Origin of the sequence: Ruegeria sp. Ofav3-42 (assembly GCF_022347725.1) — a bacterium.
Classification (GTDB): Bacteria; Pseudomonadota; Alphaproteobacteria; order Rhodobacterales; family Rhodobacteraceae; genus Ruegeria.
In genome coordinates, this window is record NZ_JAKRGB010000007.1 from 113,503 (window position 1) to 170,985 (window position 57,483).

55 protein-coding genes and 1 riboswitch (2 of these 56 cut by a window edge) are annotated in these 57,483 nt (G+C 58.0%); of the genes, 42 read left to right on the forward strand and 13 right to left on the reverse strand.

Going from position 1 to position 57,483, the window contains the following annotated elements; all coding sequences use genetic code 11:
* The 4 genes from MHN28_RS12225 to MHN28_RS25000 form a co-directional block, all read left to right on the forward strand.
* On the forward strand, nt 1-304 hold the final stretch of the coding sequence (locus MHN28_RS12225) for a hypothetical protein (RefSeq protein WP_239340342.1). 356 nt of this gene lie to the left of the window's left edge; the window shows 304 of its 660 coding nt (coding positions 357-660); its start codon lies beyond the left edge, outside the window; the stop codon is at nt 302-304.
* Nucleotides 305-362: 58 nt separating this feature from the next.
* Entirely contained in the window at nt 363-1,589 is a 1,227-nt protein-coding gene (ilvA, locus tag MHN28_RS12230) for a threonine ammonia-lyase IlvA (RefSeq protein WP_239339749.1), read from the forward strand.
* A gap of 188 nt (nt 1,590-1,777) precedes the next feature.
* A complete protein-coding gene (locus MHN28_RS12235; protein WP_239340344.1) occupies nt 1,778-3,412 on the forward strand; it encodes a cyclopropane-fatty-acyl-phospholipid synthase family protein in 1,635 nt (544 codons plus the stop codon).
* Nucleotides 3,413-3,417: 5 nt separating this feature from the next.
* The gene (locus MHN28_RS25000; RefSeq protein ID WP_239339752.1) at nt 3,418-4,302 is read left to right on the forward strand and encodes a glycosyltransferase; all 885 of its coding nucleotides are present in this window, start codon (nt 3,418-3,420) and stop codon (nt 4,300-4,302) included.
* A 134-nt stretch (nt 4,303-4,436) separates the two neighbouring features.
* Here the strand turns inward: MHN28_RS25000 and MHN28_RS12245 are convergent, their stop codons facing one another.
* Nucleotides 4,437-4,760 (reverse strand): Hpt domain-containing protein, encoded by a 324-nt coding sequence (locus MHN28_RS12245; RefSeq protein ID WP_239339755.1) that lies wholly within the window; start codon nt 4,758-4,760, stop codon nt 4,437-4,439.
* Nucleotides 4,761-4,913: 153 nt separating this feature from the next.
* Here MHN28_RS12245 and MHN28_RS12250 point away from each other — a divergent pair, with 153 nt between their 5' ends.
* Complete coding sequence (locus MHN28_RS12250) at nt 4,914-6,185, forward strand: SpoIIE family protein phosphatase (RefSeq protein ID WP_239339758.1); 1,272 nt, start codon at nt 4,914-4,916, stop codon at nt 6,183-6,185.
* Here the strand turns inward: MHN28_RS12250 and MHN28_RS12255 are convergent.
* On the reverse strand, nt 6,179-6,628 hold the full coding sequence (locus MHN28_RS12255) for an NUDIX domain-containing protein (RefSeq protein WP_239339769.1): 450 nt from the start codon (nt 6,626-6,628) through the stop codon (nt 6,179-6,181). The two genes, MHN28_RS12250 and MHN28_RS12255, sit on opposite strands and share 7 nt — an antisense overlap.
* A gap of 76 nt (nt 6,629-6,704) precedes the next feature.
* Here MHN28_RS12255 and MHN28_RS12260 point away from each other — a divergent pair, with 76 nt between their 5' ends.
* From MHN28_RS12260 to MHN28_RS12295, 8 genes are all read left to right on the forward strand, one after another.
* Entirely contained in the window at nt 6,705-7,682 is a 978-nt protein-coding gene (locus MHN28_RS12260; protein WP_239339792.1) for an Hsp33 family molecular chaperone HslO, read from the forward strand.
* Nucleotides 7,666-8,271, forward strand: a complete 606-nt coding sequence (locus MHN28_RS12265) for a CoA pyrophosphatase (RefSeq protein WP_239339795.1) — start codon at nt 7,666-7,668, stop codon at nt 8,269-8,271. The genes MHN28_RS12260 and MHN28_RS12265 overlap by 17 nt, the downstream gene beginning before the upstream one ends.
* The gene (locus MHN28_RS12270) at nt 8,268-9,419 is read left to right on the forward strand and encodes a CCA tRNA nucleotidyltransferase (RefSeq protein ID WP_239339797.1); all 1,152 of its coding nucleotides are present in this window, start codon (nt 8,268-8,270) and stop codon (nt 9,417-9,419) included. Before MHN28_RS12265 ends, MHN28_RS12270 begins: the two co-directional genes overlap by 4 nt.
* Nucleotides 9,420-9,613: 194 nt before the next feature.
* Nucleotides 9,614-11,452: an ABC transporter ATP-binding protein gene (locus MHN28_RS12275; protein WP_239339815.1), complete on the forward strand. Its 1,839-nt coding sequence runs from the start codon at nt 9,614-9,616 to the stop codon at nt 11,450-11,452.
* Nucleotides 11,449-13,281, forward strand: a complete 1,833-nt coding sequence (locus tag MHN28_RS12280) for an ABC transporter ATP-binding protein (RefSeq protein WP_239339818.1) — start codon at nt 11,449-11,451, stop codon at nt 13,279-13,281. The genes MHN28_RS12275 and MHN28_RS12280 overlap by 4 nt, the downstream gene beginning before the upstream one ends.
* Before the next feature lie 50 nt (nt 13,282-13,331).
* Complete coding sequence (locus MHN28_RS12285; protein ID WP_239339821.1) at nt 13,332-14,561, forward strand: class I SAM-dependent RNA methyltransferase; 1,230 nt, start codon at nt 13,332-13,334, stop codon at nt 14,559-14,561.
* Nucleotides 14,562-14,576: 15 nt separating this feature from the next.
* Nucleotides 14,577-15,362, forward strand: a complete 786-nt coding sequence (locus tag MHN28_RS12290; protein WP_239339830.1) for an ion transporter — start codon at nt 14,577-14,579, stop codon at nt 15,360-15,362.
* 57 nt (nt 15,363-15,419) lie between these two features.
* Complete coding sequence (locus tag MHN28_RS12295; RefSeq protein WP_239339841.1) at nt 15,420-15,938, forward strand: murein L,D-transpeptidase family protein; 519 nt, start codon at nt 15,420-15,422, stop codon at nt 15,936-15,938.
* On the opposite strand, the gene MHN28_RS12300 is transcribed toward MHN28_RS12295, so the two are convergent.
* From MHN28_RS12300 to cysQ, 7 genes are all read right to left on the reverse strand, one after another.
* Entirely contained in the window at nt 15,922-17,367 is a 1,446-nt protein-coding gene (locus tag MHN28_RS12300; protein WP_239339843.1) for a nodulation protein NodH, read from the reverse strand. The two genes, MHN28_RS12295 and MHN28_RS12300, sit on opposite strands and share 17 nt — an antisense overlap.
* 6 nt (nt 17,368-17,373) lie before the next feature.
* Nucleotides 17,374-19,074, reverse strand: coding sequence for a beta-1,6-N-acetylglucosaminyltransferase (locus MHN28_RS12305; protein ID WP_239339846.1), 1,701 nt, complete (start codon nt 19,072-19,074; stop codon nt 17,374-17,376).
* Entirely contained in the window at nt 19,071-20,057 is a 987-nt protein-coding gene (locus MHN28_RS12310; RefSeq protein ID WP_239339850.1) for a glycosyltransferase family 2 protein, read from the reverse strand. Before MHN28_RS12310 ends, MHN28_RS12305 begins: the two co-directional genes overlap by 4 nt.
* A gap of 146 nt (nt 20,058-20,203) precedes the next feature.
* Nucleotides 20,204-21,262: a glycosyltransferase family 2 protein gene (locus MHN28_RS12315; RefSeq protein ID WP_239339853.1), complete on the reverse strand. Its 1,059-nt coding sequence runs from the start codon at nt 21,260-21,262 to the stop codon at nt 20,204-20,206.
* Between the two features lie 7 nt (nt 21,263-21,269).
* Nucleotides 21,270-22,253, reverse strand: coding sequence for a UDP-glucose 4-epimerase GalE (gene galE / locus MHN28_RS12320; RefSeq protein ID WP_239339863.1), 984 nt, complete (start codon nt 22,251-22,253; stop codon nt 21,270-21,272).
* Between the two features lie 70 nt (nt 22,254-22,323).
* On the reverse strand, nt 22,324-23,124 hold the full coding sequence (locus tag MHN28_RS12325; protein ID WP_239339865.1) for a 3-deoxy-manno-octulosonate cytidylyltransferase: 801 nt from the start codon (nt 23,122-23,124) through the stop codon (nt 22,324-22,326).
* Nucleotides 23,124-23,921 (reverse strand): 3'(2'),5'-bisphosphate nucleotidase CysQ, encoded by a 798-nt coding sequence (gene cysQ, locus MHN28_RS12330; RefSeq protein ID WP_239339868.1) that lies wholly within the window; start codon nt 23,919-23,921, stop codon nt 23,124-23,126. The genes MHN28_RS12325 and cysQ overlap by 1 nt, the downstream gene beginning before the upstream one ends.
* Nucleotides 23,922-24,043: 122 nt before the next feature.
* Here cysQ and MHN28_RS12335 point away from each other — a divergent pair, with 122 nt between their 5' ends.
* Nucleotides 24,044-24,865, forward strand: a complete 822-nt coding sequence (locus tag MHN28_RS12335) for an ABC transporter permease (protein WP_239339871.1) — start codon at nt 24,044-24,046, stop codon at nt 24,863-24,865.
* Here MHN28_RS12335 and MHN28_RS12340 read toward each other — a convergent pair.
* Nucleotides 24,862-25,464, reverse strand: a complete 603-nt coding sequence (locus tag MHN28_RS12340; protein WP_239339874.1) for an alpha-ketoglutarate-dependent dioxygenase AlkB — start codon at nt 25,462-25,464, stop codon at nt 24,862-24,864. The two genes, MHN28_RS12335 and MHN28_RS12340, sit on opposite strands and share 4 nt — an antisense overlap.
* 213 nt (nt 25,465-25,677) lie before the next feature.
* Here MHN28_RS12340 and dnaK point away from each other — a divergent pair, with 213 nt between their 5' ends.
* The 13 genes from dnaK (at nt 25,678) to radC (ending at nt 37,238) form a co-directional block, all read left to right on the forward strand.
* Nucleotides 25,678-27,588 carry a molecular chaperone DnaK gene (dnaK, locus tag MHN28_RS12345; protein WP_239339877.1) on the forward strand — a complete coding sequence of 637 codons (1,911 nt, stop codon included), beginning with the start codon at nt 25,678-25,680 and terminating at the stop codon, nt 27,586-27,588.
* A 74-nt stretch (nt 27,589-27,662) separates the two neighbouring features.
* Nucleotides 27,663-28,817, forward strand: coding sequence for a molecular chaperone DnaJ (gene dnaJ, locus MHN28_RS12350; protein WP_239339879.1), 1,155 nt, complete (start codon nt 27,663-27,665; stop codon nt 28,815-28,817).
* A gap of 122 nt (nt 28,818-28,939) precedes the next feature.
* Nucleotides 28,940-29,045: riboswitch (TPP riboswitch) on the forward strand.
* Nucleotides 29,046-29,089: 44 nt separating this feature from the next.
* Entirely contained in the window at nt 29,090-29,893 is an 804-nt protein-coding gene (gene thiD / locus MHN28_RS12355; protein ID WP_239339882.1) for a bifunctional hydroxymethylpyrimidine kinase/phosphomethylpyrimidine kinase, read from the forward strand.
* Nucleotides 29,890-30,867 carry a glycine oxidase ThiO gene (gene thiO, locus MHN28_RS12360; RefSeq protein WP_239339885.1) on the forward strand — a complete coding sequence of 326 codons (978 nt, stop codon included), beginning with the start codon at nt 29,890-29,892 and terminating at the stop codon, nt 30,865-30,867. Before thiD ends, thiO begins: the two co-directional genes overlap by 4 nt.
* A complete protein-coding gene (thiS, locus tag MHN28_RS12365; RefSeq protein ID WP_239339896.1) occupies nt 30,851-31,045 on the forward strand; it encodes a sulfur carrier protein ThiS in 195 nt (64 codons plus the stop codon). Before thiO ends, thiS begins: the two co-directional genes overlap by 17 nt.
* Before the next feature lie 3 nt (nt 31,046-31,048).
* A complete protein-coding gene (locus MHN28_RS12370; protein WP_239339899.1) occupies nt 31,049-31,813 on the forward strand; it encodes a thiazole synthase in 765 nt (254 codons plus the stop codon).
* Nucleotides 31,810-32,406, forward strand: a complete 597-nt coding sequence (locus MHN28_RS12375) for a thiamine phosphate synthase (protein ID WP_239339901.1) — start codon at nt 31,810-31,812, stop codon at nt 32,404-32,406. Before MHN28_RS12370 ends, MHN28_RS12375 begins: the two co-directional genes overlap by 4 nt.
* Nucleotides 32,403-33,365, forward strand: coding sequence for a HesA/MoeB/ThiF family protein (locus tag MHN28_RS12380; protein WP_239339903.1), 963 nt, complete (start codon nt 32,403-32,405; stop codon nt 33,363-33,365). The genes MHN28_RS12375 and MHN28_RS12380 overlap by 4 nt, the downstream gene beginning before the upstream one ends.
* A 19-nt stretch (nt 33,366-33,384) precedes the next feature.
* Nucleotides 33,385-34,320, forward strand: coding sequence for an ABC transporter substrate-binding protein (locus tag MHN28_RS12385; RefSeq protein ID WP_239339907.1), 936 nt, complete (start codon nt 33,385-33,387; stop codon nt 34,318-34,320).
* Nucleotides 34,317-34,991, forward strand: coding sequence for a thiaminase II (gene tenA, locus MHN28_RS12390; protein ID WP_239339910.1), 675 nt, complete (start codon nt 34,317-34,319; stop codon nt 34,989-34,991). The genes MHN28_RS12385 and tenA overlap by 4 nt, the downstream gene beginning before the upstream one ends.
* Complete coding sequence (locus MHN28_RS12395; RefSeq protein ID WP_239339913.1) at nt 34,988-35,716, forward strand: ABC transporter ATP-binding protein; 729 nt, start codon at nt 34,988-34,990, stop codon at nt 35,714-35,716. Before tenA ends, MHN28_RS12395 begins: the two co-directional genes overlap by 4 nt.
* Nucleotides 35,713-36,447 (forward strand): ABC transporter permease, encoded by a 735-nt coding sequence (locus MHN28_RS12400; RefSeq protein ID WP_239339915.1) that lies wholly within the window; start codon nt 35,713-35,715, stop codon nt 36,445-36,447. The genes MHN28_RS12395 and MHN28_RS12400 overlap by 4 nt, the downstream gene beginning before the upstream one ends.
* A 35-nt stretch (nt 36,448-36,482) precedes the next feature.
* Nucleotides 36,483-37,238 carry a DNA repair protein RadC gene (gene radC / locus MHN28_RS12405; RefSeq protein WP_239339921.1) on the forward strand — a complete coding sequence of 252 codons (756 nt, stop codon included), beginning with the start codon at nt 36,483-36,485 and terminating at the stop codon, nt 37,236-37,238.
* Nucleotides 37,239-37,241: 3 nt separating this feature from the next.
* Here the strand turns inward: radC and MHN28_RS12410 are convergent, their stop codons facing one another.
* From MHN28_RS12410 to secA, 3 genes are all read right to left on the reverse strand, one after another.
* Complete coding sequence (locus MHN28_RS12410; RefSeq protein WP_239339924.1) at nt 37,242-38,786, reverse strand: phosphate ABC transporter substrate-binding/OmpA family protein; 1,545 nt, start codon at nt 38,784-38,786, stop codon at nt 37,242-37,244.
* Between the two features lie 24 nt (nt 38,787-38,810).
* Entirely contained in the window at nt 38,811-39,734 is a 924-nt protein-coding gene (locus MHN28_RS12415) for a hypothetical protein (RefSeq protein ID WP_239339926.1), read from the reverse strand.
* 100 nt (nt 39,735-39,834) lie between these two features.
* Nucleotides 39,835-42,552, reverse strand: a complete 2,718-nt coding sequence (gene secA, locus MHN28_RS12420; protein WP_239339928.1) for a preprotein translocase subunit SecA — start codon at nt 42,550-42,552, stop codon at nt 39,835-39,837.
* A 176-nt stretch (nt 42,553-42,728) separates the two neighbouring features.
* On the opposite strand from secA, the gene MHN28_RS12425 reads away from it, so the two are divergent.
* The 15 genes from MHN28_RS12425 to MHN28_RS12495 form a co-directional block, all read left to right on the forward strand.
* A complete protein-coding gene (locus MHN28_RS12425; RefSeq protein WP_239339940.1) occupies nt 42,729-43,577 on the forward strand; it encodes a peptidylprolyl isomerase in 849 nt (282 codons plus the stop codon).
* A 5-nt stretch (nt 43,578-43,582) separates the two neighbouring features.
* On the forward strand, nt 43,583-44,809 hold the full coding sequence (argJ, locus tag MHN28_RS12430) for a bifunctional glutamate N-acetyltransferase/amino-acid acetyltransferase ArgJ (RefSeq protein WP_239339942.1): 1,227 nt from the start codon (nt 43,583-43,585) through the stop codon (nt 44,807-44,809).
* Nucleotides 44,806-45,204: a (deoxy)nucleoside triphosphate pyrophosphohydrolase gene (locus MHN28_RS12435; RefSeq protein WP_370645708.1), complete on the forward strand. Its 399-nt coding sequence runs from the start codon at nt 44,806-44,808 to the stop codon at nt 45,202-45,204. The genes argJ and MHN28_RS12435 overlap by 4 nt, the downstream gene beginning before the upstream one ends.
* A gap of 179 nt (nt 45,205-45,383) precedes the next feature.
* Entirely contained in the window at nt 45,384-46,082 is a 699-nt protein-coding gene (locus MHN28_RS12440) for a DUF1629 domain-containing protein (protein WP_239339944.1), read from the forward strand.
* Nucleotides 46,083-46,293: 211 nt separating this feature from the next.
* Complete coding sequence (locus MHN28_RS12445) at nt 46,294-48,237, forward strand: AMP-binding protein (protein WP_239340349.1); 1,944 nt, start codon at nt 46,294-46,296, stop codon at nt 48,235-48,237.
* Nucleotides 48,238-48,315: 78 nt separating this feature from the next.
* Nucleotides 48,316-49,134, forward strand: a complete 819-nt coding sequence (locus MHN28_RS12450) for an ABC transporter ATP-binding protein (protein ID WP_239339950.1) — start codon at nt 48,316-48,318, stop codon at nt 49,132-49,134.
* On the forward strand, nt 49,127-49,753 hold the full coding sequence (locus MHN28_RS12455) for a hypothetical protein (RefSeq protein WP_239339952.1): 627 nt from the start codon (nt 49,127-49,129) through the stop codon (nt 49,751-49,753). The genes MHN28_RS12450 and MHN28_RS12455 overlap by 8 nt, the downstream gene beginning before the upstream one ends.
* On the forward strand, nt 49,746-50,732 hold the full coding sequence (locus tag MHN28_RS12460; RefSeq protein WP_239339963.1) for a branched-chain amino acid ABC transporter permease: 987 nt from the start codon (nt 49,746-49,748) through the stop codon (nt 50,730-50,732). The genes MHN28_RS12455 and MHN28_RS12460 overlap by 8 nt, the downstream gene beginning before the upstream one ends.
* Nucleotides 50,733-50,736: 4 nt before the next feature.
* Nucleotides 50,737-50,994 (forward strand): hypothetical protein, encoded by a 258-nt coding sequence (locus MHN28_RS12465; protein WP_239339965.1) that lies wholly within the window; start codon nt 50,737-50,739, stop codon nt 50,992-50,994.
* A gap of 3 nt (nt 50,995-50,997) precedes the next feature.
* Entirely contained in the window at nt 50,998-52,074 is a 1,077-nt protein-coding gene (locus MHN28_RS12470; protein WP_239339967.1) for a branched-chain amino acid ABC transporter permease, read from the forward strand.
* Nucleotides 52,075-52,149: 75 nt separating this feature from the next.
* Nucleotides 52,150-53,433, forward strand: coding sequence for an ABC transporter substrate-binding protein (locus tag MHN28_RS12475; RefSeq protein ID WP_239339988.1), 1,284 nt, complete (start codon nt 52,150-52,152; stop codon nt 53,431-53,433).
* Between the two features lie 70 nt (nt 53,434-53,503).
* Entirely contained in the window at nt 53,504-54,337 is an 834-nt protein-coding gene (locus MHN28_RS12480) for an ABC transporter ATP-binding protein (protein ID WP_239339991.1), read from the forward strand.
* Nucleotides 54,338-54,356: 19 nt separating this feature from the next.
* On the forward strand, nt 54,357-55,574 hold the full coding sequence (locus MHN28_RS12485; protein WP_239340352.1) for a phenylacetate--CoA ligase family protein: 1,218 nt from the start codon (nt 54,357-54,359) through the stop codon (nt 55,572-55,574).
* 120 nt (nt 55,575-55,694) lie between these two features.
* Entirely contained in the window at nt 55,695-57,359 is a 1,665-nt protein-coding gene (locus tag MHN28_RS12490) for an iron ABC transporter permease (protein WP_239339994.1), read from the forward strand.
* A 76-nt stretch (nt 57,360-57,435) separates the two neighbouring features.
* Nucleotides 57,436-57,483 carry the beginning of a DUF2794 domain-containing protein gene (locus tag MHN28_RS12495; protein ID WP_239340005.1) on the forward strand. The gene runs 303 nt beyond the window's last position, so the window shows 48 of its 351 coding nt (coding positions 1-48); the start codon lies at nt 57,436-57,438; its stop codon lies off the right edge, out of view.

Below are 57,483 nucleotides of genomic sequence, written 5' to 3' on the forward strand. Positions count from 1 at the left end.
TTATCTGGTTGTCTGTTTCTACCGACTGTCGATCATCCTGCCCGCCGCAGCGATCGGTGAACCCATCACAATCGGTAGCGCTTGGAACAGTACGACAGGTATTGCCAGTTCCATACTGGTCCTCATTGTAGTGGCGTTTTTGTTCCAGGTACTCGTTCAGCTTGTATTCACTGTTCTGGCATTTATTCCCGTGTTGGGAATCTTGCTGACAGTTTTCTTTGGCACGCTGATTCTGCCGATGATTAACGTCAGCATCATGACCACCATGTACGGAGTTTTCATCGAAAAACGCGAACTCGCCTGATCTGCGTACACATATGTATTCCTTGCTCTTTTAGTCAGGATCGGCCAGTGAAGCGGTCATGACCGATTTCATGACCCGCGCCCGCGCTGCCGAACAGGCGATGCGCTCTGTGTTTCCGGCAACGCCGTTGCAGCGGAACGCCCATCTGTCCGACCGCTATGGTGCCGATATCTGGCTCAAGCGTGAGGATCTCAGCCCGGTACGGTCTTACAAGATCCGCGGCGCGTTCAATGCCATGCGCAAACAGCAGGGGCAGGAGTTGTTTGTCTGCGCCAGCGCCGGCAACCATGCTCAGGGCGTGGCTTACATGTGCAAGCATCTGGGCGTGAAGGGTGTGATCTTCATGCCGGTGACGACGCCGCAGCAAAAAATTCAGAAGACGCGTATTTTCGGCGGCGACAATATCGAGATCCACCTGACCGGTGACTATTTCGACGACACGCTAGCCGCCGCGCAGGAGTGGTGCGCACAGCAGGGCGGGCATTTTCTGTCGCCCTTCGACGATGAAGATGTGATCGAAGGTCAGGCCTCACTTGCTGTCGAAATCGAAGCGCAACTTGGTGGTGTTCCCGATCACATCGTATTGCCGGTTGGCGGCGGCGGGATGTCCTCGGGCGTGGCGACGTGGTTCGGGAACCGGACCCATTGCCTGTTCGTGGAACCGGCGGGCGGCGCGTGTCTTCGCGCTGCGCTGGCGGCTGGCCATCCTGTGGCGTTGGATCATGTGGATACGTTTGTTGACGGGGCGGCGGTGGGCCGGATCGGTGAAAAACCGTTCGAACTGCTGAAGTCTCGCCATCTGTCAGATGTGCTGATGATGTCCGAAGATCGCATCTGCGCGACGATGATCGAAATGCTGAATGTCGAAGGCATAGTTCTGGAGCCCGCCGGCGCCTTGGCGGTTGAAGCCATCGGTGACGTTCAGAGCTTTATCCGCGGCAAGACTGTGGTTTGCGTCACATCGGGTGGCAATTTCGACTTCGAGCGCCTGCCCGAAGTCAAGGAACGGGCGCAGCGCTATTCCGGCGTCAAGAAGTACTTCATTCTGCGCCTGCCGCAGCGCCCCGGTGCGCTGAAAGAGTTTCTGGGTATTCTTGGGCCCGAGGACGATATCGCCCGGTTTGAATACATGAAGAAGTCAGCGCGCAATTTCGGGTCGGTTCTGATCGGGATCGAAACCCGCAAGCCAGAGAACTTTGTGCGCCTGTTTGCGCATCTGGATGACGCCGGTTTTACCTATACCGACATCACCGAGGATGAAACGCTGGCGCAGTTTGTGATTTAACGTTGCACAGATATGAGAAGCTCTGTGTCCCAGAAAGACCCATTCCAAACTGCGGTGAGAAAGTCCAACTTGTGTGATTTTCAAACACAAACAAAATGGCAATTCCTTGAGGCGAGATTTTCTCTGGAGACGACTTGGGTAGCCCGATAGTGTGCAGTTAAACAGTGTTCTGAGATAGCTTGATCAAGATGACCTACGTACACGATGCCGAACACAATATTTGGGTTCGCAAGGATTCTGCTGATATCCTCTACTCCGACGGTGTCGCGAAAGAAGACAGGCTCTTTGATGGGGTTGAAAGTTGCAAAGACCGTTCCGTAAACTCTCCTGAAATCAACGCGTTGATAACGGATTGGGCGTCAGAGTATCATTTTTCCGCCAAGCGCCACTTCGTGCTCAAAGGGCTGGAGTTCGAAAAAAACCAAGCTGTGCTGGAGTTAGGTTGCGGTTGCGGCGCGATCTCGCGTTACCTGGCAGAGCAAGGCGTTGAACTCACTTCCGTCGAGGGAACTGTCTCACGTGCTCGTACCGCATCGAGGCGGTGCGAAGATCTGCCCAACGCAGAGTTTTACGTGGACAATTTCACCAAGTTTCAGTCTGAAAAGAAGTTCGACTGGGTGTTGTTTATCGGTGTCTTGGAATATGCACCTTTGTTTGGTGACAAGGCCGACCCCTTTGGTTCGTATCTGGATGTCGCGAAACGGCACCTCAAGCCGGGCGGAAAAGTAGTTATCGCAATCGAGAACAAGCTTGGTTTGAAGTATTGGAACGGGGCGTCGGAAGATCATGTTGGTCGCCCCTATTACGGGATTCATGACCTGTATGACGGACGCTCGGCCGAGACGTTCAGCAAACTGGAAATTGCCACGCTGCTCGCTGATAACGGATTCGAACATCAGGAGTTCCACTACGCGTTTCCAGACTACAAAATCTGCGACACGCTGATCACCGAGGTTGGTCTCTCTTCCAAGGGCTTTAATGCCGCTGATCTGCTACTCGGTTCCCGTTCGCGCGATTATAGTCGCAAACTTGACCCGGCATTTACAGATGGCCTTGCCATTTCCACATTGAGTAAAGCCGGACTTCTTGGCGAATTTGCCAACTCCTTCCTGATTACTGCAAGCGCTCAAGAATTCACGCAATCAACAAAGCTTGCGTTGACGCACAACATTGGAAAGCGACACCCTGCTTTCACTTGTGAGACGTCATTTTCTGGTCCTGATTGTGAAATCTCTGTTCAGAAGACTGCAACGCTCTCGGGGCCGCACAAAAAAATTGAAGTTGGTCGCTATACAATTTGCCACGATACCGCGTCCGCTTCTTACATTGATGGGGACAGTGAAGCAGGCCAGATTATTCGCCAGATGCACCGAACGCCGCGACCGGTTCGTCTTTGGCGCAGTTTCATCCCTTGGGCGGAGTATCTTAAAGCCGCATGCAGGCAAACATCAGGCACCAGCGCGTTTGAGGATATGACCCTTGATGGTTCATATATCGACGCAACTCCGTTCAACTTTATTAGAACCAATGATGGTCTAACGCAGATTGACGTCGAATGGAGAGCCGAACAAGAAATTCCGTTGGGTTGGGTGATTGCGCGGGGTGTAAGGCAGGTTCTTATGCACGGCTCGTCTAATATTTCCTACAACCGGGCAAGAATTTTTGGCACGGTCCGACTGTTGTTGGAAGGTATGGGGTTAACCCTGTCGGAAGACGAGTATGAACGCGTCCAACAGCTGGAACGTGCTTTCATGAGTGCAGTTCAATCCGCTCCTGCAAAAAAAAAAGATCAACAGTATCGCGGAGAACTGATTCAACCCTGATTGCCGTGAAGTCTCCGTATCAGGAGGGAAAGCAGCACAGTTGGGGAGAGAGAATTTACGCGCGTAGTCTTGCCGATGCATTTACGGACATTGGCCTTAAAGCCCGCGTAGATGATTATGACGCTTGGTCTTCAGCTTCGGACGCAGACGAAGCGGCCGTTCTGATCCGGGGAAAGATTCAGTATCCATATTCCGCGAAACGCGGTGTTGCCAATTGGGTCATCAGCGAATTGACCCCAGAAAAGTATTTCAAAGAGGCCGACAACTACACAGCAAACTTTTTTGCGTCACACCTATTCTTCCAGCAGATAAAGATCCGACCTCAGGATTCCGTACTTTATCAAGCGACGGATCATCGCATTTTTCATCCCGGCGAACGCAATCACGATGGTCCAACCTTGTTTGTGGGCAACAACTACAGAAGATGGGAAGCCCGGCCGGTCATAAGAAAGGCGCTGGCCGAGGGTTTAGCTGTGGACGTTTACGGAGACCGGTGGGACCGGAAACTGAAAGCGGATCGTCTCCGCGCCACAAGTGTTCCAAATATGCAGCTAGGTCAGCTCTATCGTTCGGCCGGTGTTGTCCTCAATGATCACCGACCTTTAATGCGGAACAATGGCTTAATTTCAAACCGGATTTTTGACGTGCTCGCCTGCGGCGTCCCCTTGATTTCCGACAGAATTGTGGGCCTACCCGATGGGTTTGAAGAGTTTATCTACGTCTTCGAAGAGGATACCTCTCTTGCTGGTTTAATCGCCCAGGCAAAATCAGAGTCAGCCGCATTTCGCCGCAAACGCACAGAATTCGCTCAACATGTTGTGCAGGAGTATAGTTTTCTGGCCGCGGCAAGGACCATAGCTTCCAGCTTAGGATTGACCCCGAATTCTTGATGAGCATTGCCAAGTTTTGGACTGTTGCCCGGCCTGTTCAACCTGCATTTCCGTTTCGGCAACTACAAGAGTTGCAGCGTCGTGAGCAGGAAAGATCTAGTTGCTTGAGCATCCTTACAGCGCCGTTACCATCCTCAGAAATTGCCAAGTCCCGATTTGAACTCAGCCGCTGAACTTTCGAACACGCTGACAATATTGAGAAGGTCAACGGCTTGGCTTTGTCCCTGTGCTGACTGCCTCTCCCCGTCCTGACAGAGTTTTGCCAGCGCCTCAAAGCCCAGGCTTAGCGCGCTGCCCTTCAGAAAATGCAGGTTCTGTTCGTAACGGGTGCCCGCGGTGTCATGCTGCAGCCGGGAAAGCGCCTCATGAACCTCATCGAGGAAGATCTGCACCACCTCATCGAACTCGCTGGCGCCAACTTCGTCCCGTAGCTGTTGGACCCTGGACCAGTTGATCATGCCACCCTCTCTTCACCTGCCGCGACCTGCCTTTGGTAACGCGAGACCGGTAAAGAGCAGGTTAAGTGGAGTGACTTGCCGCCTTCATCCTATATTAAACCGCCCCGCGTTAGGGTCATCGCATTCCGATTAGCGTCGCGGGGCAGGGTAACGGTGGCAGAGGTCAGTCAGGCAGACACCAGATCAGATCTGGATTTTGGTGCGATCCAAAAGGTGCTTGTCGTCGATGACAGCCGCCTGCAGCGGCGTATTCTGGTCGCTTCGCTCAAGAAATGGGGCTTTGAAGTAATTGAGGCAGACAGTGGTGATGTCGCGATCGAGATGTGCCTGAGCGATCCGCCGGATCTTGTGCTCAGCGACTGGGTCATGCCGGGGATGAGCGGGCTGGAATTTTGCAAAGCGTTTCGCGCGCTGGATGGCGATCAATACAGCTATTTTATTCTGCTGACCTCCAAGAGTGAGAAACAGGAGGTTGCGCGGGGCCTTGACGCTGGCGCGGATGACTTTTTGATCAAGCCGCTTGAGGCAGACGAACTGCGCGCGCGCATATCGGCAGGCGCACGCATTCTGGACATGCAGCGCGAGCTGTCTGAGAAAAACCGCATGATCGAGTCCGCGCTTGAGGAACTGCGTGTAGCTCATGATGCGATTGACAAGGATCTGATCCAGGCCCGGAAAATTCAGGAATCGCTGGTTCCGGAACTGACACGGGAATTTGGCAAGTCGCGGGTCAGCATGTTGCTGAAGCCATGCGGACATATCGGCGGTGATCTGGTGGGGATGTTTTCTCCGGGCGTTAACCGGCTGGGTTTTTACAGTATCGACGTGTCCGGCCATGGCATCACGTCGGCCATGATGACGGCCCGGTTGGGCGGGTATCTGTCAAGCAGTCACTTTGATCAGAACATGGCCATGGAACGGCGCTTTGACAAATTCTACGCGCTTCTGCCGCCGGAAGAAGTGGCCGCGAGCCTGAACTCGCGACTGATGGCGGATGCGGGGATCGAGGAGTACTTCACGATGGTGTACGCCATCATCGATTTGCGCAATGGGCACCTTAAGATGGTGCAGGCCGGACATCCCCATCCATTGCTGCTGCGGCAGGATGGGAGCGCGGAGTTTCTGGGTGAGGGCGGTCTGCCCATTGGTTTGTTGCCGGACGTCACTTTTCAGCGGACAGAAACTTACATGCAACCCGGTGACCGCCTGTTGCTGTATTCAGACGGCTTTACGGAATGCGGCCTTGCCGAAGGCGGCTTGCTGGAAGACGACGGGCTGCTTCAGATGGCGCTTGATTGCGCCCCAGGACGCAGTGGATCAGAATTTTTGGACGATATGTTTTGGCGGCTAACGCAAGTGATGGCACCGGACAGTGGAATGGACGATGACGTCTCGGCCGTGTTCTTTGAATATAACGGTCATTGAAGCCCTTTCAGGTGCAAGCCAGCAAAGTGGCGATCACCGCCGTTTCCCAGCTTTTCGACTGCATCTGCGGTATCCATCCATCGAGCTTCGTGAAACTCTTCACGCGGCGGACCCATGCGGCGCACGGGTTGTGCCCGATAAATCAGACAGACCTTTTCCGCCCACAAATCATATTCTGGCATGTAGGTGAATCGCCGAAAAGCACCAAAGCGGCGCGGGGCGGTGATCAACCAACCGGTTTCCTCAAAAACTTCTCGGTGCAGGGCGGTTATAGGTGATTCGCCCGGATCGATGCCCCCGCCCGGCAGTTGCAGTTCCGGGTTCAGCCCGTCGTCGTACCAGGTAACCAACAACCCCCGCCCGCGTGGCAGCAAGGCATAGACACCGGGCCTGCGCGTGTATTTGCGCCCCGCATGTGGGGTTTCACCAAACCGTCTGATCATGTATGGCCCCTTACAACCCGAAATGTTCGACCTATATGCTGGCGGTATGCCAACCTGTGGCGTGTAAGGAAACCCCATGTCTCTTGGAACAAAAATCGCGTGGGACGACACCGTCCTGCCCTTTCAACTGGATGTATCGGACATGCGCGGCCGCGTGGCCCGTCTGGATGGCGTGCTCGACGGCATCCTGAAACAGCATGATTACCCCGAGAAGGTCGAGGCCTTGGTGGCCGAGATGGCCTTGCTAACTGCTTTGATCGGCCAGACTGTTGCGCTGCGTTGGAAGCTTTCGCTGCAGGTCCAGTCCAAGGGCGCCGTGCGAATGATCGCCACCGATTATTACGCACCACAAAAAGAGGGTGAACAGGCGCGCATCCGCGCTTATGCCAGCTTTGACCGCGATCGCCTGACAGATGGCGCGCCATTCGATCAAATCGGCGAAGGGTATTTCGCAATCATGATCGACCAGGGTGAAGGTACGCAGCCTTATCAGGGGATTACTCCGTTGGCTGGCGGTTCGCTGAGCGCCTGTGCCGAGGCGTATTTCGCCCAGTCCGAACAGCTGCCGACCCGGTTCTCGCTAAGCTTTGGCAAGTCGACAGAGCCTGGCGTTGGTGAACACTGGCGTGCCGGTGGTGTCATGTTGCAGCACATGCCCAAGGCCTCGCCCTTTGTTGCGTCCGGCGAGGGCAGCGGCAACATCCTGACTGCTGACGATCTGGTCGACGGTGAGGAAGGCGAGAACTGGGGCCGCGTCAACATCCTGCTGGACACGGTCGACGATCTGGAACTGATTGGCCCGTCGATCGCGCCCACGGATCTGTTGGTCCGGCTGTTTCACGAGGAACAGCCTCGGGTTTATGATGCGCAACCGGTGCAATTCGGGTGTACGTGTTCCGAGGATCGCGTGCGGCAGAGCCTGTCGATCTATTCGGCCAAGGACATCGAAAAGATGACCACTCCGGAAGGTGAGGTGACTGCCGATTGCCAATTCTGCGGCGCGCATTACGTGCTGGATCCCTCCACGGTCGGGTTTGATGCTGACGGTGCCTGATCCGACAGATCAGCTGCGGGCGGCCTTGCGCCGCCCCGGCGACGGGTCGAGTGATTTCGACCTGAACCCCGATACGGTTCTGCCCGAAGGGCGCAAATTGCGCCCCGCCGGAGTTCTGGTCCCCATTTCAGTTGCTGATGGTGCCCCGCGTTTGATCCTGACCAAGCGATCCTCGGCGTTAAAGCATCATCCCGGCCAGATCGCCTTTCCGGGCGGCAAGCAGGACGAAGGCGACGCCGACGTCACTGCCACCGCCCTGCGCGAGGCGCGCGAAGAAATCGGCCTGCCATCCGAACTGCCCGAAATTCTCGGGCACCTACCCACGCACGAGACAGTAACGTCTTTCACCGTCACACCGGTGGTGGCGATCCTGCGCGAGTCCTTCCAATCCGTGCCCGAACCGGGCGAAGTTGCCGAAGTGTTTTCGGTTCCGCTTGCACAAGTGCTCAACCCTGCGAATTATATCGTTGAATCGCGCCGTTGGCGTGGACAGAGGCGGTATTATTTCACGGTACCTTACGGCCCCTATTATATCTGGGGCGCAACGGCCCGTATTCTGCGGGGATTGGCAGCACGGATCAGCGAATGATGAAAATCGAAGAAGACTGGGTGGCAGAGCCCGCAACGCAGCGGGTCTGTGCCGCCCTGACGGATGCCGGGTCGCAGGCCCTGTTTGTCGGTGGTTGCGTTCGCAACGCTCTGTTGGGTGCACCGGTCTCTGATATCGACATTGCTACCGACGCCCGTCCCGAAAAGGTGGTCGAACTGGCGAATGGTGCGGGGCTCAAGGCGATCCCGACAGGAATTGATCACGGCACCATTACCGTGGTCAGCCAGGGCATCCCGCATGAGATCACCACATTTCGCCGTGATATAGAAACCGATGGCCGCCGCGCTGTGGTCGCCTTTTCCGACAAGGTGGAAGAGGACGCCGCGCGCCGCGATTTCACGATGAACGCGATCTACGCGCGGCCGGATGGCACTATTCTGGACCCTCTGAACGGGTTGCCCGACTTGAAAGCGCGCCGTGTCCGCTTCATCGGAACCGCAGCGAACCGTATCCGCGAAGATTACCTTCGCTCACTACGCTACTTCCGGTTTCACGCTTGGTATGGCGATGCCGAGGCCGGGTTTGACCCGGACGCTCTGGCGGCGATGGCTTCAAATCTCGATGGGCTGACTGGCCTGTCCCGCGAACGGGTCGGCGCAGAGCTTCTCAAACTGCTGGGCGCGCCGGACCCGGCCCCTTCGGTTGCCGCGATGCGTAGTGTCGGCGTACTGGCACAACTATTGCCGGGTGCGGATGACCGTTCATTGGCACCTTTAGTCGCGTTAGAGCAGCAGGCCGGGGCAGAACCGGATGCCGTGCGCCGTCTCGCAGCAATTGCAACTCCTGAGATTGCAAAGACCCTGCGACTGAGCCGGGCCCAGTTGCAGCGCCTGACGCGAATGCGGGATGAAGCGTCAGGTTCGGCCAGCATTGCCGAGTTGGGCTTTCGTTACGGCAGAGAAGGCGGGCTGCACGAAACCCTATTGCGTTGCGCCTTTCTGGAGCAGCCCTGGACAGAGGTCATGAGGGATGATCTGAGCGCCGGCGCCGCTGCAACCTTTCCGATCAGCGCGGCCGATCTGATACCCGAATTCACGGGCCCCGCGCTGGGCAGGAAACTGGCCGAGCTTGAGTCGAAGTGGATCGCCTCGGGCTTCACGCTGAGTCGCGAAGATTTGCTGGGCTGATAAAGCGAAGTCTCAAAAGGGGATGACAAATAAAAAACTTTGTGGTTACTTGCCCCTGTCACATGAATGGAGGGATGCGAATGTATTACGGGATCTGGGACAGCTAAGGCTGGAACACTTTGACCCGTAGGGGTGGTGTTCTGGCGCCATCTTTCTTCGCATGACTTATTTTCCGCTCAATCGGAGCACCCTCCATGTTTCGCTATTTCGAAAACCTCGTCGACCCTTTTGTTGCCTATGACGAAACCGACACGCCGCCCATACGGTTGTGGCCGTTCATGCTGGATTATTCCAAGCCGTTCTACCGGGTCTTCTTCTGGGCGGGGCTGATTTCAGTCATCGTCGCGGCAGTTGAGGTCGGGCTGATCTACTACATGGGTCGCGTTGTTGACCTGTTGTCCGGCACACCCACCGAAGTCTGGCAGGATCACGGGACCGAACTGATCTTGCTGGCGCTGTTTGTGCTGTTTCTGCGCCCTTTGCTGCACGTCGTGGATGTGCTGCTGCTGAACAACACGATCCTGCCCAACTTTGGCACGCTGATCCGTTGGCGGGCGCATAAACACGTCCTGCGCCAATCCGTGGGTTGGTTCGAGAATGACTTTGCCGGTCGCATTGCAAACCGGATCATGCAAACCCCGCCTGCCGCAGGTGAGGCCGTGTTTCAGGTGTTCGACGCCATCTCATTTTCGATTGCCTATCTGATTGGTGCCGCGATTCTGTTGATGGCGGCTGATCCGCGGCTGTTGTTGCCCCTGTTAATTTGGTTTGCGCTTTATGCCGTTCTGGTTCGCTGGACGGTCAAAAGGGTTGGTCCGGCCTCTCAGGCCGCATCGGACGCGCGTTCGGCTGTGACCGGGCGTGTGGTGGACAGCTATACCAACATCCATTCGGTCAAGATGTTCGCCCATGGTGAGCAGGAGCTGGATTACGCGCGCGAAGCTATTGAGAAAACACGCCAAACCTTCCAGGTCGAGATGCGCATCTTCTCCATCATGGACGCTGTACTGGTCACACTGAACGGATTGCTGATCGTCGGGGTCGTGGGTTGGGCCATTGCCCTTTGGATGCAGGGCAGTGCCTCTGTCGGAGTGGTCGCTGCGGCAACGGCTTTGACCCTGCGACTGAACGCGATGACCGGGTGGATCATGTGGGCGCTGACCAGCTTCTTCCGCCAGCTTGGTGTTGTGGCCGAGGGGATGCAAACGATAGCCCAGCCCATTGACCTGTTGGATGCACCTGACGCCAAGCCCCTGCAGTTGGCCAAAGGCCAGATCGACATTTGCGATCTGTCGCACCATTACGGACGCAAAACCGGTGGTTTGGATCACGTAAACCTGACCATTCATCCCGGTGAGAAGATTGGCCTGATCGGGCGCTCCGGCGCGGGTAAATCGACCCTAGTTAAGCTGCTTTTGCGGTTTTATGACGTCGAGCAGGGCGCAATTCTGATCGATGATCAGAATATCGCGAAAGTGACACAGGACAGTCTGCGCAGCCATATCGGTATGGTGCAGCAGGACAGTGCGTTGCTGCATCGCTCGGTGCGGGACAACATCCTGTATGGTCGTCCTGAAGCAACCGAAGAGCAGATGATCGCGGCTGCAAAACAGGCCGAAGCGCATGAGTTCATCCTTGACCTGCAGGACCCTGAGGGGCGTACCGGCTATGACGCCCATGTAGGTGAACGCGGTGTGAAGCTGTCCGGTGGTCAACGCCAGCGGGTCACGCTGGCGCGGGTGATCCTGAAGGACGCTCCGATCTTGCTGTTGGACGAGGCGACATCCGCCCTGGATTCCGAGGTCGAAGCCTCAATTCAGGAAACTCTCTACGGCATGATGCAAGGCAAAACCGTGATCGCCATCGCCCACCGTTTAAGCACCATCGCGCAGATGGACCGCATTCTGGTCATGGATGGCGGCCGGATTGTGGAACAGGGCGGACATTCCGAGCTGTTGGCGCAAGGTGGGGTTTACGCTCAGTTCTGGGCGCGGCAATCTGGCGGCTTCCTGAACCCGGAGGCCGCGGAATGAAGGTTACCGACCTGATCAACCCTTTCAAGAACATCGAAACGCCCCCACCGCAAACACTGGGGGCGTTCATTCGCTGGTGCTTGTCAGGGGCCTGGCCGATGATATTCGTTGCGGCCTTCTTCTCGGCCATGGCGGGCGCGATGGAGGCCGGAACGGCCTGGGTTCTGGGTTTTGTAATCGACATTGCGACGACAAGCGGGCCAGATGACTTTCTGACTGCCAGCAACGTTTGGATGATGCTTGGGGCCGTGGCGTTTTTCATGGTGCTGCGCCCGATTTTGTTTGGTCTGTCGGCCTATTCGAACGCCTATGTTGTCATGCCGAATATCACGCCGCTGGTTCTGGCCAAGCTGAACCGGTGGACGCTGGGCCAGTCGGTGACCTATTTCGACGACGATTTTGCAGGTCGCATCGCGCAAAAACAGATGCAAACGTCTAACGCGATGGCCTCGGTGGTGTCCGAAACGATCAGCGCAATAGTGTTCGCTCTGGCCTCGCTTGTGGGCTCATTGCTTTTGTTAGGGTCTATTCATCCGCTGGTCATGTTGCCCTTTTCGGTTTGGCTGGCCGTGTATTTCCTGCTGATCCGCTGGTATCTGCCGCGCATCCGTAAACGGTCGGCCGCAAGGGCTGGCGCGCGCGCCATGGTCTCGGGTCAGGTCGTCGACACGATCACCAACATCAAGACTGTCAAGCTGTTTGCCCATTCCGACTTCGAGGATCAGGCCGCGCGAAATTCCATGGTTGATCTGCGCGACAAGATGCTGGCATTCGGCAGCTTGTCGGCCAGCTTCCGTTTGATCCTGATGTTGCTGGCGGGGGTGCTGCCCGTTTTGTTGATCGGGGCGACCTTGTGGCTGTGGCAAGCCGGCGCTGCGACTGCCGGAGATATCGTGGCCGCAGGTGCCGTGTCGATCCGCATTGCACAGATGACGGGTTGGGTCAGTTTCACGTTGATGGGTCTTTATGCCAATGTGGGTGAGATCGAAAATGGCATGAAGACGCTGGCCAAACGTGAACGGGTTGAAGACCAGACCGACGCGACCGAGCTGTCAGTGCCCGAAGGCCAGATCACTTTTGATCATGTCAGCTTTGCCTATGGTCGGGATATTGGCGGTGTATCGGACGTAAACACGACCGTCAAACGCGGCGAAAAGCTGGGGATTGTCGGTGCTTCCGGAGCCGGGAAATCGACCTTGGTTTCGTTGTTGCTCCGTCTTTACGACGGCGAAAAGGGCGCGATCTTGATCGACGGACAGGATGTTTCACACGTGACGCAGGACAGCCTGCGGCGCCAAATCGGTATGGTCACGCAGGAAACCGCGATGTTCAATCGCTCTGCGCGCGAGAACATCCTGTATGGTCGACCCGATGCGTCAGAGAATGAGATGATTGAGGCGGCCCAAAAAGCCGAAGCTCATGATTTTATCCTCAGCCTTCAGGATGCGCATGGTCGTACCGGGTATGACGCGCATCTGGGCGAGCGTGGCGTGAAGCTCAGCGGTGGTCAGCGGCAGCGCATTGCGCTGGCCCGCGCCATTCTCAAGGATGCGCCCATTCTGGTGCTGGATGAGGCAACCTCGGCGCTGGATTCCGAGGTTGAGGCGTCGATCCAGACGGCGCTGCATCGGGTGATGAAGGGTAAGACCGTGCTGGCCATCGCGCACCGTCTGTCGACGCTCAGCGAGATGGACCGGATCATCGTTCTGGATCAGGGGCGCATCGTTGAGACCGGAACCCATGACGCGCTGTTAGAGCAGGGCGGTCTCTATGCCCGGTTCTGGCATCGCCAGTCAGGTGGGTTCATTCAGGCCGAGGCCGCCGAATAAAGCGTTATAAGGGGTTTTGTTGTGCGCAAAGCCCCGGTATCAGGCGCGCTATGACGCAAACCTATACCATTACCCGCCTTGGCCATCAGGGCGACGGGATCTCCGATGGTCCTGTCTATGCGCCACGCACCCTTCCGGGTGAGGTGGTCTCCGGAACGCTGCTGGGCCAGTTCCTGAGTGATATCCGCGTCGAAACGCCCTCTGACCAACGGGTCAAAGCGCCTTGTCGTCATTATAAGTCGTGCGGCGGATGTCAGTTGCAGCACGCCGCAGACGATTTCGTCGCAGACTGGAAGGTCGAGGTGGTGCGCAACGCGCTGACTGCGCAAGGGCTTGAGGCTGATATGCGCCCGATCCATACGTCGCCGGAGCGGTCTCGGCGCAGGGCTACAATCGCCGTGCGGCGGACCAAGAAGGGTACTCTGGCTGGGTTCCATGGTCGTGCCTCGGACACGATCACCGAAATCCCCGATTGCCACCTGCTGGATCTCGCCCTGATTGCAGCCATTCCGGTGGCCGAAGCACTGGCCGTTCTGGGCGGCAGCCGCAAGGGTGTGCTGGCCGTGACGCTGACACTGTCCGAAGGTGGGCTGGACGTCGCCGTCAAAGGCGGCAAATCTTTGGACGGCCCGCTGGAATTGGCCTTGGCGCAGGCGACCGAGAAGCACGGTCTGGCCCGCCTCAGTTGGGATGGCGAAGTGATTGCCATGCGCCAGCCGCCGGTTCAGCGGTTCGGCGCTGCTGATGTCGTGCCGCCATCGGGCGCTTTCCTGCAGGCGACGAAGGACGGAGAACAGGCTCTATTACAGGCTGTTTCCGAGGCTACATCCGGTGCCAAACGCATCGTTGACCTGTTTGCCGGCTGCGGAACCTTCTCGCTGCCATTGGCTGAGACGGCCGAGGTTCACGCTGTCGAAGGCGAAGCGGCGATGACGCAGGCTCTGGATCAGGGGTGGCGCAGGGCCCAAGGCCTTAAACGGGTCACGACCGAGGCGCGCGATCTGTTCCGGCGCCCGTTGATGCCCGACGAGTTGAAGTCCTTTGACGCGGTTGTGATCGACCCGCCGCGCGCGGGGGCCGAGGCGCAGGTGGCCGAGCTGGCGCAGGCCTTGCGCCCGGTGATTGCCTATGTGTCCTGCAACCCGGTGACGTTCGCCCGCGACGCAAAAACCCTGGTTAACGCCGGGTACACCCTTGAATGGTTACAAGTCGTTGACCAATTTCGATGGTCGTCACACACCGAACTTGCCGCACGTTTCATCCTGAACCCAAAAACCTGACAGGAGACTACCCGAATGGGGATCACCCAACGCCTGCTGACCATTATCGAAGCGCCAGCTTTCGGGAAGTTCATTACCGGCGTCATCATCTTTAACGCGGTGCTTCTGGGGATGGAGACGTCGCCCACGTTGATGGAGGCTGTTGGGCCGCTGATCGTGACGCTGGACAGTCTTTGCCTGGCGATCTTTGTGGCCGAGATATTGATGAAACTGCTGGCATCCAGACGCAGTTTCTTCTCCAACGGCTGGAACGTTTTTGATTTCGTTATTGTCGGAATCGCGCTGGTCCCGGGTGGTTCGGGCCTGTCGGTGCTGCGCGCGTTGCGGATACTACGGGTGCTGCGGGTGATTTCGGTCGCGCCCCGCCTGCGCCGCGTGGTCGAAGGGTTCATCTCGGCCCTGCCGGGTATGGCCAGTGTGTTCCTGTTGATGGCAATCCTGTTTTATATCGGCGCGGTGATCTCGACCAAGTTGTTCTCGCAGACTTTTCCGGATTGGTTCGGTGATTTGGGTCTGTCGGCCTATACGCTATTCCAGATCATGACGCTGGAAAGCTGGTCGATGGGCATCGTGCGCCCGGTGATGGAGGTTTATCCCTACGCCTGGCTGTTCTTTGTCCCCTTTATCATGGTCACGACCTTTGCGGTTGTGAACCTTTTGGTGGGCCTGATCGTGAACTCTATGCAGGACGCGCACCACGCCGAGGATGAAGTCAGAACGGATGCCTATCGCGACGAGGTATTGGAACGGCTGGAGTCCATCGAGCGCCACCTGCTTGAGCGGTCACACATCAAAAAGTGATTTCAGTTTTCGCGTTTTCTGGCATAATACCGAAAAAAAGAGCAGCAGGCAGTGAACATGGATCGTCGAGCATTCGGATTGGGCGCAATGGCAACGCTGAGCCTCTCAGCTTGTGCATCAGCAGGCCCCAGATTTCTGGCTTATGATGGACCCGAGGTGACCTCTTTGGTCATCAACAAGGGCGCGCGGAAGATGTATCTTCTGCACAACGAACACATTCTCAAGGAATACAAAGTTGATCTTGGTTTTGCCCCGACCGGCACCAAGACCAAGCGCGGTGACGGGCGCACGCCCGAAGGCAGCTATCTGATTGACCGCCGCAACCCCAACAGCCGCTATCACCTGTCGCTTGGGATTTCATACCCGAACTCTCAGGATATTGCGCAGGCCAAGGCAGCGGGCATTGATCCTGGTGGTGACATTTTCATCCATGGACAGCCCAAAAAGCGGTCCGAGCGGAAGCGCGCCAAAAAGACTGCAGATTGGACTGCTGGCTGCATCGCCGTCAAAAACGACGAGATGGAAGAGATCTACGCGATGGTCAACAAAGGCACGCTGATCACTCTGCGTCCGTAAGCGGTTTCCAGTTTCCGAACCCGAATTGCATATAGTCACGCTGGTAGGCCTCAGTTGCCAGCGTTTCCAGTTTGTCGTCATAGATGTCGCCCAATGTGAACGGGACGTCCGGTTCGCTGACGACCGGCCTTGGTGGCTCCGTGTGCCCCATCCGGCGCGCCAGATCGGGTAGGGCTGTAAGGATCTCCTCTTCCCGTAGGATCAGATCAGGCAGGGCGAAGGCTGATATCCCCTCAAGTATCTGCGATTGGCTGCACCAGGACCCATCCACACGCACGGCGGTTTGCATGGCAAGGTTCTGGCGCAGGAATGTCAGGAACGCGGAAAATGCCTCGTAATGCTGTTCGACGGGGTAATTGCCTTGACGCAACTGTCCGGGAATTGGAACCTTCATCCGGTTGCGCAGGAAGTTTCGGATTTTCAGATACGCGCCAGGCCCGGTGCTAAGGATATGCGCGCAAAAGGCGTGGTGCGCGCGCGCCAGAGGGTGCCGCAAAACGGTGAACTTTCTGTGCCCGGCATTGGACTGCAACCAATGACGGGTCTGCTTTCTGTTCTGGTTGGTGATCAAATCCCGGGCGTCGACCGCGTCCAACGCTGCCATCCAGCTTGTCACAGATTTTTCCAAGCCACCACGCACCGGAAGATACATGAGCGGAGTCTTTGGTGCGGCAACGTAGTTCGCGACAATCGGACGTCGGCGAGGTTCGAAGTTCGGGGTACTGTGCAGGTTGAAACTGTCGATCTGAGACAGTGCCTGCTCCATCTCGTCCGGGTTCGTGACCTTCGACAAGGCCGGTTCCGGGTTTTGCGGCTTCAACGTGTCGTCAATCGCCGAAAGCCTACCGGACACGCCTAACCACGCGGCCAGACCGTTCAGAATGTCCAATTGGGTCAGATCGTCATAGGCGATGAAAAACGGCGATTGACCGCTTTTCTGCAAGCGCTGCGACAGTGTCAGATGGAACTCTTGTTGTCGGTTCAGGTATTTCACGAACCCTTCGGCATCGAACGCGACCTGCGCCTCGCGGCGGCGCTTTATGTTCTTCAGCTGCCACTGTTTCGTTTCCCGCGCGATTTTGAGCGAGACGTAACTGTCCAGCAGATTACGCGTCAGAATGATTTTGGCGCAGCGCGGATCATCCAAAACAGGCTCTAACACGCGTGGATCGTGGCCCTGAAAGAACCGAAATCCGTTCATTTCACCCGGTGCTTGCCGGATCGCCTGAAGCAGCGCGGTGGGATTTCGATCACGCTCTTCCAGCGAGATGCCCAGCAGACTATCGGATTTGAGCCGCCCGATGAAATGCGGGTTGAACGCCTCGCCAAAACAGGTGACGCCTTCGATCGCGTTCAGGTTAGCTTCAAGCAGGTTGGACCCGGTCCGCATGGCCGCAAGAATGATGAAATAGTCGAATTTGGCGGTCATAAAGGGTTACTGCACCAGATAGGGTTTCCGGTACGGCCGGACCCGGTTTGCAAACGCGTCATCCGTTGGAAAGTCTCCCATGAGATAGGGGTGCATACCCTGATTTTTGAGGTTTTGCAGGAACTGGCCGAACCCGGATAGGTCAACCATTTTGGGCGCTTCGGTCAGGTGGCTGTGGTGGGCGACGCCGGTTTCTTCGGCCACGGTTTGCAGAGGCTCGACCGGGGATTCGACGAAATCGGCCAAAGTCCATGTTCGAACACGTGCCTTTGTCCAGACCGACGACAGTATATCCAGCTGTTTGGTTTCGATCTGCTGAAGCCGGGCGGCCTCGGCCCGGATGTCGGCAAAGTTCATGTTCGACTGAAACAGCGGAATCGCCCAGGCTCCGGTAATGACCGAGATTTGCGCGTTCTTGTCCCGTGCAAGAAACCAGTTGATCTCTTGCGTGTCTGCGGGGCCGAATTGAAAACACTGGCGCTCGCCCCGAGTGTTCCAGATCAGGTTCGAAATGAAGGCAGTTGGATTGTAGTCCCGAAGTTTCGCGCAATCGCTGAGGCCACCGTTGGTGACAGTCTCACCCCCGGCGAATTCGGCGCGTTCCGGGCCAAAAAGATGTCCGTGGACTCGTGTGCCCGTGACGTTTGCCAGCCAGGGTTCGAAATCCTCGAACAACTCGGTGAAACCCTGAAAAACCGAGTACGTGGCAGATGTCAGACCGTTTTCGTTCCCGTGACGGGGAAAACGACTTTGCATATACAGCCCGTCGCGGCCGCGCGTTCGCCGCTCAACCGCTTTTGAGAAGACCCGGTCAATCTTGCTAGGGTTGGGTTCGGCAGGCTTCATGGCTCCGGCCTGGTCGGTCAGAAAGGCCTGATACAGGCGATCCGCGTTGGGCCAGACTTTGCGGGCCACGAAACAGTCGGACCTGCGCAACAACTGCAGGTGATCGTCATAAAAGATATGCGGGCGACCTTGATAGTCGAACTTCGACAAGGTCAGCGACCGGCTTTCGATATGGGTAGAGTACAGACGGGCCAGCGTCTGGAAATAGCTCTCGTCGGGGATCCAGACTCGTCGGAAGTACCGATCATAAGCCTTGCGCCTCGGGTCCTGCAAGATGGCCGAAAGGGTTTGTCGTGTCAGACACCACCACTGGCTGCCCATATGCGGCATCAGCCCTTCGGGAATGCGGCGGCGAATGCGCAATGCGCGCTGCAGTTTCACATAGGCATCGAACAGCTTGCGGTTCTTGCGCCACGAAAAGGGAAACCGCAGGGTGAAGCGTTCCTGATCCAGCCCGCCAATGGTCCAGCTGACATCGGCGGTTGTGGCGCTTTCGATGAAATCCACACGCGGCCGATCCAAGAGGTAGTTGATCAACTCATCCACCGGTCGCAAAGGTAGGCAGGCCCCCGAAGACAGGAAAACATGGCGCACATCAGGAAAGGCCTCGAGCATCAGCTCGGCCGCGGATTGCGAGGCTGCGACAATTCCCCAGCCACCCCAGTCACAGACATGGCGGTGGGAAAACCGGATCAGCGGGTCATCCGAACATGCGGCAATGAAGTCGGTATAAACCTCTTTCGGGACTTTGCGATCCACGTGGATCACCACCGGGCAACCCGATGCCGTCCAGTGGCGCGCAACTTGCCCGGCCCGGTTTAGCGCAGTGTGCACCAGCATGACGACGCCCAGACTGCTCACGCCCAGTTTCCTTTCGACATGAGACCCAGAATCTCAAGCTGTCGCCAATTGATGTAGGCTTCGGACTTGTCGCACCAAAACACCGGGTTTTGCCCCAGCTGTTCCGCGTAGGCGCGGTATTCGCCCGAGCCGCGATAATGCTGGCCGCGCTGCAATTCCTCGCTTGCCTTTTCGCTCAGGGTGCTGATGAGCTTGGCGTGCAACAGGGCGCCGCTGGTCTTTTCGCCACCCCATTCATCATAAACCTGGTTCAATCCGCGTGGCAGAAGGGAATGTGTCGAGCTGACATAGACATAGCGCCGATCCCATTTCACCAATGGAATTTTGTTCAGAGCCGGTGCTTTGGCCGGAGTGTCTTTGAAAAACACCCGCGCGCGCGGTCCGCCCTGAATCCAGAGGTTTCCATACGTTGGATTTTTGGTGATCGTATAGTTGCCGGCATCAAACCAGTTGGCGATTTCGAAGGGGTTCTGCCCCTCGGTATAGGTTGCGTCTGCAACGGGACCTTCGGGATACATGTCGATCAGCATCGCGCTGAAGCTGCGCACTGCGCACCCATCCAACCAATCGGTCAGTGCGCGGATGGGTCGTGTGTCGCAGAAGGGGTAGATAAAGAACTCGTCGGGATCGACGGTCAGGACCCAGTGACCGTGGGCATACTTGCGAAGCAGGTAATTCGACCAGTCGACTCCAAAAGAAGCGCGCTTGTAGCTTGCATCGGCCCGCCAGACCGAGACGTCGGGTTGATCCGCCAGATACTCAAGCGAGCCGTCATCGCTGGCATTGTCGACAAACAGAAAATGATTGATGCCAAGCTTGCGGTAGTAGTCCAGAAAATACGAGAGGCGGATTTTCTCGTTCCGCATTACGCAGACCAGCAGGACATCCCGGCGTTGTATAGCGTTGGTTTTCACGGAAACCGGTTTCAATTCCCGCCGTTTTCGCAGGCACCGCAGAACACGGCGCTTGCGCCGCAATCTCATCCGATATGAATCCAATAGGCCCACGCGACTGCCCAACCTTTTTACCTACGCGAGCAAACCCGGAGCCTGAACAAGCCAGTTTGGTGCCGGGTAATTGCCGTTTTATGCCATTTTTGCATCTTTCGAAGCAACGGATTTAAAAACAGTTAGTTCGAGTTGTGGCTTTCCCAAATGATCTCGCCCATCAGTCCCAGCTGCTGCAGTTGCCTCCAGTCCGTGTACTTTTTGGATTTTGGGGTCCACATGACGGGACGATTGATGATTTCATTATAGTACCCCGCGAATTGATCCGGGTCGTGAAAGTGCTGGCGTCTCTCTTTTTCCACCCTCGATTTTTCAATAACTTCGGGCAGAAATTTCGTATGCAGCAGAACGCCTGATGGGGACGGATCGCCGGGGCCGTCATAGGCAGCGTTCAGTCGGCGCGGCAATGCGGAATGGCATGAGTTCACATAGGCATAGCGTTTCGACCACCGGACCAGCGGGATCTTGTTCAGCGTCGGGGAGTGGCGCGGGTTGTCCTTGAAAAACATCCGCTCGCGCGCGCCGCCCTGCACCCAAAGGTTGCCCAACGGGGCTTGCCGTTGCGCGCGGTAGGGGCCGGTATCGAGCCAGCTTGCCACTTCGGTCGGGTCAGTCTCCGGGTCATAGCTCTGGGAACCCAGTGGTCCCTTGGGATATAGGTCCAGCATCAGCGCTCCGAACGCAGCACGTCCCTGATTTTCCAGCCAATTGGTCAGATCTTTCAGGGAGCGGGTGTCGTGATCAGGGTAGATCAGTAGTTCGTCCGCATCCACCATCAGGGTCCAGTGGCCATGCCCGTAGCGCATCTGCAGCCAAGTCAGCCAATCCAACCCATAGCGCGATGCACGGTAGCTGTCATGGGTCTGCCACAGTGACACGTCTGGTTGCTCTGCCAGATAGTCAGCCGAACCGTCATTGCTGCCGTTATCAACGATAAAAAAGTGGTCAACCCCCAACGCGCGATAGTGGCGGAGGTACCAGGGCAAGCGTTCGATCTCGTTGCGCAGCGTGGTAAAGGTCAGAACGTCAGCGGGGCCGAATTGTAACGTGCGGTCGGCAAGGCACGACAGTTGATGGCGGCTGCGAAATGACCGCCACAACAGCCGTCGTCGTTTCAGCCGAAACCGGTACCTTTGCACCCATCCGATGGGCGGAAGCGTATCTTCGCTGGTTCCGGTCACGCAAATCTTATCTTTCGTAGTGACCGTTCTGATGCCAGCGCCATGCGTCGGCAATCATAGTCTCTAACGTTGACCTTTTCGGCGTCCAGCCCAGCTCTTGACCGGCGCGGGAAGAGCCGGACACCAGCTTGGTGCAATCACCAGCCCGACGCGGCCCGATTGAATAGGGCACTTCGCGGTTGGTGACGGCTTTGGAGTGGCTGATCACCTCCATCACCGAGAAACCCGATCCGGTGCCCAGGTTGAAAACGCGGCTGCCTTTGTCCTGCTCCAACCAGTTCAACCCCAGCACATGGGCGTCGACCAAATCGCAGACATGCACATAATCGCGGATGCAGGTGCCATCCGGTGTGTCATAGTCCGTGCCGAACACGGTCAGCCCGTCGCGCTTGCCGTCGATTGCGTCCAACATCAGCGGCACGAGGTGTGTTTCCGGGCGGTGGAACTCACCCACTTCACCGTCCGGGTCGGCGCCTGCAACGTTGAAATAACGGAAAATAACGTGGTTCAGGCCATGCGATGCCTGAAAATCACGCAGGATGTCCTCGATTGCGCGTTTCGAGGCACCGTAGGCGTTCAGCGGCGATTGCGGCGTGTCTTCATCCAGCACCACATTGTCTTGATCGCCATAGGTGGCGCAGGTGGACGAAAAGACGAAGTTCAGACATCCGGCGGCCACGGCGGCTTCGATTAGCGTCAGCGAACCGGTTACGTTGTTGGACCAGTATTTTCCGGGCTCGGACATTGCCTCGCCCACTTGGCTGAGGGCCGCAAAATGCATCACCGCTGCTGGCTTATACTTGGCAAAAACCTCGTCCAACCGCGCCCGATCCCGCAGATCGCCCTGTTCGAACGGCCCGAATTTCACCGCGTCCTGCCAACCAGTAACAAGGTTGTCAAAAGTTACGGGCGTGTATCCGGCCTGAGATAACGCTTTGCAAGCATGAGATCCGATATACCCAGCGCCGCCGGTAACGAGAATACTTGCCATATTACGTTCCAAATTTCAGTACCGCGCCCACCTAGCCGTAGGCGCAATGGAATTCCATGGGGAAAATTGGTTAATCCAACCCCATCGCGGCCATCATCTCTTCCAGCTTCGGCACGTCCTGCGGGTTGTTCAATTCCCAGAACTGGCGACCTTTTGCCTCGACCTCAACGCACAGAACCTTGCGGCCGTTTTCCATGAACCGCAGCTGTTCCAGCCCTTCAAGTTGCTCCAGCGGTCCAACGGGCCATGTGGGATAGGCGGCAAGGGCATCGGGGCGATAGGCGTATACGCCGACATGGTGAAACACCGGCGTTGCCTCATCACCCACAAAGGTCTGAGCGGTGAAGGGGACAACCTCTTTCGAGAAATACATTGCGCTGTGATCGGTCGCGAATACGGCTGTTGTGCCGCCAACGCGCCCATGTTTGCGGTCATTCAGCAAGCTGTTCAACGCGTCCCCGTCGCAGCGCAGAACAGGTGTCGCCACCCCGGCTTCGGGGGCTGCGCGCAATCCCGCGATCAGGTCTTCGACAAACCAGTGCGGCGTCAACGGCGCGTCGCCCTGCAGGTTCACGACGATCTCATAGCCCGTGCCCAGAGCCTTGTGTGCCTCGGCGCAGCGCTCGGTACCATTGCCGCAGGTTTCGGATGTCATCACGACCTCTGCGCCGAAACCCTCGGACACTTCGCGGATGCGGTCGTCATCGGTAGCGACAACAACCCGATCAACGCCCGACACGGAACATGCCGCGCGCCAGGAGCGTTCGATCAGGGTCATGGCGTTGCCATTTGCCCCTGTCAGCGGAACCAATGGCTTTCCGGGATAGCGGGTCGAGGCATAACGGGCGGGGATGGCAATCAGTACGGACATCAGGCCTCCTTCAAGTCTACGCCCGGAGCGTAGGCGATAAAGAACGGGTTTGCATAGCCGTCCTTGCCGTAGGTCAGGGGCGTGTGGTCATCAAAACGCACAACCCTGCCGCCCGCGCCCGCCAGAACGGCGTGTCCTGCGGCCGTGTCCCATTCCATGGTGCGCCCGACGCGGGGATAGAGGTCTGCCTCGCCGGTTGCGACCAGACAGAACTTCAGGGAAGAGCCCGCGCTTTTGCTGTCCTTCACCTGATACTTGTTGATGTAATCCTCGGTTGCCTGATCACGATGCGATTTAGATGCAACGATCAAAAGCGCCGAATTTTCCGGTTTAGACACTGCTATCGGGGTCACATCCCCTGCCTGAGCCTTGTCCAGTGCGCCGGTTTCCTCAACCGATTGACCATCGGCCTGCGTGTAGAAAATGCGTCCCTTTGCTGGCGCATAAACCACGCCGCGGGTCGGAACGCCGTTTTCCACCAGCGCGATGTTAACCGTGAAATCGCCGCGCCGGTTGATAAACTCTTTGGTCCCATCCAAAGGGTCAACGATCAGGAATGTGTCACCCTTTTCAGAGTGCGATGCCGCCTGTTCTTCGGTCACCAGCAAGATGTCGGGGAATGCCTCACGCAAACCGGCCGAGATCAGTACATCTGCAGCCTCATCCGCTTCGGTCACGGGGCTGGCGTCAGATTTGACTTTGACGTCGAAGTCATCCGCCTCGTAGATCTGCATGATCGTATCCCCGGCTTCCAGCGCCAGACGTCTGATTACGGGAATAAGGGCGTCATAGGTCACAAAAATGCTCCGTTCCTGTGGTTTGTTGATCGAAATCCCTGAGGGCCTTATGATGTGCCGGTTACGGAACGGCAAGAATTTCGTGGCAGTTTGCAGGTAATTCAGCAGGAAAGAGTGCGCCGGTGTTTTATTTTAAACGAAATCAGACGCTTTTAGGCGGCGCTTTCACCTTTTCTGAGCTGGTGTTCCACGCCGTTGTCCGAGGCGTTCGATCGGGGCATTCCAATGCCGTGCTGGCCATAATTATGAACATCGTTCAGATTCTCGCGCTTGTGACGGTATTCTATCTGATCATGTCGATGCTGGGGACGCGGGTCGCCAAAATCCGGGGTGAGTTCATTCTGTTTTTGCTGTCCGGCGTTTTTTTGTTCATGACGCATATCAAATCGGTCGGTTCGGTCGGCGGTGTCGGCACAGGGAACAACCCGATGATGTTGCATTCACCGATGAACATGATGGTGTCGCTGCTGTCGACCGCATTCGGCACGCTATACACACAGGTCATGTCCATACTTATAATTCTGTTCGGATACAGTGTTGCTGTTGCGCCGTTGGAAATCCAGGACCCGGGCGGCGCGTTTTATATGCTGATCCTGGCTTGGTTTACGGGCTGTGCCGTCGGTGTTGTGTTCATGGCAATCAAGCCATGGTTTCCCAGTACATCCAGCATTCTAAGCAATGTTTACAGACGCCTGAACATGATCTTCTCGGGTAAAATGTTTGTCGGGAACGCGCTGGGGGGATTCATGCTGAGTTGCTTTGCCTGGAATCCGCTGTTTCACGTGATCGACCAGTGCCGCGGTTTTGTCTTCCGAAACTATTTCCCGCGCAACACCAGTTGGGAATATGCGATCTGGGTCGGTGTAGCGCTGCTGATGGTCGGTCTTCTTGGCATTTTCTACACCCGGCAACATGTCTCGGCCAGTTGGGGCGCGCGCCGTTAACTGGCCACGCGTAGTGTCAGGTTGATCCGCCCGCCTTTTGGCAGCAGTTTTGAGGACCCGAACCGGATCCGGTCCACCCCGTGATAGGTCAGGCGGGCAGGGCCGCCCATGACCACGACGTCTCCTGAGTTCAGCCAAATGGATTCCGTCTTGCCGCCGCGAGACGTGTTGCCGATGCGGAAAAGCGCGTCGTCGCCCAGTGATATCGACAGCACCGGCCACGAAAAGTCGGCTTCGTCCTTGTCCTGATGCAGGCCCATTCGAGCGCCTTCGCCATAGTAATTGATCAGACAGCAATCGGGGTCCCGCTCGGTGCTGGCGAGATCGCGCCAGATATCCAGTATGGGATCGGGGATCGAGGGCCATCCCATCCCCTTTGGGTGTTGCGGCTGATATCGATAGCCAGCCTTGTCCGTGACCCAGCCAAGCGCTCCGGCCGAGGTCATGCGCACTGACATTTCCTTGCCCGACGGCATCACCGGCCGGAACAAGGGCGCTGACTTCAGAATCGGGCGCAACACTTCAATCAGCTGGGCCTGCGCCGCGCTATCCAGATAGGCTTTTCTGATTTCAAAACCGCGCAAGAGCAGCCGCGCCATTCAAGATTCCCCAATCCTTGCCAAAACCTTGCCAAAAAAGGCCACAGATTCGCGAAAACCTGCCTTTTACACCGCTTGCAGGCTATTCGTCTGGCCCTTATATACGCCGGGACGCGCGATGGTGTAGGGCTGTTCGCGCAAACCAGATCGGGGCCGGGTGCCATAACGGGTCCGCACCCCGGACATCGCCTTGAAGAGAAAGGGATTGAACATATGGGAAAAGTAATCGGTATTGACCTCGGGACCACCAACTCGTGTGTGGCCATCATGGACGGCTCGCAGCCGAAGGTCATCGAAAACGCAGAAGGGGCGCGGACCACGCCCTCGATCGTCGCCTTCACCGAAGATGAGCGACTGGTCGGTCAGCCTGCAAAACGTCAGGCGGTCACCAACCCCGACAACACGATCTTTGGCGTCAAGCGTCTGATCGGTCGTCGTGTGGATGATGCAGAAGTCGAAAAAGATAAGAAAATGGTGCCGTACGCTATCGTTGATGGCGGCAATGGCGATGCGTGGGTGGAAGCCCGCGGTGAAAAGTACTCCCCAAGCCAGATCTCGGCCTTCACTCTGGGTAAGATGAAGGAAACCGCTGAGAGCTATCTGGGTGAGGAAGTCACGCAGGCGGTCATCACCGTTCCGGCATATTTCAACGACGCACAGCGTCAGGCCACCAAAGACGCCGGCAAGATCGCCGGTCTGGAAGTGCTGCGGATCATCAACGAACCGACAGCGGCTGCTCTGGCCTATGGTCTGGACAAGGAAGAAACCCAAACCATCGCGGTATATGACCTTGGTGGCGGCACCTTCGATGTGACCATTCTGGAAATCGACGACGGCCTGTTCGAGGTTAAGTCGACCAACGGCGACACCTTCCTGGGTGGTGAAGACTTTGACATGCGCATCGTCAACTACCTGGCGGATGAGTTCAAAAAGGAACACGGTGTCGATCTGTCCCAGGACAAGATGGCCCTGCAGCGTCTGAAAGAAGCCGCTGAAAAAGCCAAGATCGAGCTGTCTTCGACCTCGCAGACTGAAATCAACCAGCCGTTCATCTCGATGGGTTCGAACGGTCAGCCGCTGCATATGGTCATGAAACTGACCCGTGCCAAGCTGGAATCGCTGGTTGGCGACCTGATCAAGAAGTCGATGAAGCCCTGCGCGGCCGCTCTGAAAGACGCGGGCCTGTCGGCTGCTGACGTGGATGAGGTTGTTCTGGTTGGTGGTATGACCCGGATGCCGAAAGTGATCGAAGAGGTCACCAAATTCTTCGGTAAAGAGCCGCACAAAGGTGTGAACCCGGACGAGGTTGTTGCCATGGGCGCGGCCATTCAGGCCGGTGTTCTGCAGGGCGATGTCAAAGACGTGGTTCTGCTGGACGTGACACCGCTGTCGCTGGGCATCGAAACGCTGGGTGGCGTGTTCACCCGTCTGATCGACCGCAACACCACGATCCCGACCAAGAAGTCTCAGGTCTTCTCGACAGCCGAAGACAACCAGAACGCCGTAACCATCCGCGTGTTCCAGGGTGAGCGTGAAATGGCTTCGGACAACAAGATCCTAGGTCAGTTCAACCTTGAAGATATCCCGCCCGCGCCACGCGGCATGCCTCAGATCGAGGTGACTTTTGACATTGATGCCAACGGCATTGTCTCGGTTTCGGCCAAAGACAAAGGCACTGGCAAAGAGCAGAAGATCACCATCCAGGCATCGGGCGGTCTGTCCGACGAAGACATCGATAAGATGGTCAAGGACGCAGAAGAGAACGCGGAAGCCGACAAGGAACGCCGCGAGCTGGTCGACGCCAAGAACCAGGCGGAAAGCCTCATCCACTCGACCGAGAAGTCGATGGAAGAGCATGCCGACAAGGTTGACCCGACCACCATCGAAGCTATCGAACTGGCGATCGCCGCGCTGAAGGACGAGCTGGAAACTGAAAACGCCGACAAGATCAAGTCGGGCATCCAGAACGTCACCGAAGCCGCGATGAAGCTGGGTGAAGCGATCTACAAGGCGCAGTCGGAAGAGGCCGAAGACGAGCCTGCTGCGGCAGATGCTGCTCCGGCCGGTGATGACGATATCGTCGATGCCGAGTTCGAAGATCTTGACGACGACAAGCGTAAGTAACGGGTAACCGGGCCAATTCGGGCCGGTCCGGTTGCCGGGCCGGCCCGATTACGTTGAGGCAGAAGGAAAAACTGATGTCAAAACGCGACTACTATGATGTGCTCGGCGTGTCCAAGGGCGCATCAGCGGACGAGATCAAGAAGGGTTTTCGTAAGAAAGCCAAAGAGTTGCATCCCGACCGCAACAAGGACAACCCGGATTCCGAGGCTCAGTTCAAGGAAGCGAACGAAGCCTATGACGTGCTGCGCGATGCCGACAAAAAGGCCGCGTATGACCGCTTTGGTCATGCCGCATTCGAAAATGGCATGGGGGGCGGTGGCCGCCCCGGTGGCGGTTTCGGCGGTCAGGGCGATTTTTCCAGCGCGTTCTCGGATGTCTTCGACGATCTGTTCGGCGATTTCATGGGTGGTCAACGCGGTGGCGCCGGCGGCGGTCGTCGCGCTGCGCGCGGGTCGGACCTGCGCTATAATCTGCGCGTAACGCTGGAAGAGGCGTTTTCGGGCCTGCAAAAAACGATCACTGTTCCCGCCGCTGTGGCATGTTCAGCCTGTGACGGCTCGGGCGCGGAAGGCGGTGTCGAGCCCACAACCTGCCCGACATGTTCCGGTATGGGTAAGGTGCGCGCGCAGCAAGGATTTTTCACGGTCGAACGATCGTGCCCGACCTGTAACGGTCTTGGGCAGATTATCAAGAATCCCTGTAAATCCTGCGGTGGCGCCGGGCGGGTCGAAAAAGAACGCGCACTGTCCGTCAACATCCCTGCCGGTGTCGAAACCGGCACCCGCATCCGTCTTGCGGGCGAGGGTGAGGCCGGGATGCGTGGTGGTCCTCCGGGCGATCTGTACATTTTCGTAGAAGTTTCGGACCACAAGTTGTTCGAGCGTGACAGCGTGAACCTGTATTGCCGCGTGCCGGTCAGCATGGGCAAGGCCGCGCTGGGCGGATCGATCGAAGTGCCTACTATCGACGGTGGCCGTGGTCGGGTTCAAATCCCGGCTGGCAGCCAATCTGGTCGCCAAATGCGGTTGCGTGGCAAAGGCATGCCAGCCCTGCGCGGCGGTGGTGTAGGTGACATGTTCATCGAACTGGCGGTGGAAACACCGGTCAACCTGACCAGCCGACAGAAAGAACTGCTGCGCGAGTTTGATGATCTGGGTGAAGATAACCACCCGGAATCAAAAAGCTTTTTCTCGTCCGTCAAATCCTTCTGGGACGGCATGAAAGGCTAAGTGCCCCGATAATCTACACGCAAAAGGCCGGTCCCAAGGGACCGGCCTTTTTTGAGTCCAGTTTGGCCAACGTTACACTCGAAATTGGCCCTTGATTCCACCCGCAACCCCTGAGAATGTCGGCCCAACCGTTGGGGTGCCCTGCTTGGGGGCTGAGAGGCGTGACTGCGCTAACCCATCGAACCTGATCCGGGCAATACCGGCGTAGGGAACGGTCTCACAGTGCTTAGACGTTTTCCATGCCGTTGCCCATTATAAACCGGAGCAACGACATGGCACCTATTGCCTTAACAATCGCAGGGTCTGACAGCGGCGGAGGGGCCGGAATTCAGGCCGATCTCAAGGCAATGTCGGCGCTTGGGGTTTATGGGGCCAGCGTGATCACCGCAGTGACGGCCCAGAACACCAGGGCTGTGACTGCTGTGCATGGCATTCCACTGGACATCATTGCTGCTCAGATCGACGCTGTTCTGACCGACCTTGATGTTGGCGCGATCAAGATCGGCATGCTGGCGACACCAGAGATCATCCACAGTGTCGCCGACAGGATTGCGGGTTTTTCCGGGCCGGTTGTTCTGGACCCCGTCATGATCGCAAAATCCGGCGATGCGCTATTGGCCGAGGAGGCCGTACAAACAATGCGCGACGTGTTGCTGCCCCGCGCGACCGTGCTGACGCCCAATCTGCCCGAAGCGGCATGTTTATTGGGTGGCGCGCCGGCGGACACCCTGGATGAAATGATCGCGCAGGGACACGATCTTTGTGAGATGGGCGCGGACGCGGTCCTGATGAAAGGCGGCCATGGCAAAGGCGACATTTGCCACGATCTTCTAGTTACGACCGAAGGCGTGACCAGTGAATTCACGGCTCCGCGCCAGCAGACCCACAATACCCACGGAACAGGCTGCACTCTGTCCTCGTCGATCGCGGCCGGGTTGGCCAAGGGCCTTTCGCTGACCGATGCCGTGGCTCAGGCACATGGCTACTTGCAGGGTGCCATCACCCAGGCCGATGGTCTGAATATCGGGCAGGGGCACGGTCCAGTGCATCACTTCCATCGGGTCTGGTCCGCGTGACGGTCTGGACGGTCATAGGGGCCGGTGTGGCCGGATTGGCGGTCGCGTCCGAGCTTGTTTCGCGCGGAGCAAAGGTGCAGGTATTTGATCCTGGCGGCCCGCCTGGCCCGCACGGCTGTTCGTGGTGGGCCGGCGGTATGCTCGCGCCCTGGTGTGAGTACGAAAATGCCGAAGAACCCGTTCTGCGCCTTGGACAGGTGGCGATTGACTGGTGGGCTGCGCGGACGCAGGTTCACAGGAACGGCACGCTGGTCGTCGCAAACCCGCGCGATCTGCCTGATCTGCGCCGCTTCGCCCGAAGAACCGAAGCCTTTTCTGAGGTCAGCGCGGCAAAAGTGGCTGAATTAGAGCCTGATCTAAGCAATTTCAGCAAGGGCCTGTTCTTCAGCGACGAGGCTCATCTGGACCCCCGTCAGGCATTGCAGGATTTGTCCCGCCAGCTTCGGGATCAAGGGGTCGAAATCCACCAAAGGCTGGCGCCGACGCAGTTGGAAAACGCCATTGATTGCCGCGGTCTGCACGCACGCGAGTACCTGCACGACCTGCGTGGAGTCAAAGGCGAGATGCTGGTGATCCGGTGCCCGGACGTATCCCTGACCCGACCGGTGCGTCTGCTGCATCCGCGCATGCCGCTTTATATCGTGCCGCGCGGGGATGGCGTCTACATGCTGGGCGCAACGATGATCGAATCCGAGGATAGCAGCCGCATCACCGCGCGTTCGATGCTGGAGTTACTCAGCGCCGCCTACGCGTTGAACCCCGCCTTTGGCGAGGCCGAAGTGCTGGAAATCGGCGTCGATCTGCGCCCGGCCTTTCCTGACAACCTGCCACGCATCAGGCGGTTGGGACGAACAATCTATGCCAACGGCCTCTATCGCCACGGCTACCTTCTGGCCCCCGCACTGGCGCAGGGGGTGGCCGATCTGGCGTTGGACAACAAACATTCGGAGATGGTCGATGAAGATCGTGCTTAACGGCGAACCGCGAGAGGTGCGCGCCGAAACCCTTGCCGAGCTTTTGCAGGAATGTGGGTTCTCGGGCCGTGTCGCCACGGCGGTAAACGAAGACTTTGTGCCTTCGAGCCTGCGCATTGCCCACGCACTTAAAGTTGGCGACCGGGTCGAAATCGTCGCACCGATGCAGGGGGGCTGAGGGATGAAAAAGTTCTACGGCACACAACTGCCCAACCGGCTTATGCTGGGCACGGCGCAATATCCCAGCCCCGCGATCCTGGAGCGGGCGTTTCGGGACAGTGGCGCCGGGGTGGCTACTGTATCGCTGCGGCGCGAATCCGGTGCGGGACAGACCTTTTGGCAGATGATCCGCGAGTTGGGCGTGCTGATCCTACCCAATACCGCCGGGTGCCACACGGTCAAAGAGGCTGTGACCACCGCCCATATGGCGCGCGAGGTATTCGATACCAAATGGATCAAGCTGGAACTGATTGGTCACACGGACAGCCTGCAGCCGGATGTGTTCCAATTGGTCGAAGCTGCGCGCATTCTCACCGAAGACGGATTCGAGGTCTTTCCCTACACCACGGACGATCTGATCGTGGGTGAACGCCTGCTGGCCGCAGGGTGTGAGGTTTTGATGCCATGGGGTGCCCCGATTGGTTCGGGTCGTGGGCTTAACAACGAATACGCGCTGCGCGCGATGCGGGCGGAATTCCCAGATGTGCCACTGGTGATTGATGCCGGTATCGGCCTGCCCAGTCACGCGGCCAAAGCAATGGAATTGGGCTATGACGCGGTTCTTTTGAACACCGCCGTTGCACGGGCTGGAGATCCAGCAGCGATGGCCAAAGCAATGATGCTGGCAATCGAAGCCGGGCAACTGGCCCATCAGGCTGACCCGATCGAGGCGCGCGACATGGCCGAACCTTCGACCCCAGTCATCGGAAAGGCGTTCCTGTCATGACCCTCGACCGGTTTTACCCGATTTTCGACCACTCGGACTGGCTGCGCCGGATGCTGCCTTTGGGTGTGAAGCTGGTGCAGTTGCGGATCAAGGATCAACCGGATGAGGTTGTGCACGAACAGATCGCGATTTCGCGTGACCTGTGCCGCGCACATGATGCCGTTCTGGTTGTTAATGACTACTGGCAGGCGGCCATCGATGCGGGTTGCGACTGGATTCATCTGGGACAGGAGGATCTGGACAACGCGGACTTGAAAGCAATTCGCAAGGCGGGGCTGAAGCTGGGTGTCTCGACCCATGACGATGACGAACTTGAGCGCGTTCTGGCGATGACCCCCAATTACGTCGCCTTGGGACCGGTATACCCAACGATCCTGAAAAAGATGAAATGGGAACAACAGGGGCTGCCGCGCGTGACCGAATGGAAATCCCGCGTGGGGGACATCCCTTTGGTCGGGATTGGAGGGATGAGCGTTGAACGCGCGCCCGGCGTCTTGCAAGCGGGCGCGGACATCGTGTCGGCCGTGACGGACATCACCCTGAATGCTGATCCCGAAGCGCGGGTACGAGCATGGATTGAGGCCACCCGATGAGCCGCTACGCGCGCCAGATGATCCTGCCTGAGGTCGGCGAACGGGGTCAGGCCCGTCTGTCCGAGGCGCGGGTTCTGGTGGTGGGTGCTGGTGGGCTGGCGGCACCGGTTCTGCCGTTGCTGGCCGGTGCCGGTGTTGGGCACCTGACCATCATGGATCGCGATGAGATTGCTTTGTCGAACCTGCATCGTCAGACAATGTTCACCGAACGGGACTGCGGGCACCCCAAGGCTGAGACCGCAGCAGAGCGCTGCCGGGCTATCAACAGTGAAATCTCGGTTTCGGCGGAAAAACAGGCTCTAACCAGCGTAAATGCGCAGAAATTCGTTTCTGACGCGGATATCATCCTCGATTGCGCCGACAGCTATGCCGTTAGTTACACGCTTTCGGATAGGTGCCGCGGGTTGGACAAACCCCTCATCAGTGCTTCGGTACTTGGTTTGTCGGGCTACGTTGGTGGCTTTTGTGGCGGTGCCCCGTCCTTGCGGGCGGTGTTTCCGGATGCGCCCGACAGCGGTGCCAGCTGCGCTACAGCGGGCGTTTTGGGGCCGGTGGTTGGCATGATTGGGGCAATGCAGGCGCAGATGGCGCTCAGCCTGATCCTTGGCATTGAGCCTTCGACACTTGGTCAAATGGTTCAGTTTGACGCCCGCACGCTACGCAGTACTTCGTTCCGCTTTGATGGCGCTTCGGAACCAGAGCAGCACTTTCCCTTTGTTTCCGCATGCCAGCTGACCCCCGATGACCTGATCGTCGAGCTTCGTGACCAGTATGAAGCACCCGAACCGATTCATCCCGACGCGCACCGAGTGTCACCTCAGGCCTTAAAGGCAACTCAGCGCACGGGTCGACGGCTGGCCTTGTGTTGTGCCACCGGTCTGCGCGCTTGGCGTACTGCGGAAGAACTGAAACCGGATTGGCCGGGCGAGATTGTCCTCGTCGCGGCCTCAACCTCGTGAACAGAAGGAAACGCGAGACATGAAAAAGCTGATGACAGCGATCGCCCTGCTGGCCGCCGCGCCGGCCTGGGCTGATGACAAGATGACGGTTCTGCTGGACTGGTTCGTCAACCCCGACCACGGACCCATCATCGTGGCGCAGGAAAATGGCTACTTCGCCGATGAAGGGCTGGAGATTGAAATCGTTCCGCCAGCTGATCCCTCCGCCCCGCCGCGTCTGGTTGCCGCCGGTCAGGCCGATCTGGCCGTGTCCTACCAGCCGCAATTGCACCTGCAAATCCACGAAGGTCTGCCGCTGAAACGTGTTGGCACATTGGTTGCGACGCCACTGAACTGCCTGCTGGTGCTTGAGGATGGTCCGATCAAATCGCTGGCCGACCTCAAGGGTAAGAAAGTCGGCTTTTCGGTTGCGGGCGTCGAAGAGGCCGTGCTGAGCGCCATGCTCAAAGTTCACGACGTAGCGCTGGACGATATCGAGATGGTCAACGTCAACTTCTCGCTATCGCCGTCGCTGATGACCGGGCAGGTGGATGCGGTGATCGGGGCCTTCCGGAACTTTGAGCTGAACCAGATGGACATTGAAGGTGTCGCGGGCCGCTGCTTCTATATCGAGGAAGAAGGTGTGCCATCCTATGATGAGCTGATCTATGTCGCCAACCCCGACACGATGGATGCCGATAAGGTTGCCCGCTTCCTGGCCGCAACCGAAAAGGCGACCCAGTTCATCGTCAACAACCCGGAAAAAAGCTGGGAAATCTTTGCTGCCACCTCGCCTGAGTTGCAGGATGAGTTGAACGCCCGCGCCTGGATCGATACGTTGCCCCGCTTTGCGCTGCGTCCGGCAGGGTTTGATGCGGGCCGCTATGCCCGGTTCGAAGCGTTCCTGAAAGACAGCGGTATGATCGACAGCATCAACCCGGTCAACGACATCTCAGTCGACGTGACCGTGCAATGAGCGACTATGGCAAAGCGTTCGCGCTGATGCGTGATGCCGCGCAGGGACCGTGGCGGGATTACACCCGCCACGCCTTTGTCGAAGGGATGAAGGACGGCACCCTGTCGCGAGAGGCATTTCTGCACTATCTGCGGCAGGACTACGTGTTCCTGATTCACTTTTCCCGCGCCTGGGCGCTGGCGGTTGTGAAATCAGAAACGCATTCCGAGATGCTGACAGCCGTTGCTACGGTGAACGCGCTGGTGGCTGAGGAAATGCAGCTGCATATCGGGATCTGTGAAGCTGAAGGGATTTCCAGAGAAGAGCTGTTCGCAACACCCGAACGCGCAGAAAACCTGGCCTACACGCGCTTTGTGCTTGAGGCCGGGTACAGCGGCGATCTGCTCGATCTGCTGGCCGCCTTAGCGCCTTGCGTGATGGGCTATGGCGAGATCGGCGCGCGCTTGGCGGCTGAAGCCACATCCGAGGCCTATCGCGATTGGATCAATACCTATGCCGGACCGGATTATCAAGACGCCTGCAAAGCGGTTGGAGAGCTGATGGATCAGGCTCTAACAAGGCGTATCGGTGCAGACTATGTGGCTTCACCTCGCTGGCAGCGCCTGTGTCAAACCTTCCGCACCGCGACCGAACTTGAGGTTAATTTCTGGCAAATGGGTATGACCCCGTGACGCCAGCGCCCGATCTGACCGTCAGCGGATCCGCCTCCATCAACGGCGCGCCTTTGTTCGCGCCGTTGACCCTGACCCTTGCGGCGGGGCAATGGACCTGCCTGCTGGGCGGATCGGGCGTCGGAAAAACCACCATTCTGCGCCTGATTGCCGGCTTGGATACGGGTGCGGAATTCACCGGAGAGATTACGGCCAATGACCGCCAGCCGGTGCATGAGCGTGTCGCTTACATGGCGCAGGATGACTTGCTGTTACCTTGGGCCACCGTTGCACAGAACGTGTCGCTGGGCGCGCGGCTACGCGGTGAAAAGCCTGACCTGAAGCGCCGGGATCGTCTGATCGAACGGATGCGGCTTGAGGATCACCTGACCAAGAAACCTGCCGAACTATCCGGCGGTCAACGGCAGCGCGTGGCGCTGGCGCGCACATTGATGGAAGATCGCCCCATCGTGCTGCTGGACGAGCCCTTCTCGGCCCTCGATGCGCGCACGCGTGCCGACATGCAGGATCTGGCGGCCGAAGCTCTGCAGGATCGTACCGTATTACTGGTCACCCATGATCCGGGCGAAGCTGCCCGGTTGGGCCAATCGATCGTGGTCATGACGCGGCATGGCCTGACGCCCTGTAGCCCGCCCCGCGCAATCGCGCCGCGCAAGGTTGATGACCTGGAAACGCTGGAAACCCAAGGCGCGCTGCTGCGCCTGTTGCGCGAGGAAGCGGCATGAAGGTGCTGTCAGCCATTGCGGCGACGGTGTTTGCGCTGGCCATCTGGCAGGGGATCGTCAGTCTGACCGGTCTTCCCAAGTTCATTCTTCCGGGTCCGGCTTTGGTGGCCGAGACGTGGTGGCAGAACCGCTGGATTATTGCAGAACACACATGGGTGACCGCAGTTGAAGTTGTCGTTGGCCTCGCCTGCGGTACAGTTCTGGGGGTTCTGACCGCGTTGCAATTGGCTAATTCCCGGGTGGCGCGGGTGTTGGTGCAGCCGATGCTGGTGTTTACCCAAGCGCTTCCCGTCTTTGCATTGGCGCCTCTGCTGACCTTGTGGCTGGGATATGGTTTGTGGTCCAAGGTCGCGATGGCAGTGCTGATCATCTATTTCCCGATCACCTCGTCCTTTTTTGACGGGCTTATGCGGACCCCAGCCGGGTATCTGGATCTGGCGCGCACGATGCAGGCCAGCCCACGCTCGGTGTTGTGGCACATTCGTATTCCCGCCGCTTTGCCCTCGCTGGCCTCTGGTATGCGGCTGGCTGCGGTCTATGCTCCGATCGGGGCGGTGATCGGCGAATGGGTCGGGTCGTCACAAGGGCTTGGGTATTTGATGCTGCTGGCCAACGGCCGTGCCAAAACGGACTTGATGTTTGCGGCGATGCTGACGCTGGGCGTGTTCTCGATCCTGTTACACCTGATTGTCCGGCGCGCCACCGCGCATATGGCCGGCGAGATGCGTTAACCATTCAGAAACCGATTCTGCGGCACGGTAGGGTCATGACTCAGGACGCCTTTGCCGAAGCCCCGATGCTGTTTGAAACGGACGAAGCCCCGGTGCAACCGATGCCCACGGGCCGGCTGCCGTCCTACATCAAGGATCACCGCAAGCGTCTGCGCGAACGCTTCATGTCCGGCGGATCGGCGGCAATGCCGGATTATGAACTGTTGGAACTTGTCTTGTTCCGGTCGATTCCCCGACAGGACGTTAAGCCTCTGGCCCGTGCGTTGATGGACACGTTCGGAGACTTTAACCGCGTTCTGACCGCGCCCGAAGAGCGGCTGCGGCAGATCAAGGGCGTTGGGGATTCGGTAATTACCGATCTGAAGATCCTTGAGGCATGCGCCCACCGCATGGCCCGAGCGCGGGTGATGCAGCGCCATGTGATCTCGGGCTGGGATGCGCTGCTGGACTATTGCCATACCACCATGGCCCACCGCGAAACCGAGCAGTTCCGCGTGTTCTATCTGGATCGCAAGAACGTATTGATCGCGGACGAAGAACAGGCCAAAGGCACCGTGGACCACGTTCCGGTCTATCCGCGCGAGGTTGCCAAACGGGCGTTGGAGCTGAATGCGTCTGCCCTGATCCTTGTGCACAACCACCCTTCGGGTGATCCGACCCCGTCGCAATCAGACATCGACATGACCAATCGTATTCAGGATGCCTGCGTGGCGCTGGGCCTGACCCTTCATGATCACCTGATCATCGGCAAATCGAATGAGCTGAGCTTTCGGTCCGAAGGTTACCTGTGAAGGTTACTGAACCCACACCTCGACCCGCCGATTGACCTTGCGCCCCCAATCCGTGTCATCGCAGGCCATAGGCATCGCCTCGCCAAAGGCGTCCACGGCGAGTTCGATGCTTTCCGGAATCGCGGTTTCCACGGCGGACAAAACCGCATTGCGAACGGTCTTTGCCCTCAGCAAGGCAATCCGGGCATTGGACGAGGCCGCGCCGTCACCGTCGCTAAAGCCGACAAACGTAAGTTTGCGGGCATCGATGGCTCCGGTTTCCAAAGCATGGGCCAGTTGCCGGATATTCGAACGCGACTGTGCGTCCGGACGGGACGAACCGGCCTCGAACCTAAAGGACAGTGACAGGCGCGATTGAGGCCGCAGCGTTTCGATCATGCGCTGCAGTTCTTCCAGCCCGACCTCAGCTCCGCCCGAAACCACGGCATTGGCCAGACGGTCGCCCTGTAGCCCGATCCGCATCGTTTCCGGGGACTGATCTACAAAGCCGGCCTTGCGGATCGCCATTTGTGCCTCGGGGCTTTGGGTATATGCCAGAAATTGCCGCGCGATGCGCGGCAGGCGAATGGCTGGCAAATACAGGAACATAGGGGATGTCAGCGGGTAGTCCTCGGTCTTGATGGACTGCCGTGTCGCGACAAGGGCGTGACCGCAACCGCCAGTCAAGGGCAGGGTTCGCGCGCCGTCAGTTTCGGCCTGGCTGGCGATTCCGATCGCAAAGGGATCGTCCGCAACGGTGCGCACCAGATCGCTGCTGCGAGTGTGACGGACCACCTCATCAGCAAGCGTGGTATTGGCTGGCACAAGCAGCTTGTCTTCGACCCCTTGCGCCAGGCCTGAGCCGGATTCCGGCAGGTGCAGAGATACAGGCGCATCAGGCCCACCCAGATCGGACCAGTTCGTAATGTCGCCGGAAAGTACCCGCGCAAGATCAGCGGGCGAAATCTGCCGCACCGGGTTGTCGCGCGCCACGATAGGCACCAGCGCATCCAAAGCAACGACCCGCGATGACAGATTGCCCAACCCGGTGGATTGCGCATCCTCTTGCTCGGATGGTCGAATTTCACGCAGCGCCATCACCACATCGGTTTCGCTGGCGATCAGATCCGCAAAACCGCCGCCCGTATTTCCCGGGTTGAAAAAGAACCGGCCCAAAGGGGCATCGCGTCCGGTCTGGTGCAGCTCATAGGTAAATTCGCCCGTGTCCGACCGGTGTGGTGTGGCAGACAGCCCTTCCCGCTGTGCGAACCCGACAATCAGCGCCGGCAGCACCTTTTCTGCCATGACCGAGGACCCGGAGAAGCGGATTTCGGCGACATAGTCAGTCAAACTGGGGCAGGCGGGCCCTTCGCAGGTCACGCCTGATCCGTCTACGGTCAGCTCACCGAACTGGGTGTCCACTCGGTAGAACTCGCCGTCAAAGCCCAACAGATTGCCCGTGACTTCGACCTTCCCGTCCTGGGATGTCAGGGTAATGTCCTGTGCGGTCACGTTTGACGCCAGCGTCACCGATATCAGTGTGGCCGCTGCCACACGAAAGAATGTCATAAGAAAGCCGAGCCTGCCTGCGGTTTAGTTTGCAGCGATTGTCAGGTCTTGGAGAAGATTATTCAACACCAGAAACTCACCCGACTGCGCGCAATCCGGCAGGGTCAGCGTCAAATCGCGCGACCGCAGGCGGCGGTCGCCGCGCAGTTCCAGCGTTTGGACATTCAGATCACGGCCGCAATTCACATCCGTCACTTCGGCCTCGACAGTCAATTCGACCGATCCGGTTTGGCTGATCTCGCCTGCCGGGAAAGAGTAGACTTCGATATTTTGCGCATCGCCAAAACCCGAATGACCCAGATGCATGACATTGCCCGCGCCCTGCGTCGCAGGGTCCGAAGAGACGTGACCTGTTCCGCCATAGCTGGCCCCAAATTCCAGCGCATGGATCTGCAGGTCTGTATCGCCCTGCCATTGCAGAGCGATGCGGGTATAGTCGGCCAGATCGGGAATGTGAGTGGTGGCTACGGTCCCGGTCTGATCGTCAACCGAGATCAGAAAAATTGCATATTCCGACAGGGCCGGGATCGTCAGATCCAGCTTGCCGTTTTCGTCCGTCTTTTGAGTGACTGTCAAACCGCTGTGATGAATTTCGATCCGCTCATTCGTGTGGCAGGGGGCTTTGACGGTCAATCTCGCGGCCGCGCCCGGAACAGCCCTGGCGCGGGCGCTGAGGGCACACTTTGCCTGATCAGAGGGGGCTGACCGGCTGGATTGCAGGGTGCGTTGCAAAGGTTGGCTGCTATTGGATTTGTCCAAAGCTGGAGTCGAGGAGGTCAAGACGATGTCCTCCAGCCCGGCGATAACCGTAGACTGGCTAGAATTCACTTCCGAGTGCGCCTGCGCGTCGTCAGGTTGCGCTGGCGTTCCATTTTGCATCAGGTAACCAATGGCCAGGGCACAAGCGACAGTGCCGCCAGTGGTCACGTAGTTCTTTATTACAAACAAAACACCCTCCCCAGTTGAAGGAGCGAGTCGCATCCTGAAGTTGAATCACGGCCAATATGTGGCCGTGAGGCGGACTCAATGTGTCGGGGTCAGGGTGACGTCAGGTCAGCCGGCCATGGCAATGTTTGAATTTCTTGCCGGATCCGCAGGGGCAGGGATCGTTGCGCGACGGGTTGCCCCAGGTCGAGGGATCATCTTCGACAAAACCGGGGCGCGCATCGCCCGAAGCCTGCGCTTCGGCCAGTGCTTCGGCGCGGTCAGTGGCTTGATCCACCGCCTTTTGCGCCTGTGCCTGTTGCGCCTGCATCTGGGCCAGCATATCGCGCTGTTCCTCTTCGGTCAGCGGGCGGACGCGCGACAATTGTTGGGTCACGGTCTCGCGCAAACTGTCGAGCATCCCTTCAAACAGCTGGAAGCTTTCGTTCTTGTACTCGTTCAGCGGATCGCGCTGGGCATAGCCACGGAACCCAACGACCGAGCGCAGATGTTCCAGCGTTAGCAGGTGCTCGCGCCATTTGCCGTCGATGGTTTGCAGCAGAACCTGCTTTTCAATGTTGCGCATGTTCTCTGGGCCAAACGCCACGGCTTTCTGCGCCATCATCTCATCCGCGGCCTTAATCAGACGTTCGCGCACCTGCTCGTCATCCACGCCTTCCTCGGCAGCCCAGTCTTGAACCGGCGCGTCAATGGTCAGCTTTTCCTTGATCGCCTCGTGCAGACCGTCGGTATCCCACTGATCGGCGTAGGTTTTCGGCGGCATGTATTCGTCGATCAGGTCATCGATCACCTGTTCGCGCATATCCGAGACGATTTCGGACAGGTCATCCGTCGACATGATTTCGCGGCGCTGGCTGAACACCACCTTACGCTGGTCGTTCATCACGTCGTCGAATTTCAGAACGTTCTTGCGCATGTCAAAGTTGCGGCCCTCGACCTTGGATTGCGCCCGTTCCAGCGACTTGTTCACCCAGGGGTGTACGATCGCCTCACCTTCCTGCATGCCCAGAGTGGTCAGAACCTTGTCGAGCCGTTCCGAGCCGAATATGCGCATCAGGTCGTCTTCGAGGCTCAGATAGAACACGGTACGGCCCGGGTCACCCTGACGGCCCGATCGACCGCGCAGCTGGTTGTCGATGCGCCGGCTTTCGTGACGCTCGGATGCCATCACATAAAGGCCACCGGCGGTCAGGACCTTTTCCTTTTCCTCGGCGTGGCGCGCTTCTTCGGTGGCGCGCAGCTGGGCGGGATCGGCTTCGGGGTTTTCAGCCAGCGCCTGCAGAACCTTCATCTCGACATTGCCGCCCAGCTGAATGTCGGTGCCACGGCCAGCCATATTGGTGGCGATGGTGACCGCGCCCAGACGGCCCGCGTCTGCAACGATCTGCGCCTCTTGTTCGTGCTGGCGCGCGTTCAGAACGTTGTGCTGGATGCCTTCTTTTTGCAGCATCTGGCTCAGCAGTTCGGATTTCTCGATGGACGTGGTGCCCAGCAGAACCGGCTGGCCCTTTTCCTGTGCTTCCTTGGTCTGCTCGATCATCGCGCCGTATTTTTCACCGGCGGTACGATAGACCTGATCGTCTTCGTCCAATCGGGCAATCGGCTTGTTAGTCGGAACTTCGACCACGCCCAGACCGTAGATTTCCTGAAATTCCTCGGCTTCAGTCAGGGCTGTGCCGGTCATGCCGCCCAGTTTGTCATACAGGCGGAAGTAGTTCTGGAACGTCACACTGGCCAGCGTCACGTTCTCGGGCTGAATCTGCACGCCTTCCTTGGCTTCGATGGCCTGGTGCAGACCTTCGGACAAACGGCGCCCTGGCATCATGCGGCCGGTAAATTCGTCGATCAGGACGACGTTACCATCGCGAACGATGTAGTCCTTGTCGCGCTGAAACAGCTTATGCGCGCGCAGGCCCTGGTTGACGTGGTGCACAACGGTGGTGCTTTCGGGATCATAGAGCGAATGGCCTTCCGGAATCAGCCCCGCAGTGATCAGCTGTTGCTCCAGAAACTCGTTGCCCTCATCGGTGAAGGTGACGTTCCGGGACTTTTCGTCCAGCGTGAAGTGATCATCGCTGAGTGACGGGATCAGGCCGTCGATGGCGGTATAAAGATCCGACCGGTCCTGCGAGGGACCCGAGATGATTAGCGGCGTCCGGGCCTCATCAATCAGGATCGAGTCGACCTCGTCCACAATCGCGAAATTGTGGTGTTTCTGGTAAATTTGGTCCAGATCGGCCTTCATGTTGTCGCGCAGATAATCAAAACCCAGCTCATTGTTGGTGGCATAGGTCACGTCACAGGCATATGCGGCCTTTTTCTCGGCATCGGGCTGACCCGACCAGATCACGCCGGTGGTCATGCCCACGGCGGCAAACACCTTGCCCATCCACTCCGAGTCACGCTTGGCCAGGTATTCGTTTACCGTAACCACATGAACGCCTTTGCCGGTCAGCGCGTTCAGATAGGCCGGGAAGGTGGCGACCAGCGTCTTGCCTTCACCGGTCTTCATTTCCGAGATGTTGCCCTGATGCAGGAATGCGCCGCCCATCAGCTGCACGTCAAAGGCGCGCAGTCCCAGCGCGCGTTTGGCGCCTTCACGAACGTTGGCGAATGCTTCGGGCAACAGAGCGTCCAGTGCCTCTCCATCCAGCGCGCGTTTGCGCAGTTCGGCGGTCTTTTCGATCAGCCCGTCATCGGACAGTTTTTCGAACTCTGGCTCCAGCGCATTGATCTTTTCGACCAGCGGGCGGGTCGCCTTGATCTTGCGGTCGTTCGGTGTTCCGAACACCTTTTTGGCGAGCGTTCCGAGTCCCAGCATGTTCACTCCAGCGGATCTGTTCTTGTCTTGGTTGCGACAGGCTTGCCCACCTTGCGCGCAACCCATAGATACGGGGGGTGAAAGGCGGCCCTGTCCAAGGCTTCAAAGCGATGTAAGCGGCAGGTTCTGAAGTGTCAACGCCGCGCCCTGTCGCGGCAAAGAAATAGGATGATTCCATGCCCAAAGGCCTCACTTTTCTGCCATCGCTGGCGCTTGCAGCCGTGATGGCCCTGCCGCTGGCCGCCGAAACCAAGCCCGATCCCGACACGGTCGTCGCCAAGGTGAACGGCGACGAGATCACATTGGGTCACGTTATCGCGTCGGTTGCCGCGCTGCCGCCGAATTACGCCGAGATCGAAGACGATGTTCTGTACGGCTTCATCATCGAGCAGTTGATCCAACAGCAATTGCTTGCTCAGGAACAGGACGCGTTGACCAGACTGAACCAGCTGGGGCTGGAAAACGAAGCGCGGTCTATGCAGGCGGTGCAGACAGTGAATGCGCTGGTCGGCGGCGCAGTGACGGATGAGGCAATCCAGACTGCTTATGACGCTCAGTTCGCTGAGTTTGAGGGCGAGGATGAGTTTGATGCCAGCCATATTCTGGTAGAGACCGAAGAAGAGGCAAAGGCAATCAAGGCTCTGTTGGATGGCGGTGCCGATTTTGCCGAGACGGCCAAGGATAAATCCACCGGTCCGTCAGGCCCCAATGGCGGGTCTTTGGGATGGTTCGGCAAGGGTCGGATGGTGCCGGAATTCGAAACCGCCGTGCTTGAGCTAAAAAAGGGTCAGGTGTCCGAACCGGTCCAGACGCAGTTTGGCTGGCACGTGATCATCCTGAACGATACCCGCAAGTCGGAAGCACCGGCGCTGGAGGCTATACGCGACCAACTGGCCCAGACGATCCAGCAGGAAACCATTCAGGCCAAGATCGACGAACTGACGCAGAAGGCGCAGATCGAACGACCCGTGCTGGATGGCGCCGGACCCGAGGTCATCCGCCAGATCGACCTGATTCAGGAGTAAGTCGCGTGGCCACGATCACCAAGGTTTCTCCACTGGCCCCGGCAGCTTTTCCCGACTTGCCCGCCATTGACGGTGTACGTTTCGCCACAGTCGAGGCTGGCGTTCGCTACCAGGGGCGTACCGACGTTATGCTGGCAGTACTGGACCCGGGCACCTCGGTGGCCGGGGTCTTCACCCGCTCTGCGACCCGCGCGGCCCCGGTTCTGGACTGTCAGCAGAAAATCGGCGGGGCCAGTGACGGACCCGCTGCCATTCTTGTGAACTCGGGCAACGCCAACGCGTTCACCGGCCACTATGGCCAGACCTCGGTGGCCGAATTGACAGAGGCGGTGTCGACCGCAACCGGCGTTCCGGTCGAACGGGTCTTTACCTCATCCACAGGTGTGATTGGTGAGCCACTGCCGCATGACCGCATCGTAGCGCAGCTTGAGACGCTCAAAGCGGGCCTCAGCCGTCACGCGGTCGAGGACGCGGCGCGGGCCATCATGACCACGGACACCTTCCCGAAGGGTGCAGCCGCGCAGGTCGAAATTGATGGCAAAACAGTCTCTATTGCGGGGATTGCCAAGGGATCTGGCATGATCGCGCCTGATATGGCGACGATGCTGGTCTACATCTTCACCGATGCCAAGGTCGACCAATCTGCGCTACAGGCGATGCTGGGTGCCCAGACCGACCGGACGTTCAACTGCATCACGGTGGACAGCGATACATCGACGTCGGACAGCCTGTTGTTGTGCGCCACCGGCGCATCAGGTGTGGATGCTGCCGGCAACGACGCCTTTGCGGCAGCTTTGGAAAGCGTAATGCTGGATCTGGCGCAACAGGTGGTGCGCGACGGTGAGGGGGCCACGAAATTCGTAGAAATCCGTGTGACCAGAGCCCTCACGGATGCCGATGCCAAGGTGCACGGGCTGGCCATCGCCAATTCACCTCTGGTCAAAACCGCCATCGCGGGCGAAGACCCGAACTGGGGCCGCGTTGTCATGGCCATCGGCAAATCCGGCGCGGCGGCGGATCGCGACCTGCTGAGTATCTCGTTCGGTGACATTCTGGTGGCCGAAAAAGGCTGGGTTAGCCCGGAATACCGCGAAGAGGACGCGGCCGAGTACATGAAATGTCAGGATCTGGTGATCGCCGTCGATCTGGGGCTGGGCGAGGGCAAATCCACCGTTTGGACTTGCGATCTGACCCATGGTTATATCGAGATCAACGCGGATTACCGGTCGTGAAGACAGTTCTTGTTTCTGCGGTCGCCCTGATCGACATTGAGGGCCGGGTGCTGCTGGCGCAGCGCCCGGAAGGCAAATCCATGGCCGGCCTGTGGGAATTCCCCGGCGGCAAGATCGAACCCGGCGAAACCCCCGAGGCCGCCCTGATCCGCGAGTTGCATGAGGAGCTGGGCATCGACACTTGGGCCTCATGTCTTGCGCCGCTGACCTTCGCCAGCCACAGCTATGACGACTTTCATTTGCTGATGCCTCTGTTTGCCTGCCGTAAATGGGAGGGCATTCCGCAGTCGAAAGAGGGGCAGGCGCTGAAATGGGCGCGTGCGAATGAGCTGCGAAGTTATCCCATGCCTGCGGCGGATGTACCGCTGATCCCGATTTTGCGGGATTGGTTGTAATGCGGTCGCTGCGGACAGCGACTTTCGGCTTGGATAACAAGGTCAACTGGTGCGTGTCAGATTGCTCGAAGAATATAAAAAAGGTTCTGACCTGCGCCCGCACTCAACATCAGCGCAGTTGGTCGATAAACACCTTCCGGAAAAGATAGGCGCGCAACGCGCTGCACAGGGGGAGTGATATGGGGGTAATCATTGAGACATCAGAGGAAGGCGCGATTGATTACGCCCGGCTGACTGCCGCAGATGGGCGTGGGGAAGAATACACCAATAAGCGTTTGAAGTTTCTGGAAGATGAACAAAACAGAATTCGCCGTGAGAGTTCCCGTAAGCTATTTGAGGAAGCTCAAAAAAAAGGTGCTATTGCAAAAGCGCATGAAGCGGACATCTGGGGTGATTTGAGAACCCGGGTGCCGTCTGACCTTTACCCCAGTCAGCTGGTTCTGGGTAAAGGGCTGCGATTGTTTGATTATGATGGTGCCTGTGATGCAGGTTTATTTGTCAGCAGTCGCTTTCGGGATCTGGTCGAAGAGTTTGATCCCGACGTTCATGATTTTTGTCCTGTCGAAGTTGTGAACCACGAAGGCAAGCCGCTCGGGACGCACTACTTCTGCCGGTTTTTGCGGCCGATTAATGCCATTCGGGTCGAAGGCAGCAAACATGTGAGCCAGGTGATGGAAGATGACCCGCGGGGAGATTTGTCACGGCTGAGCCTTAGCGACTTGTCGCAATTCTCTGTATACGCAGACCGTATCGCCGGATTTGGCGGATGGCGCGATATGCGTTCACCGCGCGACAACTTTGTCGCCGAAGCCTTGTGGACGAGGATGCAAGAGGTTGGGTTGACTGTCGGGGCCTATGTGCATTTCGACGAGTACTAATTGCCTGATGAACCCCAAACTCCTCCGACCCTGTTACAATTCGTAAGAATTGAGAAAACATCAGGCAAAACTTGACGCTGATCTTGCCAATGTCCCTAATCGGGGCGTTGGCATCCGGGGTTGATCCTCGGGTTCGCCGTTTCCGGCCCAAAGGAGGGGTCGGATGGGGAGGAGAAAGAGATTGGCTCAGACGCAGTCGGGCGCTGATGGGATGCACTCCCTTCCGGCGCTACTACACCGCAATGCGGCCCGGTTCGGGGATGCTCCGGCTTATCGGGAAAAGGAATTCGGAATCTGGCAATGCTGGACGTGGGCCGAGGCGGCCAAGGAAATCCGCGCCATTGCATTGGGATTTCTGGAGCTCGGCGTTGCAAAAGGCGACCACATTGCTGTGATTGGGCGCAATCGTCCGGCGCACTACTGGTCGATGGTCGCGGCCCAGATGGTGGGCGCGGTTCCGGTGCCGCTCTATCAGGACTCGGTCGCTGAAGAGATGGCTTACGTGCTGGAGCATTGCGGCGCGAATTATGTCGTCTGCGGCGATCAGGAGCAGGTCGACAAGGTCATCGAGATTCAGGAAAACCTGCATCAGGTCAAACATATCCTGTATACCGACAAGCGCGGGATGCGGAAATATGACCATAGCCAGATGAACGCTTTGGAAGACCTGATGGCCGAGGGCAGCGCCGGCCATGCCCGGTTCGATACCGAACTGGACCAGCGCATCGCTGGGATCGGATATGACGATACCTGTGTGATGCTGTACACCTCGGGCACCACTGGCAAACCCAAAGGCGTGGTGCTGTCGAACCGCAACGTGATCGAAAGCGCCAAGAACTCGGCCGATTTCGATCATCTGACCCGGAACGAGGACATTCTGTCTTATCTGCCGATGGCGTGGGTCGGCGATTTCATTTTCTCCATCGGTCAGGCCTATTGGTGCGGCTTTTGCGTGAACTGCCCCGAAAGTGCTGACACGATGATGACCGATCTACGCGAAATCGGGCCGACCTATTTCTTCGCACCTCCGCGCGTTTTCGAGACCCAACTGACCAACGTGATGATCCGGATGGAGGATGCGGGCAAGCTGAAGCAGCGCATGTTCCACCACTTCATGGCCCATGCCAAAAAGGTTGGTGGCCTACTGCTGGACGGCAAGCCGGTGGGTTTTGGCGACCGGATGAAATACGCGCTGGGCAATATGCTGGTCTATGGGCCGCTCAAGGATACACTGGGCTATGGCCGGTTCCGCGTAGGCTATACAGCAGGTGAGGCAATCGGGCCGGAAATCTTCGATTTCTATCGTTCGCTGGGCATCAACCTGAAGCAGCTTTACGGCCAGACCGAGGCCACCGTTTTCATCACCGTGCAACCCGATGGCGAAGTGCGCGCCGACACGGTTGGCGTTCCAGCGCCCGATGTTGAGCTGAAAATCGACGACAGTGGCGAGATCCACTACCGCTCGCCCGGTGTGTTCGTCGAATATTACAACAACCCGGACTCGACGGCCTCGACCAAAGATGCGGAAGGGTGGGTTGCGACCGGTGATGCCGGGTTCATCGAGGAAACCTCAGGCCATTTGCGGATCATCGACCGCGCCAAGGACGTTGGCAAAATGGCTGACGGGTCGATGTTTGCGCCGAAATATGTCGAGAACAAGCTGAAGTTCTATCCTGATATTCTTGAGGTCGTGCTGTTCGGCAACGGTAAGGACCGCTGCGTTGCGTTTATCAATATCGACCTGACTGCGGTTGGGAATTGGGCCGAGCGAAACAACGTCGCCTATGCGTCCTATCAGGAACTGGCTGGTCATCCCCGTGTATTAGAGACGATTCAAAACCATGTCGAAGAGGTGAATAAATCCGTTGCCGCCGATGAGATGCTGTCAGGCTGCCAGGTTCATCGCTTTGTGGTGCTACACAAGGAACTGGATGCGGATGACGGTGAGATGACCCGCACCCGGAAAGTACGGCGCGGGTTTGTCGAGGATAAATTCAGCGACATTATCGACGCGCTTTATGACGGGTCCAATCAGGTGTCGACGACAACCGAGGTCACGTACGAGGACGGCCGCAAAGGGTCGATCAGTGCAACGCTTGAGATCGTGGACGCGACCGTCGTGCCGGTTGCTCAGCACAAGGTGGCTGCAGAATGAGGGCCGTTCGTGCGCCGCTCGACCTGCGGTCATCGCCCCGCCCGCCGTCCCGTTTTTCCGCAAGTCAGGGAGTGACTGATGCTGGATAACTCCGAAGGATACGTCACCGAAGACGGTCGCAAGATCGGCGGCGTGGTGATGGAGATGAAGAACATCACTCTGCGCTTTGGCGGCGTGGTAGCGATCAAGGATATCTCGTTCGATATCCGCGAAGGTGAGATCCGCGCCATCATCGGGCCGAACGGGGCTGGCAAATCCTCTATGCTGAACGTGATTTCCGGGTTCTACGTCCCGCAGGAAGGCGAGGTCTGGTTCCATGGGGCGAAACGCCCGTCGATGCGGCCTTATGAAGTTGCGCGGCAGGGGATTGCGCGAACGTTCCAGAACATCGCCTTGTTCGAAGGCATGAGCGTTCTGGACAACGTCATGACCGGGCGGCTGAATTATATGAAAACAAATATCTTTCAGCAGGCCATGTGGAAGGGCAAAGCCGAGGCGGAAGAGGTTGCGAACCGCGAGGCGGTCGAGAAGATCATCGATTTCCTTGAAATCCAGCACATCCGCAAGACCCCGGTTTCTCGCCTGCCTTACGGCCTGAAAAAACGTGTCGAACTGGCGCGTGCGCTGGCAGCGGAGCCAAAGCTGCTGCTGCTGGATGAACCGATGGCCGGCATGAACGTCGAAGAAAAAGAGGACATGAGCCGCTTTATCCTCGACGTGAATGACGAGTTCGGCACCACCATTGCCCTGATCGAGCATGACATGGGCGTTGTCATGGACCTGAGCGACCGGGTGGTCGTGATGGATTACGGCAAGAAGATCGGCGACGGCACCCCGGACGAGGTGCGCAGCAATCAGGAAGTCATCGACGCCTATCTGGGGGTGAGCCATGACTGACTATAGTCGGAAATACAGCCGAAGAATGGCTTCAATACTGAGCTTGTGTTTCAAGGGTTTGTTGTCAGCATCAACCATTCTTTGGGGATCATCGTCTTCGGCTCAGACGCACGCGGCGCAACTTGTTTACCAAACGTTCGAAACCCATTGCTTATTGCCACTCGAACACGCAGTCGGTAGCGACAAAACGGGTCTTAGCTTGTGGAGCCCTCCATCAGCCGAGCGGTTTGGAAAAGCGTTAAGATTTGATCCCAATAACTGGAAGATATGGTCCGGCAACGACGGTGGTCCAATTCTTCTTATTCATAACACTGGTGAAGCCTGCCAAGTGATGTCTTTCGATTTGGACCGCGCCGAGTATGAAGATGTTTGGCGAAACCTTTCGGAAGTCGAAAACATCACAGCCTCAGAGTTGTTCGAAGAACCCGTAAATAATGAATCAGCAGTCGCTATCGTCGGCGTGGCTGCCTATCCAATTTATGAAGATCTATACGTGAACATCTCCGGAGATCTTGTTCTTGTGAAAGGATCCAGCCAACTGTTCCTTTCCGCCTTTCGTGGTCCAGCCTCTGCTGAGACGTGTGGGCTAATCCCCGAGGAGTGCGATAACAATGCCTGAACAACTCGTATTTGCGATGGAGGTCATCCTGAATGGCCTGAAGGCCGGGGTGCTCTATGCGCTGGTGGCTCTGGGCTTTGTGTTGATCTACAAAGCCTCTGGGATTTTCAATTATGCCCAAGGGGTTATGGCCCTGTTCGCAGCGATGACGCTGGTCGGGATCATGAACGGGCAGGTGCCGTTCTCGCATCTGATCAACGCAATCTTCGGGACCCATATCCACAAGTTCGGATGGAACGTTCCGGCGTTTTTTGCGATTATCCTGACCATGGGGGTCATGGTGGTTTTGGCCTGGGCCGTGCAGCGCTTTGTCATGCGGCATCTGGTCGGGCAGGAACCGATCATCCTCTTCATGGCGACCATCGGTCTGGCCTATTTCCTTGAAGGCGTGGCCGACCTGATGTGGGGGTCCGAAATCAAGACATTGGATGTGGGTCTGCCGCAGGGCATCAACCTGTGGATTGATGAGACCACGTTTAACATCTTTGGCTATGGGTTCTTCATCGACAATCTGGATATCGTCGCGACGATCATTGCCGCGCTTCTGGTGGCCGCGCTGGTCGCGTTCAGCCAGTACACCAAGCAAGGCCGTGCGATGCGCGCAGTGGCCGATGACCATCAGGCAGCATTGTCGGTCGGCATCTCACTGAACTTCATCTGGATCATGGTGTGGTCGGTTGCAGGGTTCGTGGCGCTGGTTGCGGGCATCATGTGGGGCACCAAGTCGGGCGTTCAGTTCTCGCTATCTCTGATCGCACTCAAGGCGCTACCAGTGCTGATGCTGGGCGGGTTCACCTCGATCCCTGGCGCCATCGTCGGCGGGTTGATCATCGGTGTGGGCGAGAAACTGTTCGAGTTCGCCATCGGCCCGCTGGTCGGCGGCGCGACGGAAAACTGGTTCGCCTATGTTCTGGCGCTGATCTTCCTCGTGTTCAGGCCGCAGGGTCTGTTCGGTGAGAAGATCATCGAGAGGGTGTAGCCCGATGACCAAGCTGATCGCCATCGTCAACGTCATCTCGTGGGCCGGGTTCTGGGCATTTGGGTACATTGCGCTCACCTCGGACGATCTGAGCAAAGGCCAGCTGACGATTGCAGCGATCCTGGCTTTTGCCGGGCTGGTCATGGGCATCCTGGCCTACCTGAAACTCGTGCGCGCCTCGGAGGCGAGCGGATATGCAAAAGGGTCCAATCAACTGGATGCCGCAGCCCGTAATCGGGCGCAGGAAGAATGGGAAAAGTAAGACATGTTCTATCGTGAGGCCGGAGATTTCAAAACCTCCTACGTGGATGACAGCCAGACCTTCCCGATCAAGTTCGACCGCTATCGGTATTATGCGGTGCTTGCAGTGGCGTTCGGGATCATCCCGTTCATCATCAACGATTATTGGGCCAATGCCCTGCTGCTGCCTTTCCTGATCTACGCGATCGCGGCGATCGGGCTGAACATTCTGGTAGGTTATTGCGGACAGGTGTCCCTGGGGACCGGTGGTTTTATGGCCGTGGGTGCCTATGCCTGCTACAAGCTGATGACCGCCTTTCCCGATGTCAGCATGTTCATCCATGTCATTCTGGCAGGGGGCATCACTGCAATCGTGGGTGTGCTGTTTGGTCTGCCCAGCCTGCGGATCAAGGGCTTTTATCTGGCGGTGGCGACGCTGGCGGCGCAGTTCTTTCTGGTGTGGCTCTTTAATCGGGTGCCGTGGTTCTACAACTACTCGGCTTCGGGGCAGATCAACGCGCCGGAACGTGACGTGTTCGGCATTATCATCACCGGTCCGAACGCGCCGGCCTGGGCTACCTATCTGTTCTGCCTGATCTTCCTTGCTGTCAGCGCCCTGATCGCGCGCAACCTGACGCGCGGCACCACGGGTCGTACGTGGATGGCGATCCGTGACATGGACATCGCGGCCGAGATCATCGGGGTAAACCCGCTGAAGGCGAAGATGAGCGCTTTTGCCGTTAGTTCGTTCTTTATCGGTATCGCGGGCGCACTGTTCTTCGCGGTCTATCTGGGCGCGGTTGAGGTTGGCGAAGTCTTTGGCATCCAGAAATCGTTCCTGGTGCTGTTCATGATCATTATTGGCGGGTTAGGGTCTATTTTCGGATCATTTGCCGGTGCGGCTTTCCTTGTTTTGCTGCCGGTGGTTCTGAAAGTTGTCGGCGTCGACGTTCTGGGCTGGCCCACGGACATCGTGGCGCATCTGCAGCTGGTGATCGTGGGCGCACTGATCATCGTGTTCCTGATCCTGGAACCGCACGGGCTGGCGCAGCTGTGGCGCGTCGCGAAAGAGAAACTCAGACTATGGCCGTTCCCGCACTAGCGGGCCGGCCCAAAGAAAAGACGGGCGGAACAAGCCCGAACGCAACATCGGACTAACCAAGGGAGGAGACACCCGATGAACAAGACACTGGCAACCATGGCGCTGGGCGCCCTGATGGCCGCGGGGCCGGCGATGGCGGATTTGGTGATCCCGGATCTCAGCTATCGGACCGGGCCTTATGCCGCAGGCGGTATCCCGTTCTCGGACGGGTACAACGACTATTTCACCCTGCTGAATGAACGCGACGGCGGCATCGGTGGCGAACCGATCCGCGTTGTGGAATGCGAAACCGGATACAACACCGAAAAAGGTGTTGAATGCTATGAATCGACCAAGGGTGAAGGCGCGCTGGTGTATCAGCCTCTGTCGACCGGTATCACCTATCAGCTGATCCCCAAAGTGACTGCAGATAACATCCCGTTGCACACGTTGGGCTATGGCCGAACCTCGGCTGCAAATGGCACGGTGTTCAGCCATGTATTCAACTACCCGGCGAACTACTGGAATGGGGCGTCCGGCGCGATCAACTATCTGCTCGATGAGAATGGCGGGGACCTCAGCGGTAAGAAAATCGCGCTTGTCTATCACAACTCGGCCTATGGCAAAGAGCCGATCCGTACTCTGGAAACACTGGCCGAAAAACATGGGTATGAGCTGGCGTTGCTGCCCGTCGACCACCCGGGCCAGGAACAGAAATCCCAGTGGCTCCAGATTCGTCGCGACAGGCCCGACTACGTGATCATGTGGGGTTGGGGCGTCATGAATCAGGTCGCCGTGCAGGAGGCTGCCAATATCCGTTTCCCAATGGAAAATTTCATTGGTGTCTGGTGGTCCGGTGCTGAATTTGACGTCGAACCAGCGGGAGAAAAAGCCAACGGGTACAAAGCATTGACCTTCACTGGCTTGGGTATGGACTACCCTGTCTACGGCGACTTGCAGAAACATGTCGTTGACGCAGGTAAAGCCGCCGGTGCTGGCGATCAACTGGGCTCGGTCCAGTACAACCGGGGTCTCTATGCCGCGATGCTTGCTTCCGAGGCGATCAAGACGGCTCAAGAGATCCACGGCGTTGCCGACATTACCCCCGCGATGATGCGCGACGGTATGGAAGCGCTTGAAATGACCAACGCAAAAATGGACGCGCTGGGCATGGCAGGCTTTGGGCCCGAGTTCACGGTCTCATGTGAGAACCACGGCGGTCCCGGTTTGGTTGGTGTTGTCCAATGGGATGCCTCGGCCAAAACCTGGAACACGGTTCAGGACTTCAAACCGACCGATGCCGACGTGATTGGTGCGCTGATCGCCGAAGACTCGGCAGCCTATGCGTCCGAGAACAACATCGAACCGCGCTGTAACTAAGGCGCTTTGAACTCCGGGGCGGCGGCAGACTGCCGTCCCGAACCCAACACACGCACGAGGACACGCCCAGATGCTGGATGCGGCTCAAACCACTGATGTGCAGGCGGAAACCCTGCTTGAGGTCAACAATATCGAGGTGATCTACAATCACGTGATCCTCGTCCTGAAAGGCGTCAGCCTGACCGTGCCCAAGGGCGGCATCACGGCCCTGCTGGGTGGCAACGGTGCCGGCAAGACGACGACCCTCAAGGCTGTGTCCAACCTGCTGCATTCTGAACGGGGTGAGGTCACCAAAGGGTCGATCACCTATCGTGGCACCAGCGTGCATGAAAGTGATCCTGCCGATCTGGTGGAAAAGGGCGTCATTCAGGTGATGGAAGGTCGCCATTGTTTCGAACATCTGACCGTTGAGGAAAACCTGCTGACCGGGGCCTATACCCGCAAGGATGGCAAGGCGGCCATTCAGCAGGACCTTGAACTGGTCTACACATATTTCCCCCGCCTCAAGGAACGCCGCCGGTCGCAGGCAGGCTATACTTCGGGGGGTGAGCAACAGATGGTTGCGATGGGCCGGGCGCTGATGTCGCGGCCCGAGACGATCTTGCTGGACGAACCCTCGATGGGTCTGGCGCCGCAGTTGGTCGAAGAGATTTTCGGCATCGTAAAGGACCTCAACGAGAAGGAGGGCGTTTCCTTCCTGCTGGCCGAACAGAACACAAATGTGGCTCTAAGGTTTGCACATTACGGCTATATTCTGGAATCCGGGCGCGTCGTTATGGATGGCCCGGCTGCCGATCTGCGCGAGAATCCGGACGTGAAAGAGTTCTATCTGGGCATGTCCGACGAGGGCCGCAAAAGTTTCCGTGACGTGCGATCTTACCGCCGCCGCAAGAGGTGGCTGTAAGGGAATGGAGGATCTGGCGATGACCTATTACGACGCACTCGAAACCCGATCTGCCGACGAACGTGCCGCCGATCAGGCGCAGGCGCTGCGCACTCAGATTGACCGCGCTCTGTCCGCCCCCGGATTTGCTGCCCATCTGGCCGATGCAGACACTGGCGCTGTTGAGTCGGTTGAAGATCTGGTCAAACTCCCTGTATTGCGGAAATCCGATCTGGCTCAGGCGCAGGCGTCGCGCCCGCCCTTTGGTGGGTTCACCGTCAAACCGGCGCGGCATTTTCACCACGTCTTCCAGTCCCCAGGTCCGATCTACGAACCCGGCAGCACAGATCACGACTGGTGGCGAATGGGGCGGTTCCTGAACGCCGCGGGCGTGGGGCCGGGCGATATCGTTCAGAACTGCTTTGGCTATCACCTTACCCCTGCGGGTATGATCTTTGAAAACGGCGCTCGGGCTGTTGGGGCTGCTGTGCTGCCTGCGGGCACTGGCCAGACCGAATTACAGGTGACCGCTGCGCGCGACGTTGGCTGCACATCCTATGCAGGCACGCCAGATTACCTGAAGGTCATTCTGGACAAGGCCGATGAGATGGGCGTGTCCTTGAACTTCTCTAAGGCTGTTGTGGGCGGCGGGGCGTTGTTCCCGTCTCTGCGTCAGGACTATGCCGACCGGGGCATTTCCTGCCTGCAATGCTATGCCACGGCCGATCTGGGCAATATTGCTTACGAGAGCGCCGCGATGGAGGGGATGATCATTGATGAGCACGTCATCGTCGAGATCGTCACTCCGGGCACCGGAACACCGGTGGCACCCGGAGAAGTGGGTGAGGTTGTGGTGACCTCTCTGAATCCTGATTACCCGCTGATCCGTTTTGCCACTGGTGACCTGTCTGCGATCATGCCAGGCGTATCGCCCTGTGGACGCACAAATGCCCGCATCAAAGGCTGGATGGGCCGCGCGGACCAGACCACCAAGATCAAAGGCATGTTCGTGCGCCCTGAACAGGTGGCCGCATTGGTCGACAAGCACGAGGAAATCGTCAAAGCCCGCGTCATCGCCGCTCGTCAGGGTGAGATGGACACGATGACTGTTCAGATCGAAAGCGCGGGCGGTGACGATATGGCCTATGCCAAATCCGTGGTCGAGGTGCTGAAACTGAAAGGCGCGATCGAGGTTGTGGCACCGGGATCGCTGCCCAAAGACGGGCTGGTGATCGAGGATCAGCGCGTTTACGAATGAGCGTCAAATATATCTGCGGCAGTATGTGCCGCAGATTTGTTCCCTCGCAGACTGGTGTTTCTTAGCATTTTGGTCGATTAAAGGCTGATCAAAAGCCCTTGCCAGTCACAATCCGGGACCATGGCCGAAATCGACTATTCAGAACAAGGAACGCGCAACCGCGGCGCGCTGGGCACCCGGCTGGTGGGTATTGTTGCCTATCTGGTCGCGGCGGCCTGTCTGCTGCCGATGGTGGCGGTCGTTTTGGCGGCGGTCACGGGCGGGACAGATACGGTCTCACACCTGTTAGAGACGGTTTTACCCGGCTATGCGCTGACAACCGTGATACTGGTCGTTTTGGTGGCCGCAGGGACTTTTTCCATCGGCGTTGGTGCGGCCTGGCTGGTGACGATGACGCGCTTTCCCGGCGTGCGGTTTCTGGAAATCGCGCTGGTCCTGCCTCTGGCTTTCCCGGCCTATGTACTGGCCTACGCCTACACATTCATTCTGGACCATCCCGGGATCGTACAAACCACACTGCGGCAGGTGACGGGATGGGGACCGCGAGATTATTGGTTCCCCGAGATTCGCTCGACCGAGGGCGCAGCGGTGATGCTGATTCTGGTGCTCTACCCCTATGTCTATCTGCTGGCCCGGGCGGCGTTTCTGCAGCAAAGCGCCACCGCCTTTTTGGCCGCCCGTGCGTTGGGCAAAAGCCCGTGGCTGGCGTTCTGGCACGTCTCGCTGCCAATGGCGCGCCCGGCGATTGCAGGCGGCGTTCTGCTGGCGATCATGGAGACTATCGCTGATTTCGGTACGGTGGCCTATTTCGGTGTACAAACCTTTGCCACCGGCATCTACACCAGCTGGTTCTCGATCGGAGACCGGGCGGCTGCCGCGCAGCTAGCACTTTGCCTGCTGGGCTTTGCGTTGGTCATGGCCGTCGCTGAACGAATGCAGCGTGGCAGGGCCAAGTATTATCAGGCAGGCAAAAGCCATGCCTCTCTGCCGTCGGCCCAACTGAAAGGTTGGCAGGCTGTGGCGGCCTTTACGCTTTGCATTATTCCGGTGCTGCTGGGCTTTTTGCTGCCGGTGTTCATCCTGATCCAGATGGGTATGACGTCGGAACAGAACCTGCTGTCACGGAGGTATATTGGGTTCATCCAGAACTCGCTGACATTGGCCGGGGTAGCGGCGGTCGTTACAGTTTGTGCCGCGATCTGCGTGGGGTTCTTTCAGCGGCTTCGCCCCGGCCGCGCATCATCCACGACAGGGTATCTGGCGCGATTGGGCTATGCGGTCCCCGGTGGCGTGATCGCCGTTGGTCTGATGGTGCCTTTTGCAAGTTTCGACAACGCGCTGGACGCCTGGATGCGCGAGACGTTCGACGTATCAACTGGCCTGCTGGTCACCGGATCGATTTGGCTGCTGGTCGCGGCCTACATGGTGCGTTTTCTCGCCGCTGCGCTAAGCGCGTATGAAGGCGGGCAGAGCACGGTGCACGCCAATATGGATGCGGCGTCACGTTCTTTGGGCCAGACACCACTGGGAACTTTGCGCCGCGTGCATTTGCCGATCCTGACGCCTTCGTTGCTGACCGCGCTGCTGATCGTTTTTGTCGATGTGATGAAAGAGCTGCCCGCGACCCTGATCATGCGGCCGTTCAACTTTGATACACTGGCCGTGCAGGCATATCGGCTGGCCTCGGATGAGCGATTGGAAGGGGCCGCCGTACCCTCTCTCGTCATCCTCGCTGTAGGGCTTTTGCCGGTGATTCTGATCTGCCGGCAGGTCGGGCGACGCTAGGGCGCAGCGATCCAAAAATACCACACCTGTCTCCACCGGACTTGATTCAAACGCGTTTTCCGGCAAGGCTGAGGGTATGAACATGCAGCCTCCCAGCCGGTTTTCTGCAAACTCGGCCCAGATG

Coding starts and splice junctions, on each gene's coding strand:
- MHN28_RS12440 (WP_239339944.1), top strand. CDS start 45,384: ATGGGGGTAATCATTGAGACATCAGAGGAAGGCGCGATTGATTACGCC.
- MHN28_RS12460 (WP_239339963.1), top strand. CDS start 49,746: ATGCCTGAACAACTCGTATTTGCGATGGAGGTCATCCTGAATGGCCTG.
- MHN28_RS12465 (WP_239339965.1), top strand. CDS start 50,737: ATGACCAAGCTGATCGCCATCGTCAACGTCATCTCGTGGGCCGGGTTC.
- MHN28_RS12265 (WP_239339795.1), top strand. CDS start 7,666: ATGCTGACGGTGCCTGATCCGACAGATCAGCTGCGGGCGGCCTTGCGC.
- MHN28_RS12275 (WP_239339815.1), top strand. CDS start 9,614: ATGTTTCGCTATTTCGAAAACCTCGTCGACCCTTTTGTTGCCTATGAC.
- dnaK (WP_239339877.1), top strand. CDS start 25,678: ATGGGAAAAGTAATCGGTATTGACCTCGGGACCACCAACTCGTGTGTG.
- MHN28_RS12410 (WP_239339924.1), bottom strand. CDS start 38,786: ATGACATTCTTTCGTGTGGCAGCGGCCACACTGATATCGGTGACGCTG.
- MHN28_RS12295 (WP_239339841.1), top strand. CDS start 15,420: ATGGATCGTCGAGCATTCGGATTGGGCGCAATGGCAACGCTGAGCCTC.
- MHN28_RS12290 (WP_239339830.1), top strand. CDS start 14,577: ATGGGGATCACCCAACGCCTGCTGACCATTATCGAAGCGCCAGCTTTC.
- MHN28_RS12450 (WP_239339950.1), top strand. CDS start 48,316: ATGCTGGATAACTCCGAAGGATACGTCACCGAAGACGGTCGCAAGATC.
- dnaJ (WP_239339879.1), top strand. CDS start 27,663: ATGTCAAAACGCGACTACTATGATGTGCTCGGCGTGTCCAAGGGCGCA.
- MHN28_RS12270 (WP_239339797.1), top strand. CDS start 8,268: ATGATGAAAATCGAAGAAGACTGGGTGGCAGAGCCCGCAACGCAGCGG.
- MHN28_RS12310 (WP_239339850.1), bottom strand. CDS start 20,057: ATGAGATTGCGGCGCAAGCGCCGTGTTCTGCGGTGCCTGCGAAAACGG.
- MHN28_RS12260 (WP_239339792.1), top strand. CDS start 6,705: ATGTCTCTTGGAACAAAAATCGCGTGGGACGACACCGTCCTGCCCTTT.
- MHN28_RS12480 (WP_239339991.1), top strand. CDS start 53,504: ATGCTGGATGCGGCTCAAACCACTGATGTGCAGGCGGAAACCCTGCTT.
- MHN28_RS12485 (WP_239340352.1), top strand. CDS start 54,357: ATGACCTATTACGACGCACTCGAAACCCGATCTGCCGACGAACGTGCC.
- MHN28_RS12385 (WP_239339907.1), top strand. CDS start 33,385: ATGAAAAAGCTGATGACAGCGATCGCCCTGCTGGCCGCCGCGCCGGCC.
- MHN28_RS12400 (WP_239339915.1), top strand. CDS start 35,713: ATGAAGGTGCTGTCAGCCATTGCGGCGACGGTGTTTGCGCTGGCCATC.
- MHN28_RS12325 (WP_239339865.1), bottom strand. CDS start 23,124: ATGTCCGTACTGATTGCCATCCCCGCCCGTTATGCCTCGACCCGCTAT.
- MHN28_RS12300 (WP_239339843.1), bottom strand. CDS start 17,367: ATGACCGCCAAATTCGACTATTTCATCATTCTTGCGGCCATGCGGACC.
- MHN28_RS12490 (WP_239339994.1), top strand. CDS start 55,695: ATGGCCGAAATCGACTATTCAGAACAAGGAACGCGCAACCGCGGCGCG.
- MHN28_RS12375 (WP_239339901.1), top strand. CDS start 31,810: ATGACCCTCGACCGGTTTTACCCGATTTTCGACCACTCGGACTGGCTG.
- MHN28_RS12245 (WP_239339755.1), bottom strand. CDS start 4,760: ATGATCAACTGGTCCAGGGTCCAACAGCTACGGGACGAAGTTGGCGCC.
- secA (WP_239339928.1), bottom strand. CDS start 42,552: ATGCTGGGACTCGGAACGCTCGCCAAAAAGGTGTTCGGAACACCGAAC.
- MHN28_RS12445 (WP_239340349.1), top strand. CDS start 46,294: ATGCACTCCCTTCCGGCGCTACTACACCGCAATGCGGCCCGGTTCGGG.
- MHN28_RS12475 (WP_239339988.1), top strand. CDS start 52,150: ATGAACAAGACACTGGCAACCATGGCGCTGGGCGCCCTGATGGCCGCG.
- galE (WP_239339863.1), bottom strand. CDS start 22,253: ATGGCAAGTATTCTCGTTACCGGCGGCGCTGGGTATATCGGATCTCAT.
- MHN28_RS12380 (WP_239339903.1), top strand. CDS start 32,403: ATGAGCCGCTACGCGCGCCAGATGATCCTGCCTGAGGTCGGCGAACGG.
- tenA (WP_239339910.1), top strand. CDS start 34,317: ATGAGCGACTATGGCAAAGCGTTCGCGCTGATGCGTGATGCCGCGCAG.
- MHN28_RS12235 (WP_239340344.1), top strand. CDS start 1,778: ATGACCTACGTACACGATGCCGAACACAATATTTGGGTTCGCAAGGAT.
- MHN28_RS12285 (WP_239339821.1), top strand. CDS start 13,332: ATGACGCAAACCTATACCATTACCCGCCTTGGCCATCAGGGCGACGGG.
- MHN28_RS12255 (WP_239339769.1), bottom strand. CDS start 6,628: ATGATCAGACGGTTTGGTGAAACCCCACATGCGGGGCGCAAATACACG.
- MHN28_RS12370 (WP_239339899.1), top strand. CDS start 31,049: ATGAAAAAGTTCTACGGCACACAACTGCCCAACCGGCTTATGCTGGGC.
- MHN28_RS12455 (WP_239339952.1), top strand. CDS start 49,127: ATGACTGACTATAGTCGGAAATACAGCCGAAGAATGGCTTCAATACTG.
- thiS (WP_239339896.1), top strand. CDS start 30,851: ATGAAGATCGTGCTTAACGGCGAACCGCGAGAGGTGCGCGCCGAAACC.
- radC (WP_239339921.1), top strand. CDS start 36,483: ATGACTCAGGACGCCTTTGCCGAAGCCCCGATGCTGTTTGAAACGGAC.
- MHN28_RS12470 (WP_239339967.1), top strand. CDS start 50,998: ATGTTCTATCGTGAGGCCGGAGATTTCAAAACCTCCTACGTGGATGAC.
- MHN28_RS12280 (WP_239339818.1), top strand. CDS start 11,449: ATGAAGGTTACCGACCTGATCAACCCTTTCAAGAACATCGAAACGCCC.
- thiD (WP_239339882.1), top strand. CDS start 29,090: ATGGCACCTATTGCCTTAACAATCGCAGGGTCTGACAGCGGCGGAGGG.
- MHN28_RS12340 (WP_239339874.1), bottom strand. CDS start 25,464: ATGGCGCGGCTGCTCTTGCGCGGTTTTGAAATCAGAAAAGCCTATCTG.
- ilvA (WP_239339749.1), top strand. CDS start 363: ATGACCGATTTCATGACCCGCGCCCGCGCTGCCGAACAGGCGATGCGC.
- MHN28_RS12425 (WP_239339940.1), top strand. CDS start 42,729: ATGCCCAAAGGCCTCACTTTTCTGCCATCGCTGGCGCTTGCAGCCGTG.